The organism is Streptomyces sp. ISL-1, from assembly GCF_018614585.1.
GTDB lineage: Bacteria > Actinomycetota > Actinomycetes > Streptomycetales > Streptomycetaceae > Streptomyces > Streptomyces maoxianensis.
This window is the reverse complement of record NZ_JAGGOI010000036.1, coordinates 1-55,706: the sequence shown is the minus strand read 5'-3', so window position 1 is coordinate 55,706 and position 55,706 is coordinate 1. Positions and strand designations below refer to the sequence as shown.

Genomic DNA, 55,706 nt, shown 5'->3' with positions numbered 1-55,706 from the left:
AAGGAACGCCCGGGGAACGGCACCTGCTGCAGCGGCAGATCCCACAGGCCCTGGCGCTTGTCCGGCCACTTCTGGCGGCCGCCGGGCGAGCTCGCGTCGTAGCGCCAGCCGAGCTTCTTCGCGGTGGGCAGCAGCTTGTCCTGGCCGAGCAGGCAGGGGGTGCGGGCGCCGACGAGTTCCTTGCGGTAGTCGAAGGGCAGCGGATCGATGTCCTGCCAGCCGCTGTTCGTACGCCACTGCGTGACGAACGACACAGCCTGGTCTATCTCGCTCTGCCAGTCCGCGGGCGACCACTTGCCGACCGATCCTGAGCCGGCGCAGAAATGCCCGTTGAAGTGCGTGCCTATCTCATGGCCGTCGAGCCATGCCTGGCGTACGCACTTCAGCGTCTCCTTGATGTGACCGTCCGTGAGATAGCCGATGTCGGAGGCGCCGATGCCATTGTTCGGCGGTCGGTAGAGCGTCTTCTTGGACTCGGGGAGCAGATAGATCCCGGAGAGGAAGAAGGTCATCGCCGCGTCGTGGTTCTTGGCGAGTTCGAGGAAGCGCGGGAAGAGGCCATTGCCGACCTCGCCCGCGCCGTCCCAGGAAAAGATCACGAATTGCGGCGGCGTCTGACCCGGTTCGAGGGGCACGGGTTTGTCCGGCTGGTTGGGCTGCTTTCCGGTGTCGGACGTGGAGCCGTCACCTATGAGCCGACCGTCACTCCCGGAGGGGGAGGGACCGCCGCTGCCCTGACCGGCACCCCCGTCATGTCCGGTCTGTCCGGCTCTGTCCTGGCCGGCCAGGCCGCAGCCCGCGATTCCGATCGCGGCTGCGGCCCCAAGTCCCGCCCCGAGCAAGCCCCTTCGGCTGATGTCGCGCATATCGTCCCCATCCGCGCCCTCCTGGTCGGGAGAGCCATCCAAACCGGCACCGGCTTAGATGCCATACGGAAGACGGGGGTTCCTGGGACTCGCGCTTACTTTCGATGAGGATTCGGGAGGACTGCCCTGCCAACTACGCGCCGAATGCTTTGGCCTTGCCCTTCACGGGTTTCGCACCAGCGAGAAGATGCGCCGGAACGAGATCTCGCGCGGGCTCGGAGTAGCCGACGGAGACAATCCGGTCGCCCTGATACGTGAACGTGGTCAGCGACGCGAGCGTGCACTGCCGACGGCGCGGGTCGTGCCACAGCCTGCGCCGCTCGACGAAACTCCGCACGATCCAGATCGGCAGCTGGTGGCTGACGCAGACGGCCTCGTGCCCGCGGGCGGCGTCCCGCGCGGTGCCCAGCGCGCCCATCATCCGTACGACCTGATCGACGTACGGCTCCCCCCAGGACGGGCGGAACGGGTTGGTCAGATGCTTCCAGTTGGCCGGTTTGCGCAACGCGCCGTCGCCCACCCCGAAGGTCTTGCCCTCGAAGACGTTGCCGGCCTCGATCAGCCGCTCGTCGGTCTCGAGGGTGAGGCTGTGGCTCTTGGCGACGGGGGCCGCGGTCTCCTGGGCGCGCTCCAGCGGGGAGGCGACGACATGCGTGATGTCGCGGTCCACGAGATGCTCGGCGACCCGGTCGGCCATCCGCCGGCCCAGGTCGGAGAGGTGGTAGCCGGCCCGGCGGCCGTAGAGGACGCCATCGGGGTTCTCCACCTCGCCGTGGCGCACCAGATGGACGACGGTGATCTGGTTGTCCGGGCCGCCCTCGCCGTTGGCGCTGCCTTGGCTGTTCTGGGCGTTCTGGGCGTTCTTGCTCATGCCGACGCCTCCGTGGCCTCGGCTGCGGCCCGCGCGGCGGCCGGCAGTGCGGCGGCGATCCGCTCGATCGCCCGTTCGTCAAGGGCCGTGGAAACGAACCAGGACTCGAAGGCGGACGGCGGGAGATAGACGCCGTGGGAGAGCATCGCGTGAAAGAAGGCGGTGAAGCGGAAGGACTGCTGCCGCTTCGCGTCCTCGTAGTTCCTGACGTCGGCGCCGGTGAAGAAGACGGAGAACATATTGCTCGCCGTCTGCAACCGGTGGGCCACGCCCTCCTTGCCGAGCGCGTCCGTCACCAGAGCCTGGATCTCGGCCGAGACCGCGTTGACCTTCTCGTACGCGGCGTCGTCGAGCAGCCGCAGTTGCGCGAGTCCGGCGGCGGTGGCCACCGGGTTCCCGGAGAGGGTGCCCGCCTGGTAGACGGGCCCGACGGGTGCGAGGTGCGCCATGATGTCCGCGCGGCCGCCGAAGGCCGCTGCGGGGAAGCCGCCGCCCATCACCTTGCCGAAGGTCATCAGGTCGGGCGCCACTCCGTCGATGCCGTACCAGCCGGCCCTCGACGTACGGAAGCCGGTCATGACCTCGTCGGAGATGTACAGCGCGCCGTTCTTCCGGCAGGCCGACCTGAGCCCCTCGTTGAAACCTGGCCGCGGCGGCACGACGCCCATGTTGCCCGGCGACGCCTCCGTGATCACACAGGCGATCTCGCCCGGGTGCGCGTGGAAGGCCTCGTTCACCGCTTCCAGATCGTTGTACGGCAGGACGATCGTGTCCCCGGCCTGCGCCCCCGTGACCCCCGGGGTGTCCGGCAGCCCGAGGGTCGCCACGCCCGAGCCGGCCGCGGCGAGCAGCGCGTCGACATGACCGTGGTAGCAGCCGGCGAACTTGACGACCTTGGCCCGGCCGGTGAAGCCGCGGGCGAGCCGGATCGCGGACATCGTCGCTTCCGTACCGCTCGAAACCAGCCGTACCTGCTCGACGGGCTCGATCCGGTCCACGATTTCCTCGGCGAGTGCGACCTCGCCCTCCCCGGGCGTGCCGAAGGAGGTGCCGCGGGCGACCGCCGCGTGCACCGCCTCGATGACGGCGGGGTGGGAGTGGCCGAGGATCATCGGCCCCCACGAGCAGACGAGGTCGACATACTCGCGGCCGTCCGCGTCGGTGAGGTACGGGCCGGTACCGGACACCATGAACCTGGGCGTACCACCCACTGCTCGGAAGGCGCGGACGGGGGAGTTGACGCCGCCGGGCGTCACACGGGACGCCCGGTCGAAGAGCGTCTGCGAAACTGGGGCTTCGTATGAATACGCCACTTTGGTCCTGATCTGCGATTCGGATGTGCGGGGGGCCGGGACGGAGGATCTCGGCCACCGGTGAGCAGGGAGCGCGGTCTCCTCGTATTACGAAAGGGCGTCACCCCTCTCGCGTCTGCGAAACTGGGGCGACATAGGGAAAGCTCACGGAATCCATGGTGTCAGAGGCCCCGACGTTCTTGCGGAGGGGTGTTTCACAGCACGTTCGTGGGGGAGGTCACTGTCACGATGATCGGGTTGCGCGGCGGGGGCTGCGAGTGGTCGGGTGGAGATATGCATCGCGGTGGCGGACTGGGCGAGGGGACCGACGACCTGGGTCCTGAGCCTGCCCGGCGGGGAAAGCACCGGCGACACGGTGCGGACGGGGATGAGCCCACGGGAAGCAGGAGCGGCCGAGTGGGGGTGACCTACAAGTACTTCGGCGCACCTGACGGGGCCACTGCCGCACGTGTGCCGATCTCGATGCGCCCGGAGGAGCTGGGCGGCGACGAGCTCGGCATGGGCGGGATGTTCAGCAAGATCAAGCCGGAGACCATAGCCGCCATGGTGCTGACCGGCATCCAGGGCATGCCGCTGAACAAGGTGCCGCCGCTGGAGCTGGTGGTGCTCCACCCCGACTACGCGGTGGTCAAGCTTCCGATGACGGTGGTCGACCCACTGCGCGGCATCGGCGAGGAGTCGGTGGGCGCGGCGGCGTTCATCTGGTCGACGGTCCCGGACCGGGGCGGGCCGCGGGACGCGTTCAACGTGTACCAGCTGCTGCACGAATGGCAGGACTTCTCGGTCCGGCTGCACGAGGCGGGGCACCAGCCGTACTGCCTGGTCTGGCCCTGAGCCCTGGCGTCGGCGCGGTCGACGCCCGCTTGCCAAGGGGCGGATCGCGCTGGGTGCGAGCCGTGTCATGGCACCGCACATCTTCCCGGACATGACGATCACGGCCGTCGCGGCGGCCGTGATCGCTCTCGTCTTCGGCGGGCTCGTTACGCGGGCAGCCGCCAGTGCGGGTCCCGGCCGGTCAGGGCCAGCGCCCGGTCGAAGTCCGAGACTCCCCCCTCGTCGGGCAGCGGGAACGGCTCGCCGAACACGCCCCACTTGCGGGCCATCGGCGCCATCTCCGCCAGCGCGGGCCCGATTTCGCCGACCACGGCGGGGTCCGGCACGAACTCCTGCCCGGTTGCGCGGGCCAGGTCCCAGGCGTGCACGGTCAGATCGCCCAGCACCATATGGCCGACGGTCCTGGCCGGAAGACCCATGGTCCCCGAGGTGCCCTCCTCGGCGCCGGGGGCCGCCCAGGCCGCGACGAGCGTGGCGGTCTCGTCGGCGAACCGGGCCCGCCAGTCGCCGCCGTCGTCGGTGAAATGCGGTACGGAGGAGAAATCGGCGTTCTTCTTCGCCGCCAGCGCCTGGAAGTTGATCACCACCTGGATGAGGTGATCCGTCAGGGCGCGTACGTCGTACTCGGTACAGGGCGTGGGGTCGGCCAGCCGCTCGTCGGTGATGCCACGCACCACCGGAACGGCATGCTCCGACGCACGTTCAAGCAGGTCACTGATGGTGTTCGTCATGGCTGGACGGTAGGAGCCGCCGACCCCCTGCGTATTGAAGAAACGCGACATAGGATCCCCCGCATGGCAGGTCCGCGACGCGACACCAGGGGCATCGTCGAACCCCGCGAACTCTTCGCGCGAGTGCGTTTCCGCCGCCGCGAGCCGGCCCCTGCGCTGCGTCCGTATCTCGAGCACTACTGGCTCATCGACTGGGACCTTTCGGAGCCGTACGCCTCCCATGTGGTGCCGCATCCGTCCGTGAACGTGGTCTTCCAGCGCTACGGCGACGAGGCGCCGTGGGGTGAGGTCGCGGGCATCGGACTGGGGCTGTTCACGCAGAAGCTGGAGGGGCGGGGGCGGGTGTGCGGGGTGCAGTTCCGGCCCGGCGGCTTCCGGCCGTTCGCGCCGGAGCGGCAGGTGTCCGACTGGACGGGGAAGCGGGTGCCGGTCGCGGACGTCCTGGCGGGGGCAGATCCGGAGACTGTGCGCGGAATCCTCGGACGGGAGGGGGTGCCGGAAGGGGAGCCCCCGGAGACGGAGCGGGAGGGGGAGCGGGAGGGGGAGGGGGAGGACGCGCGGGTCGCCGCGCTGGACGCATTTCTGCTCGGGCTCGAACCGGCGGCTGATCCGCAGGCGGTACGCGCGATGGAACTGGTCGACCTGGTGCGTACGGACCGTACGATCCGGCGGGTCACCGATCTGGCGGCGGCGGGAGGGGTCTCGGCACGGTCGCTGCAACGGCTCTTCGCGGCGTATGTCGGGGTCGGCCCGAAGTGGGTCATCCTGCGCTATCGCATCCATGAGGCGCTGGAGCGGGCCGAGTCGGTCGAAGCCGCACGGGGCGTGGGCGAGGGCGCGGGGGCGGTCGCGCTGGACTGGGCGGCGCTGGCTGCCGAGCTCGGGTACAGCGATCAGGCCCATCTTGTACGGGACTTCACGGCGACGGTGGGCGTGCCGCCGACCGCATACGCCCGCCCGGCTCCCGCGTAGCTGCCGGCAGAAGCGGCCAGTAACCAATGGAGGCCATTGCTCACTGTCAGTAGGATTCGGTCACGCCGACCGCGCCCATGCCGTTGGCGGCCGCGTACCGCAGCACCCGCAGCGGTCCCTCGAGCAGCGTGCCCGCCTCGAAGCCGGGGGCGTCGCTCATGGCCGACATCCAGGCGTCGATACGGGCCAGGACCTCGGCGCGTCGGGGCCCGGCGACAGCGAGCACGGACTCGGCGTGCGGGAGGACGGCCCGTACCTCGGTGGCGGTCAGCAGGAAGTCGCCGAACCAGCCGGGGAGCCGGGCCGCGGCCTCCGCGCCGAGGCCGTAACAGAGGGCGACGGCCGGATCGCCCTTGCGCGCGGCGGCGACGAAGGCGGCCCTGCCCTCCACAGCCCCGTCCGTATCCCCTCCCGCATCCCCCTCCGCGTCGCGGAGCAGATCCATGCCCGCCTGCTTCATGGCGGCGACGGCCGGCGCGCTGGGGCCACCGCTGCGCGCGAAGGCGGCGAAACGGTGGGCAGCGGGCGTGGGTTCGGGCGTGAAGTAGGGCTCGCGGTCGCCACCGCTGAGCCACCAGGTCAGGTCCGCGGCGCAGTTCGGGGGCGTGGTCCACTCCCCCTCCAGGTGCGCGAATCGCCCGGGCAGGGCCGCGACTTCGGCGTCGGGGACGGCGCCGATCGCCCATACACCGGTGAAGCTCATCGTTCGGACCCCCGGTTGTCGGACCCTCGGCCTACAGTGCATGACATGGAGATCAAAGCACCGGCGGTACGGATCGAGCCATGGTCCGAGGACGACTTCGACCTGCTCCGCGCTGCGAACGCGCCGGAGCTGATGGATCACCTCGGAGGCCCGGAGACGGAAGAACAGCTGATCAAGCGGCACCTGCGGCATGTCGATCTCAGCACGGACCGGACGGGGAAAGGCCGGATGTACCGCATCGTCCTGTCGGCGGGCGGGGAGGCGGCGGGCACGGTCGGCTTCTGGGAGAAGACGTGGGACGGGCAGCAGGTGTACGAGACGGGCTGGGGCGTCCTGCCGGCCTTCCAGGGGCGGGGCATAGCCACGGCAGGCACGCTGGCCGTGGTCAAGGAGGCGAGGGCGCAGCACAAGCACCGTTACCTGCACGCCTTCCCGTCCGTCGCCAACGGGCCGTCGAACGCGGTGTGCAGGAAGGCGGGCTTCTCGCTGGTGGGCGAGTGCGAATTCGAGTACCCGCCGGGGAACTTGCTGCGGTCGAACGACTGGCGGCTGGACCTGGGTGAGACCCGGGACATCGGGGAGCCGACGCCATAGCCCCACCGCGGCCCCTTGACGAGTGAGCCTTTTCGAGATTTTTATCTGCGTGACACAGATTCTACGTGACGCATATCCTGCGTTACAGCAACCATAAGGCTCAGCCCGGCGTGACTCCCTGACGCCCTGACTCCTCAAGGAACCGCAGACATGACCATCCTCATCACCGGAAGCCGCGGCAAAGTCGGCTCCACCCTCCTTACGCTCCTCCTCCACGAGGCGGGAGCCACCGTCCGGGCGGCGTCCGCCCGCCCCGAGAAGCTCACCCTCCCCTCGGGCGTCGACGCCGTGAAGTGCGCGCTCGACGACCCCGCGACCTTCGCCGCCGCCCTGGACTCCGTGACCTCCGTGTTCCTGTACGCCGAGGCCTCGCAAATCGACGCGTTCCTCGACGAGGCGGGGGCGGCGGGCGTCGAACACATCGTGCTGCTCTCCTCCAGCTCCGTACGGGACCCCGACGCCGCCGGCAATGCGATCGCCAAGTCCCACCTGGCGGTCGAGCAGTCGCTTGCGGCCTCGCCCATCGAGACGACCGTGCTGCAGCCGGGCGCGTTCGCGAGCAACGCCCTCCAGTGGCCGTGGGTGCTGAACTCCACGGGCGCGATCGACCTTCCCTACCCGGACAGTTACAGCGATCCCATCCACGAACGGGACATAGCCGAGGCCGCGCTCGCCGTCCTCACCCGACCGTCGCTGCGGGGCGCGACGTACCACCTGACCGGCCCCGAAACACTCACCTTCACCCAGCAGATCGCGATCCTCGAACGCGCCGCGGGCCGGCCCATTGCCTTCAACGCCGTGACCCGTGAGTCATGGAAGGAGTCCGTGGCCGAGTACCTGCCGAGCGCCTTCGCGGACGCGCTGCTCGACTACTGGGCCTCGGCGGACGGCTCGCCCCCTCCCCTCACCCGTACCGTCGAGGAACTGACCGGCCACCCGGCCCGCACCTTCGCCGAGTGGGCGAAGGAGAACGCGGACGCCTTCCGCGCCTGAGCCCTCCCGAAACAACCTGGCTGGCATACGCCGCCCGATGACATGCTGACAGCGTGAACGGACCGGAAATCCACCTCAGCGTCTCCCCTGAGCTGCGCCTCTTCGTCCCTCAGGAGCGCCGCCAGGGGCGTACGACCCTGGTCACCGACGGATCGTCGACGCTCGGCCATGTCGTCGAGTCGCTCGGCGTCCCGCTCACCGAGGCGGGCAGGCTGCTCGTCGACGGCCGCCAGGTGGCCGTCTCGCACATCCCCCGCGCGGGCGAACACGTCGAGGTGTACGGCGTCGAGCGGCCACAGCGGGTCCCCGGCGCCCCGCTGCGGTTCCTGCTCGACGTCCACCTCGGCACGCTGGCGCGGCGGCTGCGGCTCCTCGGGGTCGATGCGGCGTACGAGAACGAGGACATCGGCGACCCGGCGCTGGCCACCCTCTCGGCGCGGGAGCGCCGGGTACTGCTGTCCCGTGACCGCGGGCTGCTGCGGCGCCGGGAGATCTGGGCGGGAGCGTATGTCTACAGCGACCGGCCCGAGGACCAACTGCGCGACGTACTGGAGCGGTTCACGCCCCGGCTCGCACCCTGGACCCGATGCACGGCCTGCAACGGCCGGCTGACTGACGCCGACAAGAACTCGGTCCAGGACCAGCTGGAGCAGGGCACGCAGCGCACATACGACGTGTTCGCGCAGTGCACGGCGTGCGAGCGCGTGTACTGGCGGGGCGCGCACCACGCGCGGCTCGAGGCGATCGTCGCGCAGGCGCTACGGGAATTCGGCGGCGCGGCGGCGTAGTTCGCCCCGGCTGCCCGGGAGGGCTGAGCAGACCCGGGAAGGCTTAGCAGACTCGGGAGGGCTGAGCAGACCCGGGCGCGCCGGCGCATACCCGGGCATGGCGGGGCGTCCCAGCGGCTACAGATCACCTTCCCGCAGGCGCTCGACCTGTGCGGCGCTGAGCTCCACGGTCCGCCGCATGTGCGACGTGAGAAGGGCGATCTCCTCATCGCTGTACGCGTCGAACATGTCGAACCAGGAGCCGTTCAGCTTCTGCCACACCGCGCCGAACTCCGCCATCCGCTCGGGCGCCAGCGTCACCAGCACCCGCCGCCGGTCCTCGGCGTCACGCTCGCGCGTGACATACCCCGCCCGCTCCAGCCGGTCGACGAGCCGCGTCGCGGACCCGGTGGTCAGCCCGGTCAGTTCGGCGACCCGCCCGGTGGTGACCGGACCGGGTTCGAGCCCGAGCAGGTTGAGGCACTGCAGATCGGTGGGGTGGAGCCGCAGATGGTCGGCGAGGGCCTGGTTGAACAGGGCGTACGAGGCCATGTAGCGGCGCGAGGCGGTGGACAGCTCGTCCATCAGCCTGCCGCGCCCGGCCGAATCCTTCTGCGTCATGCAGAGATTGTACGGAGCAGACGCACCCCGCGGCCCGGCGCGCGCCCCCACAGCGGACACCACAGCCGGCCATGACCCACCCGTCAGAACATGTAGGGGTCGCCGGTGGCCGGCACCAGCACCCGGTGCTCGTTGTTGTCCGGGTTCCGGTCGGTCGCGCCGCCGTTCCACTGCGTGCCGATCCGCACGACCACCTCCTCCGGCGTGCCTACCGTCCGCAGATCGAGCGCGACCCGGTGTCCGCTGCCGGCAGCCCGCAGCGGGCCCGTCGCACACAGCACCAGCCTTTCGTCGCCCCGCAGACAGCCGACGGGGAGCACCTGGGCATCGACCAGCGGCACCGAGAAGGACAGCCGCACGGTGACGTTCGCGAGGCTCGACGGACCATGATTCCCGGTGACCAGCGAGACCCCGAGCCGCCCGCTCGCCAACGAGACATGGCCGTGGTGCGCCACGTCAGCCTCCGGCGCGATCGCCCTGTCACCGGCGTCCGCGTTCGTACCCAGTCCAACCACCATCACCGCTGCGGCGGACACCGCCAGCAGCGCCTTGCGCCTCAGACACATGACGTGAAGATACCCATTGGATGCCATTTTTCCTGATTGTCCATCAACTCCGGCGAGTCCTCGGCTTCTTGCGTGGCACGCTGAGCCCATGCTCGTCGTCCGTTCCGCTGCTCTCTTCCTCCTCGCCGCCCTCTTCGAGATCGGCGGCGCCTGGCTCGTCTGGCAGGGACTGCGCGAGCACCGGGGCTGGATCTGGATCGGCGCGGGCGTCATCGCTCTCGGTGCGTACGGCTTTGTGGCCACGCTCCAGCCGGAGGGCGAGTTCGGCCGCATTCTCGCCGCGTACGGCGGAGTCTTCGTCGCCGGCTCCATCGCCTGGGGCATGGTCGCGGACGGCTACCGCCCGGACCGGTGGGACGTGATCGGCGCGCTGGTCTGCCTCGCGGGCATGGCGCTGATCATGTACGCCCCGCGGGGCCGCTGACGCCACGGCCGCCCCCGCCCGCCAGGTCGGCCTATCCTGGGCCGCGTATCGATCACACGCGAGGAGTAGGACATGACCGCCGCTGGGACCGCCGTCGCCGTCGTCACCGGAGCCAGCAGCGGCATCGGCGCCGCCACCGCACGCCAACTCGCCGCCGCCGGCTACCACGTCGTCCTCACCGCCCGCCGCAAGGGCCGCATCGAGGCTCTCGCGGCGGAGCTCACCCGCGCGGGCCACCGCGCCACCGCGTACGCCCTCGACGTCACCGACCGGCCGGCCGTCGACGCCTTCGCCGCCTCCCTCGACCGCTGCGACGTCCTCGTGAACAACGCGGGCGGCGCACTCGGCGCGGACCCCGTCGCCACCGGCGACCCCGCCGACTGGCGCCAGATGTTCGAGGTCAACGTCATCGGCACACTCAACACCACGCAGGCGCTGCTCCCGGCCCTCACCGCCGGCGGCGACGGCACCGTTGTGATCCTCTCCTCCACCGCGGGCCACGCCACCTACGAGGGCGGCGGAGGCTACGTCGCGGCCAAGCACGGCGCCCACGTCCTCGCCGAGACCCTCCGCCTGGAGATCGTCGGCACCCCCGTCCGCGTGATCGAGATCGCCCCCGGACTGGTCAAGACCGAGGAGTTCGCGACGACCCGCTTCCGTGGCGACGAGGAGAAGGCCGCGAAGGTCTACGAGGGCGTGGCGGAGCCCCTCACGGCCGACGATGTCGCCGACACCATCACCTGGGCGGTCACCCGCCCCTCCCACGTGAACATCGACCTGATGGTGGTCCGCCCCCGCGCCCAGGCCTCCAACTCCAAGGTCCACAGGGAGCTGTGACGCCAATCGGCGTGGACGGTGCCGGGCTCGTTCATGCCGGCGCCCGCATACGTGCTTGGGTCAGTGGAGCGTCTGCTCCGTCCAGATGGTCTTGCCTCTCTCAGTGCGTCGGGTGCCCCAGTCCTGGGTGAACTGGGCGACCAGGTACAAGCCACGGCCGCCTTCGTCGTCGTCCTCGGCGTGTCGCAGATGTGGAGAGGCGTTGCTCGAGTCCGTGACCTCACAGGTCAAAACCGCGTCGCGGATCAGGCGGAGCTCAATCGGCCCTTCGGAGTAGCGGAGGGCATTGGTCACCAGTTCGCTGGCGATGAGCCCGGTGGTGAAGTCCAGGTCTGAGAGGTCCCATTCCGCGAGCCGTCCGCTGACCAGACGGCGGGCCTGGGCGGCGCTCTCGGGGGCGTTGGCCAGCGTCCAGGAGGCCAGTTCGTCCGGGCCGAGTGCGCGGGTACGTGCGAGTAGCAGCAGGGCGTCGTCGTCGGGGGGCTCGGGGAGCAGTGCGGCAGCCAGAGCGTCGCAGGTGTCCTGCAGGGTCCCCGTGGGTCTGCCCAGGGCTTCCCGGTAGAGGGGGAGTCGGCTTTCCGTGGTGCCCTGGAGGAGCCCGGTGTTGTGGAGGGCGAGGATGCTGCCCTCGGGCACGTCCACGCGCGTGGTCGTGTACGAAGAGGCTCCTCGTCCCAGGACTGGGCCGGTCGGGCTTTCAATGATCCGCACCGTGCCGTCGGGTACTCCCAGCACGGGCGGAGGGTGGCCGGCGCGCGAGAGGACACAGCTGCCGTCGGAGGGGTCGTAGACGGTGTAGAGGCAGGTCGCCGTCAGCGCCGGCCTGTGCTCGTCCTGTGCAGGCAAGGAGTCGCGTGCGAGTTCCCCGGTCAGGCTGTGGAGGCGTTCGAGAAGCTCGTCGGGCGGCAGGTCCATGGCGGCGAAGGCCGTGACTGCCGTACGCAATCGTCCCATCGTGGTCACGGTCCCCATGCCCCGCCCGGACACATCGCCGGCCACGAGCGCGACCCGCGCGCCGGACAGCGGGATGACGTCGTACCACGCGCCGCTGGAGGCCACCGGCAGATAGGTGTACGCGGTCTCCACGGCCGTGTGCGTGGGCAGCCGGGTGGGCACCAATGATCGTTGAGTGAGTCGGGCGAGGGTGTGCTCGCGCGTATAGCGGCGGGCGTTGTCGATGCACACCGCGGCACGGGCCACCAGGTCGGCGGCGACGCTCAGGTCGGCATCCTCGAAGGGCGGTGAACCCTCCGTGCGGAAGAAGGCCGCAATCCCGAGGACCACTCCGCGTGCCGCCAGCGGCACGGCCATGAGCGAGTGCGCACCCGCGTCCCGCAGTATCTGGGCGGCAACCGGATCCCTGGTCGGCCACCTTTCGTCCGTTCCGAGTCTGCGAATGAGACGTGGCCGCAGGTCGGTCAGGGACTGGGCATAAGGGCTGCCGTACCGCATCACCCTGACACCACCGACCTCGTACGAGGTCCGGACCGCCTCCGGGGCGGCCGCCCGGAAGCCCGCCCGTCGCAGGGTGACCGGGTTGAGCAAGGGCCCCGGAGCGGGGGCTTCGCCGTGCAGCACGGTATCGAGAACGTCGACCGCCACCGCGTCGGCCAGGCCCGGCGCGGCGATATCAGCGAGCTCCTGCGCCGTACGGAACACATCCAGAGTGGTCCCGATCTGTTCACCGGCGCGGTACAGCAGTTCCAGCCGTCGCTGGGCGCGGTGCTGCTCGGTGATGTCGACCACCGTGGCGGCGACCCCCAGGATGCGGCCGTCGGCGCTCTGCAGGCGGAATGCCGAGATGGCCAGCGCCCGCACCCCATCGGGACCGCGGGGCAGACGGCCTTCGTACTGGAAGTTGCTGACCGGTTCCCCAGTGGCCAGCACGCCGCGGAGCATGCGGTCGACGTCGTCCGCGACGAACCCGAGATCCGCCAGGGTCCGGCCCACGGCCTCACTCTCACTGAAGCCCTGCGCGCCCGGCGCCGCGGTGTTGAACCGCACGATCCGTAGATCGGGGTCCAGTACGTGCAGGCCGATCGGGGGCTGGGTGAACAGCGCGTGGATCAGTGCCGCGGCGTAGTCGGGGTGCATGCCGTGCGGGCCTCCTTCACCACCGATCGTCGCTCATCCACCGCATGAGCGGCGCGGTCTCCCGCTCCCATTAGGTGAGCCGTCGGCGCTTCGCACCTCCCCTGAGTGCCGTTTGAGTGAGAGACGAAGAGGTCCCTCGGTACGGCCTCCGGCGCGAGGATCTGTGGCTGTCCCGGACACGGGACCTGGTCGACACCCCGCGCGGCAGGCAGCGCGATCAGCATCTGGAAGCCTTCGCACCGGCGGCCGGGCTGCGGGGACCGCACAGCCTCCACAACTCAACGGCTGGCCGAGCAGGCGAGCTGTGACACCAGGCTCCGTTAATCACGATCACAGCGCAAGGCCCCGGACCACGCCTGGCACCAGGTCCCGCTGCTGGTCGATGTCCTTCTCGATCGGCTTGTACGCACCCGGAATCTCATCCACGACGCCGGAGTCCGCACCGCACTCCACACCCCGCGTCTGCTCCTCCGGATCCTTCGTCGGGAACCGCCGCTTCGCAGCGCTCCGGCGCATCTTCCGACCCGCCCCGCAGACGCCGGGTTGAACGACTTCGGGTTACCCAGGGCGCGGACGATGCACGAGCCGGTGACCATCGATCCCGGGATGATGCCGAACCGCCCGCTGCCCGCCCGGATCGCGCCCTTACGGGTCACCAGCAGGTCCATGCCCTCGTACCGCTCGTCCGCCACATAGTTGTGGTGACCGTGATACGTGCCCCAAGGGGCCGGCACCATCCCGCCCCGGCCGGAACCGCTCCACCCAGGCGAGCGGCAGTGGTTCGCAGTCCGCAAGAGGCGATGAATCCCATCCCATCAGCCAGCTGGCCGTGGCCTCGGTTGAACAGCGGCGAACGCGGCTGAATGAGACGGAAATTGAGACGGTCCGCGACTGGCCGCTGGCTGCCTTGGCCTCCGGAACACGGGGTGATGGGGCGGCCGCCTGGAGACGGCTGGGTCAGGGGGCGGCGAGGCAGATGGCGGTGTAGTGCGCCGCGAAGGCGGTCACGGTGAACGCGTGGAAGACCTCGTGGTACCCGAACCAGCGGGGTGAGGGGTCTGGGCGCTGCAGGGCGTACACGACTGCGCCGGCGCTGTAGAGGAGGCCACCGGCCACGATCAGTGTCAGTACGGCTGCCCCGCCGGTGTGCAGGAAGTCGGGCAGGTAGCGCACCGGTGCCCAGCCCAGGGCGAGGTAGCAGGGCGTGTACAGCCAGCGGGGAGCCCCGACCCACAGCACGCGGAAGGCGACGCCGGCCAGCGCGCCCGTCCACACGATCCACAGCAGGACCGTCCGCTGACCCGGGGGGAGCAGGAGTACGGCCAGGGGAGTGCAGGTGCCGGCGATGATCAGGAAGATGTTGGCGTGGTCGAGGCGCCGCAGGACGGCCTCGCCGAGCGGCCCCCAGGTGCCGCGGTGGTACACCGCGCTCGTTCCGAACAGCAGCCAGGCGGTGACGGCGTAGACGGTGCAGGCAAGGACCGCCTGCGGCGTGCGGGCCAGAAGGATGAGGAAGACGCCTGCGATCAGCGAGGCGGGAACCATCCCCGCGTGGAGCCAGCCGCGCAACTTCGGTTTGAGCGGCTGCACGATGTCGGCTGCCCGCTCCACGAGAGCACCGACAGGACCGGATTCTTCTCTCCCTTGGCCACCGGTCGACCCGGCTGGGCTGGAACCGAGGACCTGGTAGCCACGTTCGAAGCGACGGAGCAGCCCGCGCTCGAGCGGGACAACTGGCTGCGGGCGGGATGGCTCATGCGACGGGACGGCAGTTGCGGCTCCGGGGCCATCGGAGCACGGTCAGTTGGCGGAGCTCCGGAAGGAGCGCAGGAAGACGCCCAGCGCGCGCCGGTTAGCGGCGTCGTTCCAGTTGTCGGCCGGGGTCGTCCAGCGCAAGGAGAAGCCACGGCCGGAGCCGATGAGGAAACCGCGGCCGAGCGTGCGCTCGCGGACACCGGTGTCCTCGGAGAACCACTCCATGTCCGCCGCGTCGAGGCCACGGTAGTCGGCGGCGCGGATGTCGCCCAGCCGCTCGTAGTCGACGGACACCCGCTTCAGGGACGGCTCCAGTGCCCGCCAGACTGCGACGGGGTCCGGCCCGAGCTGCTCGCTGTAGGTGATCGCCAGCGTGCGAGGGTCGCCCGGCGCGCCGAACGTGACGCGGTAGGACGCATCGGCTGAACCGCTGCGGTCGAGCGGCTTCCACCCGGTGGGCAGGTCGATGGAGAACCCCTCCGGAGCCTCGTAGCCGTAGAAAGAGTTAGGGTCGGCGGTTCCGCTGGGGGCCGGGCGGGACGGCGTGGGGCCCGACGCGGAGGGGCTGTCGTCCGATCCTCCGGTCAGGGCGAGGGCGGTGAGCGAGGCCCCGACCACGGCCAGCGCCAGGACCTCGAGGAGCGCGGGCCGACCGACGGTTCGCCTGCTCCACACCCGCCCGGTCCGCCGGACGGCAGCGTACGCGTCGCGCAGGCAGGGGAGCGGCGCCGCCTGCTTTGGTTCCTCGGGATCCTCGCGCAGGATGCGGGTGAACGCCGCGCGGACCACCGGCGCGGGCAGGCGCTCCTGCGGGTCCCTGCGGAGCAGCCCCTGGATGGCAGGGCCGAGCAACCCCGCGCTCCGCGGGGACCGGATGGGCCGCAGGTCAACCGCTCGCAGCGTCGCCTCGACCGGTCCACGGTCCCGGACAGGCGGACACCCCTCTACCATCATGTACAAGATTGCCCCAAGTGCCCACAGATCTGACGCGGGTTCCGTGCCCTCGCCGCGGGCTTGCTCGGGAGAGGCGTACGACGGCGCGGTAACGCGTGGGGCCGACGCGTTCCCCAGCAACCCGAAGCCGGCGACCAGCGTTCCGCCGTCCTTGCGCACAAATACTTGCCCGGGGCTGAGATCGCCGTGCGTGATGCCTTCACGATGGGCCGCCGCGAGAACGTCGAGGATCTCCAGGCCTATGCGGGCAGCGCGGACGTAGTTGACCGGGCCTCGCCACAGAAGGTCGCTGAGGGGAGCGCCCTCAATCCGATCCATGACCGTCCATACGGCGCCGTTCTCCTCCAGGACGTCGAAGACAGTGGCCGCCCGGCCGGGGCAGGTCAGCTCCATGGCTTCGGACTCTCGCAGAATCCGAGCGGCGGTGCGGCGTGCACCGGTGGCCTGACCTGGCCGCGCCTCCATCAAGGAAACCGGCCGTCCGAACCGGACGTCCTGACCGTGCCAGCCGGTGCGGCCTTCTTCACGGTGTACGACCTCCTGCGGCCAGTAGCGTCCGGCGATCAACTCCTGCGTGGTGGCTTGCCCTTCGGTCACGGTCATCCCTTGCTGCGCGCCGGTCTCTCGCCTTTCTCAGTTGTACGGCGGGACTGACCGCGGGTGTTCAACGCGTACGCGATTTGGGCGGCCGGATCTTCGTCCGCCCCAGCCCAAAGGCGAAGCTGTTGTGCCGGCACAGCCTGCCGGAGAAGTTCGACCTCGGGCACACCGAGGCGACCACCGCGGGTTCACCTGGCAGGACTACCGAGACCTTCTCGTGCGGGCCCACCTCCAGCTCGGCGGGCCCATCCTGGTGATCTGGGACAATCTGAATGTCCATCGCAGCAGCGGGCTACGCCAATACGCCGCCGAGCACGACTGGCTCACCATCGACTACCCACCTACGCCCCAGACCTCAATCCGTCGAAGGCATCTGGCGTTACTCCAGCGTGCCGCTACCGCCAACGTGGTCTTCGCCGATCGCGACCACCTCGTCCGGGCCCTCCACCAGATCCTTCTGCCGATCAGTCGTCGAACCAGACGACCAGTCGCACATGGTCGTCGCCATGCTCCGTCGCGAGGGTTTCCATCGCCGACCAGACCGGCTGCCACTCGCCGTCCTCGCGGACCGCGTCCCGCCGACGGAGCGTCTCGGACCTGTACAGCGTGTCGCCGATCTGCCATTCCGTGCCGTCGGGCCAGGTCGGCCGCGGGCAGGACAGCTGCTTTCGCAGACCGACAGCCCGCGCGAACTCCGGGGACCAGCCCGACTTGCCGACAAGTCTGAGCCCGTCGGGGGTCTGACGGTACTGGTGGATGCGGCTGTCCGGCCGTTCGGCCGGCTCGTCCCAGTCGACCGTCTTCAGCTCGGCCCAGGTGATCCAGGTGGTGCCGTACGCCTGGTCCGGCCAGGGGGCGAGTCGGTCCAGTTCGGCCCGGACCTCCTCCGACGCGTCGACAGGCCTGCCACGCTCGGCGGCCAGCGGCCTGAAGTTGGCGAAGTTGCGTACCCCGAAGAGACAGCCGAACGCGTCGTAGTTCCGGGTGTCGTTGAGGAAGGACAGGTCGACGGCGGCCCGCCAGACGACGTCTCGCTCCCCCTCATCGGCAGGCCACACCCTGTGCTCAACGAACCCGCTGATGTCAGTACCCATCCGATGACCCCCTGTCGGTGAACCGCTCCACAAGAGAGAAGCCGCGGACGACGCACGCTGTGCGCGGTCCACGGCCCCTCGATGGCGTGCGGATTCAGCCCTTGACGCAGATAACCTGCTTGATCTTCGCGACGACCTGCACCAGGTCCTTCTGCTGATCAATGACCTGACTGATCGGCTTGTAAGCGGCCGGGATCTCGTCCACGACACCGGAGTCCTTGCGGCACTCCACACCCCGCGTCTGGTCCTCCAGGTCCTTCGCCGTGAACTTCCGCTTCGCAGCATTCCGGCTCATCCTCCGGCCGGCCCCGTGCGAGGCAGAGTTGAACGACTTCGGGTTGCCCAGGCCGCGGACGATGTACGACTCCGTACCCATGGAACCAGGGATGATCCCCCACTCCCCCGAGCCCGCGCTGATGGCTCCCTTGCGGGTGACCAGCAGATCCATCCCCTCGTACCGCTCTTCGCTGACATAGTTGTGGTGGCAGCTGATCACGCCAGGGCGGTACTCGACGGTCCTCATCTGACCTTCGGCATCTTCCTGCTGGCAGGAGATGACCTGCTCGAAGGTCACCTTCGCCTTCTTGAACTCCTTGCGGACCACGTCCTGGAAGAGCCCCATCATGATCGCGCGGTTGTACTTCGCGTACTCCTGCGCCCAGAAAAGGTCGTTACGGTACGCCGCCATCTGAGGCGTGTCCGCGATGAAGACCGCCAGGTCACGGTCGATCAGACCCTGGTTGTGCGGCAGCTTCTGGGCCTCGCCGATGTGGTACTCGGCGAGTTCCTTGCCGATGTTCCGGGATCCGGAGTGCAGCATCAGCCAGACCGATCCCGACTCGTCCAGACAGAATTCAATGAAGTGATTTCCACTGCCGAGTGAACCCATCTGCTTTGTCGCGCGCTCCTGACGGAATTTGACCGCATCGGCCACCCCGTCGAACCGGTCCCAGAAGTCACCCCATCCCGCCGTCGGAAAACCGTGCAGCCGACCCGGGTCCACCGGATCGTCGTGCATCCCCCGGCCGACCGGAATCGCCTGCTCGATCTTCGACCGCAGCCGGGAAAGGTCACCCGGCAGGTCGTTCGCGGTCAGCGATGTCTTCACCGCGGACATGCCGCAGCCGATGTCGACGCCGACCGCCGCCGGGCAGACCGCCCCGTGCATCGCGATGACCGAGCCCACCGTCGCGCCCTTGCCGTAGTGGACGTCCGGCATCACGGCGAGGCCCTTGATCCACGGCAGTGTGGCGACGTTCTGCAGCTGGTGCATGGCGCCGCCCTCGACCGTCGAGGGGTCGGCCCACATCCGGATCGGCACCTTGGCACCCGGTACCTCTACGTACGACATACTTCCTCAATTCCCCCGAAAGCCCATAAAAGTCTCAAAGCGCAAAACCGGCCCGAAGGCCCGCAAAGGACTCAACGGACCGGCATCTACGGCTGCGCGTGCGATAGACATTGTGTCCATCGGCCGCTATCGGGCGGCAACCGTTTTTCTCTCGAAGGGAGCCTGGGACCGTGCAACGAAAGGCGTACGCACCCGGCCTCGCGGCGCTCCTCGCGGCGCTCGTCGCCGGCTGCACCGCCGGCACCAGCACCGAAGGCTCCGCCATGGACTCCAAGGCCGGCGGTCCCAAGTCCTCCGTCGCTCCCCCCGGGAAGTACCGCACGCTCCTCGAGCCGTGCGGCTCCGTCGAGCCCTCCGCTCTCAAGAACCTGCTGCCCGGAGCCGCCGAGCTGCCCGAGGAACAGCAGCAGAGGATCTTCCGTGGCACGGCCGTCGTCACCTACGACACCGACCGCCGCGTCGGCTGCGGCTGGAAGGCCGACTCCCCGGACGCCTCGCACGCCCTGAGCGTCGACTTCGAGCGGGTCGTCTCGTACGACGCGGCCGTGAGCGACGACGACCGGGCGCAGGAGGTCTTCGCCAAGAAGCAGGCCGCGGCCTCGCTGCCGGTCCCCGTCGACCCCCGCGACGAGAAGGACCAGAAGCCCACGCCCGGCGGCTCCCTCCAGCTCCAGTCCCCGTCGAAGTCCACAGTGCCGACACCGACGGGGGCACCGACGCCGACAGGGAGCGGAACGTCAGCGGGCACTCCCTCCGGCAGCCCCTCCGGCACTCCCGAGGGGCTCGAACCCCGCGTCCTCGACGGCCTCGGCGACGCCGCCTTCATCGACGACGTCCTCACCGGAGCGGGTGCCGGATCCACCGCACACCGCCGCACCGTGAGCGTGGTCTTCCGCACATCGAACGTGATCGTGACCATCGTCTACGGCGCGCAGCCGGCCCGTACGACAGAGGTCCCGGACAGCAAGGAACTGCAGGACAAGGCACAGAGTCTGGCCGAAAAGCTCGCGGAGGAGTTCAGCAACTGACCGGTCCGTCGGACCGGCCGGTCAGTGGCGTACGTATCCACAGACACACCCGCGGACGCACCATGTCCGCGTACCGTGGCCTCGCCGACCGTACGGACACCACCACCGATCGACTGAAGGAACCATGCAGCGTTCAACCCCGCGACTCACCCGCATACTCGCCTGCGCAGCCGTCCCGGTGATGCTCGTCCTCGCCGGCTGCTCCTCGGACTCCGGCTCCGACGCCGGCAAGGGCTCGGGCTCCTCGTCCTCCGCCTCCCAGGACCAGCAGGGCGGGCAGAAGCCCGCGACTGTCGCGCCCGCCAAGTACACAAAGCTGCCCAACCCCTGCAAGTCGGTCTCCACGAAGACGATCGAGAAGCTGGTCCCGGCGACGAAGTCCAAGGCGGGCACATCGGGCAAGTCCAGCGATATCACCAGCCGCGGCAGTTGCTCCTGGAACGGTCTGGACGACAACGGCGTCAAGGGTTCGCAGTACCGCTGGTTCGACGTCTCCTTCCTCCGGTACGACTCCGAGACCTCCCTGGGCGTCAGCGGCCAGAAGCGCGCGGAGAACAACTACGCCAAGGAGATCTCCAAGGCGCAGGCCACCGAGGGCGCGAAGAACGTCAAGACCTCGCCAGCGAAGGGCGTCGGCGAGGCGGGCACCGCCATCCGTTATGAGCTGAAGAAGACCGGCGAGGATTTCTCCTACGCCACGATCGTGACACGTACGGACAACGTCGTGATCACGCTCACCTACAACGGAACCGGCTACGCGGGCGCGAAGTCCCCGGACTCCGCCGACCTGATGGAAAGCGCTGTGGCGGCCGCCAAGGAGGCCGTGGCCTCGGTCGGCGTCGCCAACAGTTAAGTTCCGGCCACCGCCTCAAGTAAGTCCCGGCCACCGCCTGTTGACGGAGCCCGTAACCCGTTGGAAGCACGCCCGGAAGCACGGGCTCCGCAAGCGTGTGCCAGGCTGTGCCCGCTGGATTCGAAAACGGGAGGGGATCGCGGGTGGCAGCGATGCAGCTGACACGCACGCACCGAATACTTATCGGCGTCGTCGTTCTGGGCGCGGTGATCATCGCCGCGATCGGCTTCGCCGGGTCGTACGCCGCCGTACGCGAGCTCGCCGTGCAGAAGGGCTTCGGCGACTTCTCCCTCGTCTTCCCCATCGGCATCGACGCGGGCATCTGCGTCCTGCTCGCGCTGGATCTGCTGCTGACGTGGATGCGCATCCCGTTCCCGCTGCTGCGCCAGACGGCCTGGCTGCTGACGGTCGCCACGATCGCCTTCAACGGCGCCGCGTCCTGGCCCGACCCCCTCGGCGTCGGCATGCACGCGGTCATCCCGGTGCTGTTCGTCGTCTCGGTCGAGGCCGCGCGGCACGCGGTGGGCCGGATCGCGGACATCACCGCGGACAAGCACATGGAGGGCGTACGCCTCACCCGCTGGCTGCTGTCCCCCATCCCCACGTTCAGGCTGTGGCGCCGGATGAAGCTGTGGGAACTGCGCAGTTACGAGCAGGTCATCAGGCTGGAGCAGGACCGGCTGATCTATCAGGCACGCCTCCAGGCCCGGTTCGGGCGGGGCTGGAGACGCAAGGCCCCGATCGAGTCGCTGATGCCGCTGCGGCTGGCGAAGTACGGCGTACCCCTCTCGGAGACGGCCCCCGCGGGGCTGGCCGCGGCGGGCGTCGAGCCTGCGCTGATACCCCCGGCTCCCCAGCCCCAGCCCCAGGTCGAGTCGCAACCTCGCGTCCAGGGCCAGGTCCAGGGCCAGCCGCAGGTCCAGCCTGAGCTGCCGCGCGGGCAGGAGCGGCCGCAGGAGCACGACGAGTACCGGGAGCAGTTCGAGCAGCAGTACGAGCAGCAATTCGTCCCGCAGCAGGAGCAGTACGCGGCGCAGCAGCCGCAGTCCCAACCGCAGCAACCGCAGCAACCCGGTCAGGACGGCTCGGACGCCCACCCGAACCCCTGGTTCGCCGCGCCGCAGGTGCCGCAGGAGGCATACGAGAACGGCTTCAATCCGACGTACGTCGAGGGCCTGGAGCCCACCGCGGTACGCGTCCCCTCGGGCCCGGGCCGCACCCGCCCTCTCGGCGGCATGGTCCCCGGCCGGCGTACGGAGGCCCAGCAGCCGGAGCACCAGGCCTTCCCCGAGCGGGTTGACGAGACGCTGGAGGGGCCTGCCGTCCCCGGTCCGGCGGAGGACGAGGAGTTCGCCGAACTCGCGTACCCGGTCTTCCGGACGTACGTGCAGCAGCACGGAGACTTCCCCAGCGCCGAGCAACTCGACATACACCTCAACGACGGCCACGGCGTCCAGCACCCCCGCGGCTCCGCGCTGCTGCGCCGGCTGATCCCGGCGTTCAGGAACCGTTACCAGGCGGACCTGGAAGCCGAGCACATCGCCTAGCGGACGGCCCGCGGACAGCTCGCTGACAAACCTACCGAAACAGCCCGAACACCCTGAACACCCCGAAATCCCCGAATGCCCCGGTCAACGAGCGGAGGGCCCCCGCCCGGCCCGAACCGGACAGCGGCCCTCCACAACTCCGTACCTACGCGCCGAGCAGCTTCCGCACCCGGTCCGCGCCCACCGCCAGCAGCAGCGTCGGCAGCCGCGGCCCCGTGTCCTTGCCCACCAGCAGGTGGTACAGCACCGCGAAGAACGACCGCTGCGCGCCCTTCAGCTCCGGCGTCGGCTTGGCGTCCGGCTCCAGGCCCGCCAGCACCTTCGGCACTCCGTAGACCAGCGTCGTCAGACCGTTCAGCGACCAGTGCGTGTCCAGCCCCTCGAGCAGCAGCCGCAGCGACTCGCGCCCCTCCTCGTCCAGCGAGCCGAGCAGCTCCGTGTCCGGCTCCTCGCGCACCAGGGTGCGCTGGTCGGCCGGCACCTGGGTGGTGATCCAGTTCTCGGCGCGGTCCAGCCGGGGCCGGACCTCATCCAGCGAGGACAGCGGGTTCTCCGGATCCAGGTCGCTCAGGATGCGGATCGTCTGCTCGTCGTGGCCTGCCGTGATGTCGACGACCGAGGCGAGCGTGCGGTACGGCAGCGGGCGCGGCGTACGCGGCAGTTCACCCGCGGCGGTACGCGCCGCCCGCGAGTGCGAGGCCGCGTCCGCGGGCAGCGCCGTCCTGTCCGCGACCTTGGCGTCCAGCTTGTCCCACTCGTCGTAGAGCCGCTGGATCTCCTGGTCGAAGGCGATCTTGAAGGACTGGTTCGGCCGCCGCCGCGCGTACAGCCAGCGCAGCAGCTGCGGCTCCATGATCTTCAGCGCGTCGGCCGGCGTGGGAACGCCACCGCGCGAGGACGACATCTTCGCCATGCCGCTGATCCCCACGAACGCGTACATCGGGCCGATCGGCTGCACACCGTCGAAGATCTCCCGCACGATCTGCCCGCCGACGACGAACGACGACCCGGGCGACGAGTGGTCGACGCCGCTCGGCTCGAAGATCACGCCCTCGTACGCCCAGCGCATCGGCCAGTCGACCTTCCAGACCAGCTTGCCGCGGTTGAACTCGCTCAGCCGTACCGTCTCCCCGAAGCCGCACGCCGAGCAGGTGTACGTCAGCTCGGTCGTCTCGTCGTCGTACGACGTGACGGTCGTCAGGTCCGTCTCGCACTGCCCGCAGTAGGGCTTGTACGGGTAGTAGCCCCCGGCGCCCCCGCTGCCGTCGTCGTCGGCGGCCGCGCCGGAACCCTCCGCCGCCTCCAGCTCCGCCTCGTCCAACGGCTTCTGCGACTTCTTCGCCGGAGCCTTCTTGGTGCGGTACTGCTCGAGGATCGCGTCGATCTTCGAGCGGTTCCTCATCGCGTGCAGGATCTGCTCGCGGTACGCACCCGCCGTGTACTGCTCGGTCTGGCTGATGCCGTCGTACTCCACGCCCAGCTCTGCCAGGGACTCGATCATCGAGGCCTTGAAGTGCTCGGCCCAGTTCGGGTAGGCCGAACCCTTCGGTGCGGGCACCGAGGTCAGCGGCTTGCCGATGTGCTCGGCCCAGGAGTCGTCCACACCGGGCACCCCGGCCGGCACCTTGCGGTACCGGTCGTAGTCGTCCCAGGAGATCAGATGCCGGACCTCGTGACCACGCCGCCGGACCTCGTCGGCGACCAGGTGCGGGGTCATCACCTCACGCAGATTGCCCAGGTGGATCGGGCCGGAGGGCGACAGGCCGGACGCGACGACCACCGGTTTGCCAGGCGCACGTCGCTCCGACTCGGCGATGACCTCGTCCGCGAAACGGGAGACCCAGTCGGTCTCGGTGCTGCTCTGAGCCACGATCGGCACGTCCTCGTCCTTGATGCTCGGGTTACTCGGGTCGGTTCGGTTGCTTGGGATGTAAACCATTCTCCCAGACGGGAGGCACCCCTCCGGGGTTGCCCGCTCCCCCGCCATTCTCGCGGGAAATGGCTTGTGTCTCCATGGGATACTTGACAACCGTCCAGACACCCCCCGACACCTCGACAGGAACGGAAGCTCATGGCCTCGGTCCCTTCCCTCGCTTCGACCGTGCAGCAGCGCCTCGCGGACGCCCTCTCGGCAGCTCTGCGAGAGACCGGGCCCGCCGACCCTTCCCCTCGCCCTGCGGGCTGGGGAGACCCCATGCTGCGCCGAAGCGACCGGGCCGACTTCCAGGCCAACGGCATCCTGGCCCTCGCCAAGAAGCTGAAGGTCAATCCGCGCGAGCTGGCGGCCAAGGTCGTCGAGGGAATCGGCCTCAATGACGAGCTCAAGGAGATCGAGGTCTCGGGCCCCGGCTTCCTCAACATCACGCTCACCGACGAGGCGATCGTGAAGACCCTCGCCGCGCGCGCCGCCGACGACCGGCTCGGTGTTCCGTACGCCGAGAACGCGGGCACGACGGTCGTCGACTACGCCCAGCCGAACGTGGCCAAGGAGATGCACGTCGGCCACCTCCGCTCCGCTGTGATCGGCGACGCGATGGTGCAGATCCTGGAGTTCACGGGCGAGAAGGTGATCCGGCGCCACCACATCGGCGACTGGGGCACCCAGTACGGCATGCTCATCCAGTATCTGATCGAGCACCCGCACGAGCTGGACCACGAGGGCGTCGCGGAGGTCTCCGGCGAGGAGGCCATGTCCTCCCTGAACCGCATCTACAAGGCTTCGCGCGCGCTCTTCGACTCCGACGAGGCGTTCAAGGACCGCGCCCGTAACCGGGTTGTGGACCTGCAGGCCGGGGACCCCGAGACGCGTGCCCACTGGCAGCGGTTCGTCGACGAGTCGAAGATCTACTTCTACTCGGTCTTCGACAAGCTCGACATGGAGATCCACGACGCCGACATCGTCGGCGAGTCCGGCTACAACGACATGCTCGACGAGACCTGCCGCCTCCTGGAGGAGTCGGGCGTGGCGGTCCGCTCGGAGGGTGCGCTGTGCGTCTTCTTCGACGACGTGAAGGGACCGGACGGCAACCCGACCCCGCTCATCGTCAAGAAGAGCAACGGCGGCTACGGCTATGCGGCCACCGACCTCTCCGCCATCCGCGACCGGGTGCAGAACCTCAAGGCGAACACGCTCATCTACGTCGTGGACGCCCGGCAGTCCCTGCACTTCAAGATGGTCTTCGAGACCGCCCGCCGGGCCGGCTGGCTGAACGACGACGTCAAGGCCGTCCAGCTGGCGTTCGGCACGGTGCTCGGCAAGGACGGTAAGCCGTTCAAGACCCGTGAGGGCGCGACGGTGCGGCTGGTGGACCTGCTGGACGAGGCGGTGGAGCGGGCGACGGCGGTCGTGCGCGAGAAGGCCGAGAAGGTCGGCCTCACCGAGGAGGAGATCGTCGAGAACGGCCGGTACGTCGGCATCGGCGCGGTGAAGTACGCGGACCTGTCCACCTCCGCGGCCCGGGACTACAAGTTCGACCTGGACCAGATGGTGTCGCTCAACGGCGACACGTCCGTGTATCTCCAGTACGCCTACGCCCGTATCCAGTCGATCCTCCGCAAGGCGGGCGACGTCAAGCCGGCCGCCCACCCGGAGCTCGAACTGGCACCGGCGGAGCGGGCGTTGGGCCTGCATCTGGACCAGTTCGGCGAGGTGCTGTCCGAGGTTGCGTCCTCGCACGAGCCGCACAAGCTGGCCGCGTACCTCTACCAACTCGCCTCGCACCTCACGACGTTCTACGACCAGTGCCAGGTGCTCAGCGCCGACAACCCGCCGGAGCTCGTCGAGAACCGTCTGTTCCTGTGCGACCTGACCGGCCGAACGCTCCACCAGGGCATGGCGCTCCTCGGCATCCGCACCCCCGAGCGTCTCTGACCCCAGGGGCCCCTGGCACGCCCAGGGGCCCTCAGGAGCCCTCAGGAGCCGGACTGCTCGACCCACGCGCTCTTGTCCGGCCAGTACCCGTACTCGGTCCGCCCTTCGATCGCGCTCGTACGGAACGGTTTCCCGCCGTCGTCGACACGCACCGTGCCCCGCCGGTCCCCGCTGCTCCAGTCGAGCTCCAGGTACCAGCTGACGTCGTGTCCCTCGGTGTGGAGGTCGAGGTTGAGCACCTGCGGATCGTTGGACGCGACCTTGTACGGGAAGTCCTTGGCGGGCACGACGGTGTCGCCGTCCTGTCCCGCCACGGGCTTCACCAGTGGGTGCGCCGCGTCCAGGTCGATGTCGAAGGTCTGCGGAGTGATGCCGCCACCGCAGCCGTACGACATCGAGTACGCCTTCCAGTCGAGGGGTGCGCTGCGCGCAACGACCCGTACGTGCACGGCATTCAGCACCACCGAGTCCGCTGTCTTGCCCGTCGCGGTCAGCTGAAGAAATATGTGGCCGCCGTCCACCCCGCCCAGCGCGCGGGCCCAGCCCCGGTTGTCCTGCGGCGCGGGCGGCGGCGGGACGGCCTCCGGAGCCTGGTCCAGCAAGTAGTACTGCCCGCAGGGCTCTTCCCAGTTGTACGAGCTGACGCCCACGCGCAGCGGTACGCCGACCGTCGCCGGGGGCGCGGGCGCTCGGCTCCGTGACGGTGAGGCCGACGGACTCCCGCTCGGCGATGTGCTCGCGGAAGGGGTCCCGCCGACCGAGGCGCTCGGGTGCATGGAACGGGGCGCGGCGGTGACTGGCGGGGCGCTTGTACCCGAGACCGCGCCGGTCCTCTTCCCGTCCGCGTCCCCTGTGACCGCGTGGCCGGCGACGAACGCGGCGGGCACGGCGAAGGCGACAACGGCCCCCGCGGCAAAGCCGATCCGCAACCGCCTGGGGTCACGGGCGCGCGGCGCGGCGTCGGCCTCGGGAGCGGGCTCAGGCTCGGCCTCGGGAGCGGGCTCAGGCTCGGGGGCGGCCTCGGACGCGGGCTCGCGAGCGATCTCAGGGACGACCTCGGAGGCCGCCTCCGCCACCCCCTCCGGAGCCGCGCCCTCCAACCGCGCCCGCTTCCGCGCCCCGTCCGCCAGAATCCAGCGCCGGTGCAGCGCCACCAGCTCGTCCGGCGTCGCCGCGCAGAGCCGCGCGAGCCGCTCCACCGGGGCGTACTCGGTCGGAACGGCGTCGCCGTTGCAGTACCGGTGGAGCGTGGACGTACTGACGTGGAGCTTGCCCGCGAGCACGCCATAGCTGCGTCCGGAGCGGTCCTTGAGTTCTCTGAGCAGATCCGCGAACTCCTCGGCCTCTGGCGTCGCCACTGCCGTATTCCCCCTTGTGAACCCCGCCGACTGTCCCGGAACGCCGTTCCAGGGACGTGAAATCCGCCCAGGTCACAGTACGCGCAAGCGTTCCAGCATCCCCAATGGTTCAGGGCCTGTTGCGGCCGGAATCCGCCGCGGCCCAACCTGTGATCGATGCGAAGCCGTATCTGCGACAGCCTCATTGACGCCGTGGCGGTACTCGTACTGATCGCGGCGACCGCGATCGTCACGACCCTCATCCGCCACTACTGACCCACTACTTGACCCACTGGTGACCCAACTACTCACCAGAGACCGTCCACACGGGGAGAACCGAACACCATGCGCAACGCCGCCGTAGCCGCCACCGCTCTGCTGGCCGCCCTGTCACTGACCGCGTGCCAGAGCGCCGACGACAACGCCGACGACCGAAAGAAGCCCAGCGCGTCGGCCCCGTCCACCAGCGCCCCGGCGGCCGGCAGTACCGAGCCCGCGCCCGACGCCAAGTCCCCGGCAGCGGACAGGACCAAGCAGCCCACGGCGGACGCCAAGCCCACCCCCAAGGGCGACGGAAAGGCCGGCGGCGGCTCCGGCCCCGTCACCACCGCCTGCACCGACGCGAACACCAAGGTCACCGTCACCAAGGTGAGCCGCCCCATCAACCATCTGCTGCTCACCGTCACCAACACCGGCTCCAAGGCGTGCAACGCCTACCACGCCCCGCTCCTCCGCTTCGACGACGGCCAGGCCGCCACCCCGATCATGGACGAGAGCAAGCCGCAGGCGGTCGTCACGCTCGCCCCCAGGCAGTCCGGGTACGCGTCGATCCTCCTGGCCTCCGCGGACGGCAGCGGTCAGAACGGGGGTACGGCAAAGACCCTCGCCGTCATCTTCGCCCCGCGCGACGGCTCAGGCTCCATCGGCGACCCCCACGTGCTCACCCTCCCCGCGGACACGTACACCGACGACACCGCGGCGGTCAGCTACTGGCAGAGCGACATGTCCGACGCGCTCACGTACTGACGCACGCCACGCGACAGCCCCACCGGTTCCCCGGTGGGGCTGTCACCGCATTCCTGTCACATCAGCGGGCGCGATGTTCTGCCCGACGCTTCGTCGATCTCCGTGTGGGCCTTCTGCAGCAGTTGCGAGGCGATGTCCATGAGCGCCCGTGCGCCCGCGATCTCCTCGCCCACCCGCAGCTGCTCGGGGTCGGAATGGTGACGCTGAGCATTGCCGTGGCCGCGCATTTCCGTGCCGTCGCCGAGCCTCACCATGGCGGCCGCCCTCGTCCGGTCGCCTTCTTCCTGGAACTCCATCTCGATGTGCCATCCGACGAGTGTCTGCATGGCGGATCACCTCCAGCGGTACTTCTTCCAGAGTGCGCCGCCCGGCCGGAGATCACCACAGCACTTACCCGATCCGTTACTTACCGGATGGTGGGTATCCGACTTATTAGTCGGTACTTGTTCCCTTTTTACCGCCCGGCAAGGATCGGAAGTCATCCCGCATCTCGCATTCCCTTTCCGGAGGAGTTCCGCAATGCCCGCGAACAAGCCCCCCGTCTCCGTACTCGGCCTCGGAATGATGGGCTCCGCCCTCGCCGCCGCCTTCCTGAAAGCCAGGCACCCCGTCACCGTCTGGAACAGATCGGCCGCCAAGACCGGCCCGCTGGTCGCCCAGGGCGCGCTGCCGGCCGAGACCGCCGCCGAGGCGGTGACCGAGAGCCCGCTCGTCGTCCTGTGCCTGCTGACCAACGACAACGTCGAAAAGCTGTTCGCCACCCTCCCCGACGCCGTCGCCGGCAAGACCCTGGTCAACCTCACCAACGGCACCCCCGCCCAGGCCCGCGACCTGGCCGCCTGGGCCGCCAAGCACGGCGCCCGCTACATCGACGGCGGCATCATGGCCGTACCGCAGATGATCGCGGGCCCGCACGCGTACGTCCTCTACAGCGGTGACGAGCAGGCCTACGAGACCCACCGCCCCACCCTCGCCGCCCTCGGCGGCACCAAGTGGACCGGCACCGACCCGGGCCTCGCGGCCCTGCACGACCTGGCACTGCTGACCGGCATGTACGGCATGGTCCTCGGCGTCATGCAGGCCTTCGCCCTCGTACGTACGGAGAACATCCCGGCCACCGAATTCTCCGAACTCCTGATCCCCTGGATCAGCGCGATGCTCGGGGGCGCGCCCGAGTGGGCCGAGGCCATCGATTCGGGCGGGCACCTCACGGACGTGTCCAGCATCGCGGTCAACCACGCGGCGTTCCCCAATTTCCTTGCCGCCTTCCGCGACCAGGGCGTCAGAACTGATCTGTTCGAGCCGTTCCAGGCGATCCTGGACCGCGCGATGGCAGAGGGTTACGAGGCCGACGGCCTGTCCCGTATCGCCGACCTGCTCAAGGTCCGGGGCTGACAGCGAACTCGCACCACACGATCTTGCCCGGATCGCGCTCCCCGACCCCCCACTTGTCGGCGAGCGCGGCCACGAGCAACAACCCCCGCCCCGACTCCCCGTCCGGCTCCCGCACCCCGGGCTGCCCGTCGCCACTGTCGTGCACTTCGATACGGAGCAGCCCGTCCCCTGCCCCGCCGTACAGCCACAGCTTCAGCCGGTAGCCGCGCCCCGGTGGCACACCGTGCACAAGGGCGTTGGTGGCCAGCTCGCTCACGCAGAGCAGTACGTCGTCGATACGGGCCCCGAGGCCCCAGTCGGTCACTGCGGTCCGTGCGAACCTCCTGGCAGCGGGCACGGATCGCAGTTCACGGCGGTAGAACTGCTCGCGCAGACAGCGTTGTTGAATGACGTCATCCATGAGACGAGCGTCACTCCCCGTGACTACGGTGGTGCAGTACGCGAGCCCGTACAAGAAATCCGTACGGGCCCGCAGTGCGTGACGCACGGATACGGGTGGGGAGTTGGACGGGCATGCACCCCAGAAAGCGGCAGCGGAAGAACGCGTCGGCGATGAAGCTCGTGGGCGCGCTGGTGGGCCAGTTCCGGGAGACCGCCGGGCTTACGCAGCGCGAACTGGCCGACCGCGTCTGCGTGCACGAGGAGACGATCGCGTCTGTGGAGCAGGGCCGCCGCCCGCTGAAGCCGGATCTGGCGAGAGTGCTGGACCGGGTCCTGGAGACGAAGAAGGCGCTGCAGACGGCGGTGGACAACATGCCGGAGATCGACCTGATCCCGGCGTGGGCGGAGCAGTACATGGATATCGAGCGCGACGCCATCGCGATGTCCTTCTTCGCGAACCAGGTACTGCCGGGCCTGCTCCAGACGGAGAGTTACGCCGGAGCCGTCTTCCGCAACCGAGTCCCCACCTTCAGTGAGGAGGAAATCAACGCCCTCGTGGCCGCCCGATTGGAACGCCAGGAGATTCTGCACCGCAAGGTCCCCCCGACGGCCAGCTTCATCCTCTCGGAGGCGATCCTCCTGGCCCGCCTGGGCGGTGACAGGGTGTATCGGGAAACCCTCCGGCACCTCCGCGCCTGCGCCGACCTTCCTGGCTTCACCTTCCAGGTCATGCCACTCAACCGGCAGACCCACGCAGCGCTTGACGGTCCTTTCATCCTGCTCGAAACCCCTGACCATCAGCATCTCGCGTACACCGAAACGCAACGCGGCAGTCAGCTCATCTCGGACCCGGACGAGGTCAGCATCCTCGCGCAGAAATATGCGATGCTGCGGACGCAGGCCCTCAACCCTGAGGAAACGAAGGGCCTGCTGGACCGGCTGCTAGGAGAGCAATGAGCACCGCACTTGAGTGGTTCAAGTCCAGCTACAGCGGCAGCGAAGGCGGCGAGTGCTTGGAAGTCGCTTACGCCTGGCGCAAGTCCACGTACAGCAGCGAGCAGGGCGGCGCCTGCGTCGAGGTAGCCACCCACCCCGTCGCCGTCCACGTCCGGGACTCCAAGAATCCCGACGGCCCCATGCTCACCCTCACCCCCGCCACCTGGGCCGCGTTCACCGCCACCCTGCTCTGAGCCAATTGTCAGTGGCGACCCATAAGGTCGCTTGCATGGTGATCAACCCGAACGCACTCGGCCTGGACCTGCCGTCCGGTGCCATGCGCGTCCAGCCGTCCCTCTGGTACGCGAACGAGCCCGCTCAGCACGACACTTGGGCGCGCCTGCTCCCCGCCCGCGAGGCGTCTGGCTTGCACCCGGTCCTGCTCGTCAACGACGAGGACCGCTCCCTCCCCTGGGACCAGGGTCTCGATCTCGACCGTGTGTCGCATCCGGACGACCACGACGCCGAAGAGGTCCTGGCGTCCCTGTGGGACTACGACATGGCAGAGAACGAGGCCGAGGACGACGCGGACACCATCGCCCCGTTCACACCCGAGTGGCCGGGCCTCGCCCCCGCGGGCGAGCCGGTGGCCGACCCCGACGTCACGGCCGCACGCGTCGCCGCCGAGCTGCTGGACGCCGGTCGGCTGCCCGGCGCGCGGGCCGGGCTGATTCCCGTACGCCGTAGCGCGGACATTCTCAGCGCGCTGGGCTGGACCGCCGCCGGCAACCACTGGGACACCGGTCTGCTGTCCACCGTCCTGCGCTCCTGGGAGAACCGCTTCGGCCTGCGCGTCGTCGCGCTCCACTTCGACCGCCTGGACGTGTCCGTCGCGGCCCCGCCCAGCACGATGACGGATGCGCTCGCCGTCGCCGCCGAGCACCACGCGTTCTGCCCGGACAACGTCCGGCAGGGGTACGACACGATCCGCGAGTATGCGGCGGAGGGCCTGCTGGGGAAGCAGCACTGGACGTTCTGGTGGGACTGAGCACAGGAGCGGATTTCGGCTGACCCCGAATCGCATTGGTCTATACCTTGACTCGATCACGTCAAGCACGCTTGAGTGAGTTGCACAACCCCCCACCACGGCACGGCCGTTGCGTGCTAAGGAGTGATCGCGTGCTGAGACGACACCGCATCATCGCGTTGCTGATCGCCATCCTCGTAGGAAGCGGACTGGCGGCGGTCTTCATGCCCGCCGCCACCGCCGCCACCGCGGACGCCTGCACCTCCGCGCCCAACTGGTCCGCGGGCACTTGGTACGGCACTGGCAACGTTGTCAAATACACGGACGGCAAGTACTACATAGCCGAGCACGACAACCCGGGTTACGACCCCATCATCAGCACCTGGTACTGGGACCCGTACACCTGCAGCGGCGGCGGGAACCCGTCCCCGTCGGGCTTCGTGGTGAGCGAGGCGCAGTTCAACCAGATGTTCCCGAACCGGAATTCGTTCTACACGTACAGCGGGCTGAAGGCGGCTCTCGGTGCGTACCCGGGCTTCGCGAACACTGGCAGTGGCACGGTCAAGAAGCAGGAGGCCGCGGCCTTCCTCGCCAACGTCTCGCACGAGACGGGCGGTCTGGTCCACATCGTGGAGCAGAACCAGGCCAACTACCCGCACTACTGCGACTGGAGCCAACCGTACGGCTGCCCGGCCGGCCAGGCCGCGTACTACGGCCGCGGGCCGATCCAGCTCAGCTGGAACTTCAACTACAAGGCGGCGGGCGACGCGCTCGGCATCGATCTGCTGGGCAACCCCTGGCTTGTGCAGAACGACGCCGCGGTGGCCTGGAAGACGGGCCTTTGGTACTGGAACACGCAGAACGGCCCCGGCACGATGACCCCGCACAACGCGATGGTCAGCCAGGCCGGCTTCGGCCAGACCATCCGCTCCATCAACGGCTCGCTCGAATGCGACGGCAAGAACCCGGCGCAGGTGCAGAGCCGCGTGAACAACTACACGCGGTTCACGCAGATCCTGGGCGTGCCGACAGGTTCCAACCTGTACTGCTGACGCCACCCCCAAACAGACCGCGGGCCGGGGAGAACACTCCCCCGGCCCGCGGTCAGCCATGTGAGCCCCATTTCGCGCCACAGTCACGGTGGCCACTCTCTGTTCACGCGCCCCCAGGCAACCCACGCGATCTCCTCCCCGTCCTCCGGGGTCAAGAGGCACCCGGGCCCAACCGGGCGTCCCGGTCGGGGGGTTGAGGAGAGAGAGCGTTGATACGTGCCCGGAGAATATGGGCCACCGCGATAGCGGTGCTCACGGTGGCGGGGGTGTCGCCGGCAGTGGCTCACAGCCGGCCGCAGCCGCCTGATGTCACACCCGTCACGGCGGCGAACGACCAGGACGGCCTGCCGCCCGGCTGGCGGATCACGAACACCGATGGGGAGCACGCGCTGGAGTGGCGTTCCCCGCGCCCGGTGCCGGCGGGCGACGCGCGCGTGGAGTTCCACGCCGACGGCAAGCTGGTCGGCGTGCCCGAGCCGGAGAAGGACGGCCGGACCTTCCGGCTGCCACTCGACGACGCGCGCACAGCGGATCTGGCGGATCTTCAGGTGCTGGCGGCCGGCCGGCGGCTGGACCAGGAGGCCGGCGGCGCTCGTGACCGGCGCTCCCCGTCCGCCGCGAAACCGCCTGCCAAGCTTCCGGCCGGCTCCGTCGACCCGGGCAAGCCCGGCACGTACCGCACTCTCACCGGCGAGTACGCACTCGACCCGGTCCGCCTGCCCGGCTTCTCCGCGCCCGTCGAGATGCGCGGCGTCGTCGTCGCACCGAAGGACGCCAAGGGCAAGCGTCCGGTCGCGCTGTTCCTGCACGGCCGGCATGCCACCTGCTACGTCCCGGGCAGCGAGGAGGTGAACATCGACTGGCCCTGCGCCAAGGGCGCCAAGCCGATCCCGAGCCACCGGGGCTATCTGCGGGACCAGGAACTGCTGGCCTCCCAGGGCTATGTGACCGTGTCGATCTCCGCCAACGGCATCAACGGCCAGGACGGGAACGCCGAGGACGGCGGCGCGCAGGCGCGCTCCTCCCTGGTACGCAGCCACCTCGCCCGCTGGGCCGACTGGGCCGCCAAGCCGTCCACGGCACCCGCGGCCGTACGCAAGACGCCGAAGGCCGACCTGTCCCGCGTCCTGCTCGTCGGCCACTCGCGCGGCGGCGAGGGCGTCAACCGCGCCGCCATGGACAGCCTGTACCCGCCCCCGCCCGCCCAGGACGGCTACCGGGGCGCGGTGCGCTGGCACATCCGCGGAACCGTGCTCATCGGGCCGACGATCTTCGGCCAGAACCCGGTGCCGGACGTGCCGTCGCTGACGATCCTGCCGGGCTGCGACGGTGACGTCTCCGACCTCCAGGGCCAGGTGTACGCCGACGGCACCCGAGGGGTCAGCCGGGGCAAGGCCCTGCACAGCGCGGTCTACATGGTCGGAGCCAACCACAACTACTTCAACGGCGAGTGGACGCCGGGCCAGGCCCAGGCGCCCGCCGACGACGACTTCTGGCACGACCCCGAGCAGCCGGACCCGGTGTGCTCGCCGGGCACCGCGACCCGGCTGACCGCCGACCAGCAGCACCGGGCCGGCGCCACCTACATCGCCGCCGCGGCCCGGCTGTTCGTCGCCGGTGACGACCGGGTGCGCGAACTGCTCGACGGCTCGGGCCGCCGTGCCCCCTCCGTAGATCCCGCGCGGGTGCTGACCCACGCGGTCGGCGCGAACCGCGGCGCCGGGTTCCTGCCGGACGGCTCCGTGAAGGTGACCGGCGGACGGCTGTGCTCCGCGATAGATCCCGACCCGCGCACCGCCTGCCTGGACGCGGCGGCGGGGGGCTCCTCGCCGCACTTCGCGCACTGGGCGCCGGAACGCGAGACCGGCCGCCGCGCCGTGGCCCTGCGCTGGACCGCGCCCGGCTCGGCGGTGAAGGTCCGCCCCGAGAAGCCGCTCTCCGTCAAGGGGGCCAAGAGCCTCGCGCTGCGCGTCTTCGTGCCGCCGAACTCCACCGGCACACAGCTCGACGTGTCCGTCACCGACACCTCCGGCAAGCGGGCGAACCTCGGTCGCGTGCAGGTGGACGGCCTCCCGGGCAGCGACCGCACCGCCTCCTACTGGGCGCGCGAGGTGCGCGTACCGCTCACCGCGGCCACCCGCGCCGGCCTCGACCTGCGCCACATCGCCTCTCTGGAGCTGACCCCGCGCACCGGCTCCGGACAGGCGTGGCTGATGGACGCCTGGGCGTGGAGCCCCGGCACCCCCGCCGTGAGGGAATCCTCACTGGCCCGTCTCGACATCGGTCGCCTGAAGGTCAAGGAGGGCGACTCGGGCGTCCGTACGTACCAGGTGCCCGTCCGAGTGTCCGGGAAGGGCAGCGGCACGGTGCGGATGTACGTCCTCGACCCGGCCACCGGCAAGGCGAAGGACCAGCTGGTGACAGTGCGGCCCGGTGGTAGCAGCATCGATGTGAAGGTGCAGGTGAAGGGCAACAAGCGGTACGCCTGGGACGTGTCCCACGACGTGCTCGTGAAGGCGGTCCGCGGAACCGTCGTCGGCTCGCACGCCGGCGGGGTCATCGCCGAGAACGACGACCCGATGCCCGAGATCACCGTGAAGCCGGTCGCCGACAAGGTGACCGAGGGGCTGCCCCTCAAGTGGCAGATCTCCCTGTCCGCGCCCGCCGACGTGGAGTTGACGAAGACGCTGCGGATCGTCCCCGTCCCGGGCAGCCCCGAACTGTCCACCAAGGACGTCGACCGCCAGTGGCTGCTCGACATGCTCGGCGAGGTCCCGGACGGTGAAGTGCCGCTGTCCCAGCTGGAGTACGCCTACCTGTGGGCCGGGGTACCGGCCGGCAGGACGAGCGCCGAGGTGCCCGTGCCCACGGTCCGCGACCAGGTGGCCGAGCCGACGGAGTACGTGGGCCTCCGGGCCACCGACGACGAGGGCAAGCCAGAGGGCCCGGTCCTGACCGGCACGGTGCTCGACGCGCCGTAGACGCAGCCGCGTTGGTCACGCGGGCGTGAGCCGGGACCCCGGTTCACGCCCGCGTCTGCGTCCTTCGTCAGTGACTTGCGTCGCTCACATGCTCTCCCCCGGAGCGTCGGCGGGGCTGACCCATTCGACGAACTGGACGATCAGCCCGTTGGGGTCGGTGATCTGGAAGAGGCGTTCACCCCACGGCTCCTCGCGCAACGGCATGGTGATCTCAACGCCCTCGTCACGCAGCCGCTTCTCCTCCGCCTCCAGCCCGGTGAGGGTGAAGGCGAGGATCAGGCCTCCCGCGTGCCGGTCGCGCTGGTCCTCGGGCAGGACCTCGATGCCGCGCCGCAGCAGGACGATGTCCACCGCGGCGTCGGGCCGGGTGAGGGCGGCGAAGCCTTCGGCGACGGCCTGCTCCTGGTAGCCGAGGTGACCCGTGAAGAAGGCCTGGGAGGCGGCCACATCGTCGACGGTGAGCGAGACGGTGGAAGTGGTGATCTGCAAGGCAGGCTCCTTCAGGCAAAGGGGAGTTGACAGGGGCAGAAGTCTCGGCGGCGGTCAGTACGAGCGGCGACGCGGGAGGTTGCGTGCGCGGACGGTGCTGTCCCGGAAGCGGGCGGGCGGGATCTGCGCGGACTGCCGTCGCCCCGAACCCCGGCGAGCGGCGCGGTTGTCGGCGTCGGCCTGGTCGGCGAGGGCCTTGGCGATGTCGACATGCTGCATACGAGGCATCCCTTCGGGAGAGAAACTTACGATGGACGTAAACTTAGTTTGGACGCACCATAGATGTCAACATAAATTTGCTACCGATGTAAGATTCCCTCATGGGTAACGAGACGAGCACTGCGGTCGAGCCGATGACCGGGCTACGGGAGTCCAAGAAGCGCGAGACACGGCAACTGATCTCCGACCAGGCGACCAGGCTCTTCATCGCTCAGGGCTTCGAGGAGACGACCATCGCCGAGATCGCCGTCGCCGCGCGCGTGGCCAAGAAGACGGTGACCAACTACTTCCCGCGCAAGGAGGACATGGCTCTGGACCACCAGGAGGAGTTCGTCGGGAGCCTGGCGCACACGGTGGCGACCCGAGGTGCCGGAGAGTCCGCCCTCACGGCGCTGCGCCACGCGTTCGAGACCGCCGTCGCGGCGCAGAACCCGGTCGCTGGATTCGCCGGCCCGGACTTCGCCCGCATGATCGACGACAGCCCCACTCTGTCGGTGTGTCTGCGCAGCCTGCACGACCGGCGCGAGGAGGCCCTCGCCAACGCCCTGGCCCAGGCCACCGGTTCGGCCACCGCCGACATCACCCCGCGTACGGCCGCGGCCCTGCTCGGCGCGGTGCACCGGGTGCTGTTCCGGCGTATCCAGGAGCTCACCCTCGCGGACCGTACCAACGACGACATCGCCCAGGCCGTCGCGGACGAGGCTGCCCGTGCCTTCGACATGCTCGAACCGGCCCTCGGGGACTACGCCGTCGCGTGACCGGTACGGCGGACGGCCCGGTGCGCGTGCGCGCACCGGGCCGTCGGGAGTTCCTTCGTCAGCGACCTGCGCCGAGCCCCTGCGCGACCTCCGTCGCCCAGTAGGTGAGGATCATGCTCGCGCCCGCGCGCTTGATACCCAGCAGCGTCTCGGCGATCGCCTTGTCCCGGTCGATCCAGCCCTTCTCGGCGGCTGCCTCGACCATCGCGTACTCACCGCTGATCTGGTACGCGGCGACCGGCACGTCCACCGAGTCCGCGACCTTCGCCAGCACATCGAGATACGGACCGGCGGGCTTGACCATCACCATGTCCGCGCCCTCTTCCAGGTCCAGCGCCAACTCCCGCAGGGACTCACGGACGTTGGCCGAGTCCTGCTGGTAGGTCTTGCGGTCACCCCGGAGCGAGGAGCCGATGGCCTCGCGGAACGGCCCGTAGAAGGCAGAGGAGTATTTGGCCGTGTAGGCCAGGATCGACACGTCCTCCTTGCCGATGGCGTCGAGCGCATCGCGGATGACGCCGACCTGGCCGTCCATCATGCCGCTGGGCCCGACGACATGGGCGCCGGCGTCGGCCTGGACCTGCGCCATCTCGGCGTACCGCTCCAAGGTCGCGTCGTTGTCCACTCGGCCGTGCTCGTCCAGTACGCCGCAGTGCCCGTGGTCCGTGTACTCGTCGAGGCACACGTCCGACATGATCACGAGCTCGTCCCCGACCTCGGCCCGGACGTCCCGCAGGGCGACCTGCAAAATCCCGTCCGGGTCCAGACCCGCGGACCCGAGGGCGTCCTTCTTCTCATCCTCCGGCACGCCGAAGAGCATGATTCCGGCGACGCCCGCCTCAAGCGCCTCGACGGCGGCCTTACGGAGAGTGTCGCGGGTGTGCTGGACCACGCCGGGCATCGCGGAGATGGCGACGGGCTCGCTGATCCCTTCCCGTACGAACGCGGGAAGGATCAGATCGGCGGGATGCAGCCGGGTCTCGGCGACCATGCGCCGCATCGCGGGGGTCGTGCGCAGCCGCCGCGGCCGCGCGCCGGGAAAGGATCCGTACGCAGTCATAGCGGCAACGCTACGCCCGTCCGGGGGTCACACGTACCGACAGCCCGTCGGCGCGGGCGGGAGCGAGGGGTTGTTCCCCACACCCGCCCCTTCCCGAACTGGGGCAAGCCCCAGACCCCGAATGCGACCTTCGGCCGCATGCCCTCAATCGCCGGACGGGCTGAAGTTCAGCCCCGCCGGCGTTTGAGGCGCGGGGTCTGGGGCGGAGCCCCAGTCACGGGATGGGGGTACCTCCCACGCCCGCCAGGGCGTAGGGGGAGGGCGGGGTGGGGGAAACCCCCCAGCCGCCGCCCCGCGAAACCCGTACCCCAACGCTCCGCTACGTCGTCCGTCTGCGCCGTCCGCCAGGACGCCGCTCACTCGGCCGCGTCACATGCTCCCCCGCCTCCACCGCCGCTGCCCGGCGCTGCGCGCCGAACTCCGCCAGCGCCTCCGCCAGCTTGTGCACCGACGGCTCCGGCGACAGCACATCCACCCGCAGGCCGTGCTCCTCCGCGGTCTTGGCGGTCGCGGGCCCGATGCACGCGATGACGGTCACGTTGTGCGGCTTGCCGGCGATGCCGACCAGATTCCGCACCGTCGACGACGACGTGAACAGCACCGCGTCGAAGCCGCCGCCCTTGATCGCCTCACGCGTGTCCGCCGGCGGCGGCGACGCCCGCACCGTCCGGTACGCGGTGACGTCGTCGACCTCCCACCCGAGCTCGATCAGCCCGGCGACCAGCGTCTCCGTGGCGATGTCGGCGCGCGGCAGGAAGACCCGGTCGATCGGGTCGAAGACGGGGTCGTACGGCGGCCAGTCCTCAAGCAGCCCCGCAGCGGACTGCTCCCCGCTCGGCACCAGGTCCGGCTTGACGCCGAAGTCGACCAGCGCGGCGGCCGTCTGCTCACCCACCGCGGCGACCTTGATCCCCGCGAAGGCACGGGCGTCCAGCCCGTACTCCTCGAACTTCTCCCGCACCGCCTTCACCGCGTTCACGCTGGTGAAAGCGATCCACTCATAGCGACCCGTCACCAGGCCCTTGACCGCGCGCTCCATCTGCTGTGGCGTACGCGGCGGTTCGACCGCGATGGTCGGCACCTCGTGCGGCACGGCGCCGTACGAACGCAACTGGTCGGAGAGCGAAGCCGCCTGCTCCTTGGTCCGCGGTACGAGCACCTTCCAGCCGAACATCGGCTTGGACTCGAACCACGCGAGCTGGTCGCGCTGGGCGGCGGCACTGCGCTCACCGACCACGGCTATGACGGACTGGTGGCCCTCCGGGGACGGCAGCACCTTCGCCTGCTTGAGCGTCTGCGCGATGGTGCCCAGCGTCGCGGTCCACGTCCGCTGACGCGTCGTCGTACCGGCGATGGTGACGGTCAGCGGGGTGTCGGGCTTGCGGCCCGCGGCCACCATCTCGCCAGCCGCCGCGGCGACCGTCTCCAGCGTCGCGGAGACGACGACCGTGCCGTCGCTCGCGCCGACTTCGGTCCAGCACCGCTCGCTCGCGGTACGGGCGTCGACGAAGCGAACGTCCGTACCCTGCGGGTCGCGCAGCGGCACACCGGCGTACGCCGGCACGCCCACCGCGGTGGCGACACCCGGCACGACCTCGAAGGGAATCCCCTCCGCGGCGCACGCGAGCATCTCCTGACCTGCGTCGGTGTCGAGGCCCGGGTCGCCGGTGACCGCACGGACGACCCGCTTGCCGCCCCGCGCGGCCTCCATGACAAGATTGGCCGCATCCCTGAGTACGGGGATCCCGGCGGCTGTTGATGCCTCGTCAACAACCGTCAGTTCAGGCGTGCTTACGCCCGCTCGCGCATGGCTGCGTACGACGTCGAGCACATCCGGCTCGGCGATCAGCACGTCGGCGCGCGCGAGCGCCTCGACGGCGCGCAGTGTCAGCAGTCCGGGGTCGCCCGGTCCGGCGCCGAGGAAAGTGACGTGCCCGTGTGCCGAGAACGTCGAGGATGCATTGGCGGTGGGGCTCAAAGTCGCTCCCCCATAAGACCGGCCGCACCCTTGGCGAGCATCTCGGACGCGAGTTCGCGACCGAGCGCGATGGCGTCGCCGTGCGACGTGGGTACGGGACCGGTGGTGGACAGCTGCACCAGCGTCGAGCCGTCGGTCGTGCCGACGACGCCGCGCAGGCGCATTTCAGTGACAACCTGCCCGTCGGCCAGCAGGTCGGCCAACGCACCCACAGGTGCGGAGCAGCCGGCCTCCAGGGCGGCGAGCAGGGATCGCTCGGCGGTCACGGCGGCCCGGCTGCCCGGGTCGTCGAGCTCGGCGAGCATGGCGGCGAGGTCTGTACCTGTTCCGGCGTTGCCGGCGGCACATTCGATCGCCAGTGCCCCCTGGCCGGGGGCGGGCAGGATGAAGTCGACCGACAGGAACTCGGTGACCTCGTCGGTCCTGCCCAGGCGGTTGAGCCCGGCCGCGGCAAGCACCACGGCGTCCAGCTCTCCGCTGCGTACATATCCGATCCGGGTGTCTACGTTGCCGCGGATCGGCACGGTCTCTATGGCCATGCCATGGCTGCGGGCGTAGGCGTTGAGCTGCGCCATCCTGCGCGGCGAGCCGGTGCCGACGCGAGCGCCGGACGGCAGCTCGGCGAAGGTCAGGCCGTCGCGGGCCACCAGTGCGTCCCGCGGGTCCTCGCGCAGCGGCACGGCCGCGAGCGTCAGGTCGTCGGGCTGCCCGGTGGGCAGGTCCTTCAGCGAGTGAACGGCGAAGTCCACGTCACCCCGCAGCACGGCGTCCCGCAGTGCGGTGACGAAGACTCCCGTACCGCCGATCTGTGCGAGATGCTCACGGGTGGTGTCCCCGTACGTGGTGATCTCGACGAGCTCGACGGCACGTCCGGTCAACTGGCGCACCGCCTGAGCCACTTGCCCGGACTGGGCCATGGCCAGCGCGCTGCGCCTGGTCCCGAGCCTCAGTGGCCTTTCGGCCCTCTCGGTCATACTCGCCCTCGGTTCTTGACATCGGCGTCATTCATGTCGGCCCGGCTGACGGAGGCGACCGTCTCCGGGTCGAGGTCGAAGAGTGTCCGCAGCGCGTCCGCGTACCCGGCGCCACCGGGCTCGCCGGCGAGCTGCTTCACCCGCACGGTGGGCGCGTGCAGGAGCTTGTCGACGACGCGGCGCACCGTCTGGGTGATCTCGGCGCGCTCCTTGTCGTCCAGGTCGGGGAGACGGCCTTCGAGCCGGGCGACCTCACCGGCGACGACGTCGGCGGCCATGGTGCGCAGGGCAACGACGGTCGGCGTGATGTGCGCGGCACGCTGGGCGGCGCCGAAGGCGGCGACTTCGTCTGAGACTATGCCGCGCACCTGGTCCACGTCGGCGGCCATGGGGGCGTCGGCGGAGGCCTCGGCGAGCGACTCGATGTCGACGAGCCGCACCCCGGAGAGCCGGTGGACGGCGCCGTCGATGTCCCGCGGCATGGCGAGGTCGAGCAACGCGAGTCGCACGCCGGCAGCGCGGCTCAACCGGCCGGCCGCGGCGACGACGCTGCGGGCGGCCCGTTCCCCGTTGTCGACCCAGGCCCCGTGTTGCACAAGCGCATCATCGAGCCCAACGGGGCAGGCACCAAGAGGTTCGACGCCGGCATCCCCGACTGGGCCGTCGCTCGTGCCGCCCTCGGCGGTCCCGGCGAAGCCGGATGGCGTACCGGCGGCCGGAGTCCCGGCCTGGCCGGGCTGCGCGGCCGGGTCATCCGCGGCCGTGCCCCCGTGCGCACCCGCGTCCGCGCCGCCGGAGCCCGACGACGCCGAGCGGTCCGCGATACGTCCGTCCCTCGCCGCCGTCGCCGCGAGGCGGGCCACCAGGCTGCCGTCCGGGGCGCGCAGGTCATGCCCCGCCCGGGGCGCGGGCGGGACCGCGAGTGCCGCCGCGACCGCTTCCGCCGTCAGGACCAGCCCTGTCGCTCCCGTGCACGACACCGCCGCGTCGGCACGTGTCAGTTCGTCGGCAACGGCCGCCATCGACACCGCCCGCACGGTCATCCCGCCGAGCTCGTTCAGCACCGCGGCCAGCCGCTCCGCGCGCTCCAGCGTCCGGTTGGCGATGACAAGTTCACGTACACCCAGCCGCGCCAGCGTCGTCGCGGCGAGCGACGACATCGAGCCCGCGCCGATGACCAGCACCCGCTTGCCCGCGGCCCAGCCCTCGACGTCCGCGCCGTCCGCCAGCTGCTCCAGGCCGAACGTGACGAGCGACTGCCCCGCCCGGTCGATCCCGGTCTCGCTGTGCGCGCGCTTGCCGACGCGCAGCGCCTGCTGGAAGAGGTCGTTGATCAGCCGGCCCGCGGTGTGCAGCTCCTGCCCCAGCGCGAGCGCGTCCTTGATCTGCCCGAGGATCTGCCCCTCGCCGACGACCATGGAGTCGAGCCCGCAGGCCACCGAGAAGAGGTGGTGGACGGCCCGGTCCTCGTAGTGCACGTAGAGATACGGCGTGAGCTCCTCGAGCCCGACCCCGCTGTGCTGCGCCAGCAGCGTCGACAGCTCGGCGACACCCGCGTGGAACTTGTCCACGTCCGCGTACAGCTCGATGCGGTTACACGTGGCAAGAACCGCCGCCTCGGTCGCAGGCTCGGCGGCCAGCGTGTCCTGAAGCAGCTTGATCTGCGTGTCCGCGGCGAGCGAGGCCCGCTCCAGCACGCTCACCGGCGCACTGCGGTGGCTCAGTCCGACGACCAGAAGGCTCATGCCGGCATCACGGCGGGCATGTCCCCGTCCGGTCCCTTCCGGCCTGCCGCGGCCTCGGCCTCCTCGCCGGCCTTCCGCTGCTCGTGGAAGGCGAGGATCTGCAGCTCGATCGAGAGGTCGACCTTGCGCACATCCACGCCGTCGGGCACGGAGAGGACGGTGGGGGCGAAGTTGAGGATGGAGGTGACGCCGGCCGCGATCAGGCGCTCGCACACCTGCTGCGCCGCGCCGGCGGGCGTCGAGATGACGCCGATCGACACGCCGTTGTCGCTGATGATCTTCTCAAGCTGGTCGGCGTGCTGGACGGGAATCCCGGCCACCGGCTTTCCGGCCATCTCGGGGTCCGCGTCGATGAGCGCCGCGACCCGGAAGCCACGCGAGGCGAAGCCGCCGTAGTTGGCGAGCGCGGCGCCGAGGTTACCGATGCCGACGATGACGACCGGCCAGTCCTGCGTCAGCCCCAGCTCGCGGGAGATCTGGTAGACGAGGTACTCCACGTCGTAGCCGACGCCCCGCGTCCCGTAGGAACCGAGGTAGGAGAAGTCCTTGCGCAGCTTCGCGGAGTTGACCCCGGCCGCGACCGCGAGTTCCTCGGACGAGACAGTGGGTACGGACCGCTCGGACAGCGCGGTCAGGGCGCGCAGGTACAGCGGAAGCCGGGCGACGGTGGCCTCGGGGATTCCTCGGCTACGGGTCGCCGGTCGGTGATTTCGGCCAGTTGCCACGGTGCTCCTGCGGGATGAGCGAGGCTGCAGGCGGCCGTACGTGCAAAGGCCGCCCCGTCGAATGCAGGCTATGTCTTTGTGAACGCGTGCACAAAGACGGTGTCCGTTTTGTCCGTGCAAAGTGACCGGGGTCACGCGATTCGGACGCGTGATCCAGGAGCCACGAACCGCATCGGTCCATTGCGGACCCGAAGGTGGCAACGCCGAACCCACTCCTCACGAATACGCCCCCGAGACGGCCCACTGTGCCCTGCCCACATCGTGTCCCGATAGAGTCCGGACCCGTCGGAGAAATCCCGGCAAACAGTAACGATGGTGACGAAATTCCGATTACGCCCACGGTTACGCCTCCGGTTACGCCCCCAGCGCGCGGCGCAGCCGCCCGGCGTCGACACGCCAGAAGGTGTGCTGCTCCCCGTCAACCAGGACAACCGGAATCTGCTCCCAGTACGCCCGGTGCAACGCCTCGTCCTGAGTGATGTCCTTCTCCTCCCAGGACGCACCCGTCTCGGCGCACACCTCCTCGATCACCGACCGCGCGTCATCACAGAGGTGACACCCCGGCTTCCCGACCAGCGTCACCACGCGCTCACCGGCCTTCTTCTTCGTACGCCGCAACACAGGACTCATGCAGCCCATTCTCCGCCCGCGCCCGCGCGACACGGCCCTCATCCCGTACGTACGGAATCACCCGTTTAACAAACCGGTCGCGGAGAGTTCACGCCATGGCATCCCGGCGTGTCGGGAAGTGCCGAACGGACTGGCTATGCTCGCGACATGGCCGCACTGGGATGGCTCACCCCCCGTAGGCGCTCCGCGACCGCGCGGAGCGTGCTCGCAGGCGAGGCCGCAGCCGAGGCAGCGCGCAAGTCGTCACAGCAAGTCGAGGCGCTTGAGGCACTCGAGTCGCTGGGCGGCACTGCCCCGGCCGTACCGGAGTTCCCCGTCACCGGGGACGACCGGGCCGCAGCCTTCTTCGACCTCGACAACACCGTGATGCAGGGCGCCGCGATCTTCCACTTCGGCCGCGGCCTGTACAAGCGGAAGTTCTTCCAGCGCCGTGAACTGGCCCGGTTCGCCTGGCAGCAAACGTGGTTCCGGCTCGCCGGCGTCGAGGACCCGGAGCACATGCAGGACGTCCGCGAGTCCGCGCTGTCCATCGTCAAGGGCCATCGCGTCTCCGAGCTGATGAGCATCGGCGAGGAGATCTACGACGAGTACATGGCCGACCGCATCTGGCCCGGCACCCGCGCCCTCGCCCAGGCCCACCTCGACGCGGGACAGAAGGTCTGGCTGGTCACCGCGGCCCCGGTGGAGACCGCGACGATCATCGCCCGCCGTCTCGGCCTGACCGGCGCGCTGGGCACTGTCGCCGAATCGGTGGGCGGCGTGTACACCGGCAAACTCGTGGGCGAGCCGCTGCACGGCCCCGCCAAGGCCGAGGCCGTGCGCGCGCTGGCCGTCGCCGAGGGCCTGGACCTGACCCGCTGCGCGGCGTACAGCGACTCGCACAACGACATCCCGATGCTTTCGCTGGTGGGGCATCCGTACGCCATCAACCCGGACTCCAAGCTCCGCAAGCACGCACGTGCGCGCGAATGGCGGCTGCGTGACTACCGGACGGGCCGCAAGGCCGCCAAGGTCGGCATCCCGGCCGCGGCCGGCGTGGGTGCCATCGCCGGCGGCACGGCCGCCGCGGTCGCCCTGCACCGCCGCCGCCGCTGACCCGGCTGCCGACACCCGAGGCGGACGACGCGCCGAGAGCCAATCCGGGGCCCCCTACCCCGGCAGGCCCACAGCCAGTCCTGTTGTCGCCCGGCGGCCACAACTCACCACGCGATAAGACAGATCGTGTCGCCATTCGATCAACTATCGCTCACAAAGTGTTACTTGATGCGTCACGGAGTCGTAAGAGAAGCGACGGAAACGGCGATTTGGGCAACTGGGTGTAGCACTGCCTGTACGAAGCGTTATTCTCCTCAGACGCATGACGGATCCCACCAGTCATCACGACGGGTGAACGATCCAGCACTGAACGTGATGGAAGCTCTGCCTCTGGGAGTCCCGTGTACCCACACGTCGGGGTTGACGCCTCGGGCCTGGCTACGCTGCGCGCAACGGTCCTCGACCACTTGCGCGGCTTCGTCCCCACCGCGTACGCCGTCCCCGCATTCGCCACACCCCGCCTTGCCGTAAGCGGCCCTGCCGCCCCCTGCTACGCCCTGACCGACGGCATCGAGAAGGTGCCGGGGCGCAGTGCCGTCGTCGAGGGGCGGAGGTCGGGCGGCGGGCGGGACGTCGGCAGACGGGGCACCCGGGGCGGCTCCGGCGCCTCGACCACCGCCCGCCGGCCCAGCGCCGACAGTGACAGCGCCCGCATGATGGACCTGGTCGAGCGCGCCCAGGCGGGCGAGGCCGACGCTTTCGGCCGTCTCTACGACCAGTACAGCGACACCGTCTACCGCTACATCTACTACCGCGTGGGCGGCAAGGCGACGGCGGAGGACCTCACCAGCGAGACCTTCCTGCGCGCTCTGCGGCGTATCTCCACCTTCACCTGGCAGGGCCGCGACTTCGGCGCCTGGCTGGTCACGATCGCCCGCAATCTGGTGGCCGACCACTTCAAGTCCAGCCGCTTCCGGCTGGAAGTGACCACCGGCGAAATGCTCGACGCCAACGAGGTCGAGCGCAGCCCCGAGGACTCTGTCCTGGAGTCCCTCTCGAACGCCGCGCTGCTGGAAGCGGTCCGCAAGCTCAACCCTCAGCAGCAGGAGTGCGTGACCCTGCGCTTCCTGCAAGGCCTCTCGGTCGCCGAGACAGCCAGGGTGATGGGCAAGAACGAGGGCGCGATCAAGACCCTCCAGTACCGGGCCGTGCGTACCCTCGCCCGGCTCCTCCCCGACGACGCCCGCTGACCCTCAACTCACAATCGGTGACGCCTCGATGACGCACTGGTCCGATCATCTTTCGCGCGTAACCCAAGTGCCGCGACGCTCGTTGTGCGGGATGCAGGCCCCCTGTGGTCACGCCATGCCCGCAGCCACTCACTCGATCGAGTGGATGTACTCAAGGTGTGCAACCTTCCGGACCCTCAGGGGAGTCGATCGTCATGACGAGAGGAGGTGCCGCCAGTGATCGGACAAGTTTCGGCGCACCGGCGGGCGAACGCCTTCGCCCAGACCTTGGAAGACCAGGCGGCCGAGCAGCCCACGGAATCGGTCGAACCGATCGAGCACGTACGGCTGTTGGCCCTGGCGAACGGTCTCGGCGAGCTGCCGAAACCGGAGCTGGACCCCGAGGTCAAAGTGGTGCAGCGAGCACAGCTCGTGGCTGCCATGGAAGAGATGTTCGCCTCGGGAGGTGCGTCCGCGGGCTCTACGGTGCCCGGGCAGCGGACGACCGGCCGAGGCGCGCATCGGGCCTCCCGGCTGCGGAAAATGCGCCCACGCTCGCGCTGGTCGAAGGGGATCGCCGCGGGCGGTCTCACCGTCGGCGTCGCCGCGGGGGCTTTCAGCGGAGTGGCTGCTGCCAGTTCCGACGCCCTTCCCGGTGACTCGCTGTACGGGCTGAAGCGTGGCATGGAAGATTTCAAGCTCGGCATGGCGGACGACGACTCCGACCGCGGCGGGCTCTTCCTCGACCAGGCCTCCACCCGCCTCAGCGAGGCCCGCCGCCTCATGGAACGCGGCCGGGCGGGCGACATGGACCACGAGTCGCTGGGCGAGGTCCGCCGCGCGCTCAACGGCATGCGGCACGACGCCAGCGAGGGACACCGCCTGCTGAGCGCCGCGTACGAACGGGACGGCTCGCTCGGCCCGATGGCAACGCTGAATTCGTTCTCCCGGTCCCACCGCGACGCATGGAACGGGCTCCGCGACCGGCTGCCGGTCCAGCTGACCGACGTCGGCGACGAAGTGAATTCCGTCTTCGAAGCCATAGACCAGGAGGTCGGCCCGCTGGAGTCGCTGCTGCCCCGGCCCCCGGAGAAGGGCCTCAGCTCCCAGCAGCCCGGCGAGGCCACGCAGGACGTCGGCCGGACCTGGGGCCCTGGGAGTACGACACCGTCCGCACCCGGCACCGGCGACACCCGCCCCGGCGAGGGCGGTCCGCGCCCGTCCGGTTCGGGCAGCACGGCGGACGAGGGCCTGCTCGGCGGGAACACGGGCGGCCTGTTCGAGCCCCCGGCGGACGGCGCGTCACCGAACCCGTCCGGCAAGGACTCCACGCCGCCTCAGCCGGATGTCACCATCCCGCCGCTGCTGCCGGGGATCCTGCCGGGTCTTGGGTTCGACAGCGAGGACGATACATAGGTCGGTACATCGATCGGTACAGCGATCAGTACAGAGTGAGGGCGGCCGCTCCCAGCAGGAGCGGCCGCCCTCACCCATGTCTCAGAAGAACACCGACCGGCGCTGCACGAGCAGCTTGTACAGCGTGTGCTGGATCTGCTCCCGCACCTGATCCGTCAGGTTGAACATCAGCATCGGATCCTCCGCCGCCTCCGGCGGATACCCGTCCGTCGGGATCGGCTCGCCGAACTGGATAGTCCACTTCGTCGGCAGCGGCACCGCCCCCAGCGGACCGAGCCACGGGAACGTCGGCGTGATCGGGAAGTACGGGAAGCCCAGCACCCGTGCCAGCGTCTTCGCGTTGCCGATCATCGGGTAGATCTCCTCCGCTCCGACGATCGAGCACGGCACAATCGGCGCGCCCGCCCGCAGCGCCGTCGACACAAAGCCGCCGCGCCCGAACCGCTGAAGCTTGTAGCGGTCGCTGAAGGGCTTGCCGATGCCCTTGAAGCCCTCCGGCATCACCCCGACGACCTCGCCGCGCTGCAGCAGCCGCTCCGCGTCCTCCGAGCACGCCAGGGTGTGACCGGCCTTGCGGGCCAGCTCGTTGACCACCGGCAGCATGAAGACCAAGTCCGCGGCGAGCAGCCGCAGATGACGGTTGGCCGGATGATTGTCGTGGACGGCGACCTGCATCATCAGCCCGTCCAGCGGCACCGTCCCCGAGTGGTTGGCCACCACCAGCGCCCCGCCGTCGGAGGGGATGTTCTCGATGCCCTTCACCTCGACCCGGAAGTACTTCTCGTACAGCGGCCGGACCATCGACATCAGAACCTGGTCGGTGAGTTCCTTGTCGTAGCCGAACTCGTCGACCTCATAGTCACCGGTGACGCGTCGGCGCAGGAACGCAAGACCGCTCGCGATCCGCTTCTCCCAGCCGGCGCCCGCGCCCGCACGCTCCTGGCCCGCATCGGGCTCCTGGCCAATCGATTCAGCAGCCCGCACCACCCCCTGCGCAGGCACGGGGCCGGCCGGAACCTCGCGTACCGCCGCGGGCTCGGCCTTCCGGCGGCTGCCCCCCGCGGGGCGCCGCCGCGCCGATCGCTGCGCACTGCCGCGCGAACGGTCGTCGTCGAACGGAATGACCTTGGCGTCCGCCATCGTTGGCTGCGCTCCTTATTCGGCGTCGCTCTGAGTCGTCTGAGTCTTCCCGGTGGTCCGGGTACCGGCAGCCGTCGGCCCGGCTGCCGTCCCCGCACGGGCACCGCCCACGAAAGGCAACGCCGTCGCCACCTGATCCACCACCCTCGCGAGGGTCTCCGGCGGCAGCAGCCCCGGCCCCCGGCTGCGGGCGAAGTCCGCGAAGGTCTCCGCGGTCGTGTACTTCGGGTCGAAGCCCAGTGTCTCGCGCATCTGCGAGGTGCTCACCACCCGGCCGTGCGTGAGCAGCCGGATCTGCTCCGGCGAGAAGTCCGTGATGCCGACCGTACGCAGCGCGGAGCCGACCCAGGTGACGGCGGGCAGCAGTACCGGCATCGTCGGCCGCCCCAGCCGCCGTGAGCACTGCGAGAGCAGCAGCACGCCGTCGCCCGCCACATTGAACGTGCCGCTGTTGAGCGTCCCGCGCCGCGGCTCGTGCAGAGCGATCCGCAACACGTCGATCACATCGTCCTCGTGGACGAACTGCAGCCGCGGGTCGTAGCCGAAGACGGTCGGCATGACGGGCAGCGAGAAGAACTCGGCGAGCGGGGAGTCCGCGCACGGGCCGAGGATGTTGGCGAAGCGCAGCACGCACACCGCTACGTCGGGCCGCCGCCGGGCGAAGCCGCGTACGTACCCCTCGACCTCCACCGCGTCCTTCGCGAAGCCGCCGCTCGGCAGGGACTTGGGCGGGGTGGTCTCGGTGAAGACGGCGGGGTCGCGGGGCGCGGAGCCGTACACGCTCGTACTGGACTTGATCACCAGCCGCTTGACGGTCGGTGACTTCTGGCAGGCACCGAGCAGCTGCATGGTGCCGATGACGTTGGTCTCCTTGACCGTCGTACGGCTGCCGGCGCCGAGCGGCGTACCCGTGACGTCCATGTGCACCACGGTGTCGACGGCATACTCGGCCAGCACCCGCGCTATCGCCGGCTGGCGGATGTCCGCGCGGACGAAATCGGCCCCGCCCAGATGATGCTGGGGGCCCACCGCGTCGACGCCGACCACCCTGTCCACCTCGGGATCCCGCTGGATGCGCCGTACGAGACGGCCTCCGAGCTGCCGGGCCACTCCGGTGACGAGCACGACCTTCCCCAAGACCAGCGCCTTCCCATAGGTCCGCCTAGGTCCATCTTTATGCGTCACCGTAGCGGTTAGGTGTTGCGCTGTGATGACCGCGCGACGCACTTTTGCCGGCGTCGCAGCAATCGAGGCAAAAGTAGTGCCACAAACACCGCGGCCCTCCCACCGTGCTGGTGGAAGGGCCGCGGCGACACGTACAGCTTGTCGCTTACTTCTTGTTACGACGCTGAACGCGGGTGCGCTTGAGCAGCTTGCGGTGCTTCTTCTTCGCCATCCGCTTGCGCCGCTTCTTGATAACAGAGCCCACGACTACCCTCGCTCACTTCTCTTCACTCGGTGCGGGGCGTCTGGGCCCACACGACCTACGTCGGCCTAGCCTACCTGCCGCCGAGTGAGGGACGTAATCCGAGGGGAACCGACCGGCTCCCGTTACGCGGATTCCACCCCCACGAAGGATTCGCGGAGGTACTCGTGAACCGCTTGCTCCGGAACCCGGAAGGACCTGCCCACCCGGATCGCCGGCAGATGACCGCTGTGCACCAAGCGGTACACGGTCATCTTCGACACTCGCATCACCGAGGCGACTTCCGCCACGGTAAGGAACTTGACCTCGTTGAGAGGCCTCTCGCTGCCAGCAGCCATGACCCACCTGTACCTTCCGCACCCGACGCACACCGGCTTCCCCTCCGGTGACTCTTCGTCGCTGTGCGCTCACTCCCCAGACTAGGGGCGGGTGATGCGAGTGGGGAAGAGGAGCAGCCATCGGCCGCCTACTGTGACAGACACGCTCGATTGAGTACATAGCGAGTAATCGGTCGGTAGTAATCGGACCGCACTGCGTCATCAAGCGGAACGGCTACGGACACCTGCCCCTCGGCCTCGCCGACGAACAGCGCGGGATCGTCCGTATCTGCCAGGCCGATGGCCTCAATCCCCAGCTGACCTGCCCCGCAGACCCAGCCGTGGTCCCCGACGACCAGCTCGGGCAGCGGCCCGCCGCACTCCGCGAGGCTGTCCAGGACGGCCCGAACCGGGAGCGGTGAGTGGGTGTGTGCACCGGTCCCACTGCCGGGTCCCCGTGCGCCGGGTTCCCGCACCAGCGCGACTCTTCCTGCGTAATCAAGGTTGTACGTGCGTACGCCGAACCGGGTCGTTATGTCGACACATCGCCCCTGCGCGGGTGTGAGTACGAGGCACCCCGCCGCCGACAAAGCGTCTGCCAGCTCCCCGTAGAACCCCAGCAGCCGATGCGGATGTCCGGTCCCGAACAGCACGGCACCGCGCCGCGCGGCCACCTCGCCCAGCCGGTCGGCGAACGCGACGAGCCCGCTCAACGTCCGCTCCGGATCAATGACATCGGGCCCGACGGTGTGGCGGGGGTCGTCGGAAACTCCGCACTTGTCGGCCATCAGGGCGATCAAGTCCCGCTCGCTCCAGTCCCATTCGGGGTCGAGCCCGAGGGTGACGCGGGGATCCCTGGCGGCGAAGAGCCGATAGCTGCGCAGACTTTCCTCCCGCGACGTGGCCACGGGTCCGGCCAACCGAGCAGCCAGGAGATGCGCGCGTAACGCTCCGGTACTCAACACGCTGCTGATGCTCCCGCACGGCTGTGTGTGGCGGGCCAAAAGGCTGGATACGCCGCACAGTTGGCGTAACGGGACCGGTGCGGCACCGCCACCGCGCGGATGCCGGCACCCGCGGCCCGGGAAGGGGTACCGAGACCCCTACGCCAACAGTCCCCGCAACGGAAACACCGCCCGCCGCGTGGCCAGCACCGCCTGATCCACCCGATCAGCCGGGTCGTACCCCTCTTCCCACTCCCGCCACACGGGCTCCCGCCCATCCGTCATCCGCCCCGGCGCCACCCCCCGCGTCCGCGCGTACACCTCATCCCGCCACGACGACGGAATCACCGACTCCGGCTCCACCGGCGCGTGCCCCGCGATCCCCACCAAATGCGTCCACGACCGCGGCACCACATCCACGATCGCGTATCCGCCGCCCCCCAGGGCGACCCAGCGCCCCCCGTCCACGTACTCATGCGCCAACTCGTGGCAAGAGGCCTGAACCATCCGCTGGGCATCCAGCGACACCGCCAGATGCGCCAGTGGATCCTCGAAGTGCGTATCGGCCCCGTGCTGCGTCACCAGCACCTGCGGCCGGAACTCCGCCAGCAACTCCGGCACCACGGCGTGAAACGCCCGCAGCCAACCCGAATCCCCCGTCCCCGCCGGCAGCGGCAGATTCACCGCGCTGCCCTCAGCCGCCTCCGGCGACCCCGTCTCCTCCGGCCACCCCGTCCCCGGAAAGAGCGACCGCGGATGCTCGTGCAGCGACACCGTCAGAACCCGCGGGTCGTCCCAGAACGTCGCCTGCACCCCATCCCCGTGGTGCACATCGACATCCACATACGCGACCCGCTCCGCCCCCAGCTCCAGCAGCCGGGCAATGGCGAGCGACGCGTCGTTGTAGATGCAGAACCCTGACGCCGAACCCGGCATCGCATGATGCAGCCCGCCCGCGAAGTTCACCGCATGCGCCGCCTCACCGCGCCACACCGCCTCCGCCGCCCCCACCGACTGCCCCGCGATCAGCGCCGACGCCTCATGTATCCCCACGAACGCCGGGTCGTCCATCGTCCCCAGCCCGTACGCCTGGTCGGCGGCCCGCGGATCCACCGACGCCGCCCGCACCGCCGCCACGTAGTCCTCGCGATGTACGAGCCGGAGCGTCGAGTCCCCGGCCGGTTTCGCGGCCACCACATCCACCGCACGATCAAGCCCGTACGCCCGCACCAACCCCATGGTCAGCGCAAGCCGCACCGGATCCATCGGATGGCCGTCACCGAAGTCATACTTCGTTACCGCCTCGTCCCACATCAACAACCCGCGGCCGCTCATGCCCGACACCGTATCCGGCATGATCCGTCCCGAACGAACGGGCATACCGCAACGTCATCAGTACCAACACCATCGGAACGACCATCGCCCAGCGATAGCTCCAGGCATCCCCGAGCGCCCCCACCAAGGGCGAACCGACCAGAAACCCGACATAGTTGAAGACGTTCAGCCGCGCCACCGCCGCGTCACTCGCCCCGGGACCGCCGCTCTCCACAGCCTGCCGCCCCGCCGCCGCGAACGTCTGAGGCACGATCACACACAGCCCGAGCCCCAGCATCGTGAACCCGAGGATCCCTGCCCAGGCCCCCGGCGCCACGGCCACCACCCCGAACCCGGCCGCGGCGAGCACGGTCCCGCACCGCACAACCGCCACCGCCCCGAACCGCCGCACCCCAAGATCCCCGACGGTCCGCCCGATCAGCGTCGTGACCATATAGGCGTTGTACGGAAGGGTCGCGAGCTCCTCCGAGCTCCCCAGCACATCCTGCAGATACTTCGCGCTCCAATTCGAGACGGTCGAGTCCCCGATGTACGCGAAGGTCATGACCAGACACAGCGGCAGCAACAGCTTGAAGGCAACCCCCTGCCCCTCCGGGACCGCCCCACCCCCCGCTGATTCCCCACGCCGCTCGCCGTCCGCGTACCACCGGCTCCCGACCAGCGCCGCGGGCAACAGCACGCCGGCCACCGGCAGATACGACACGAGCAGCGACAGATCCCAGTGCGCCCCCACCCACGCGAGCGAGGCCCCGGCGATCCCACCCAGGCTGTACGCCGCGTGGAAGCCCAGCATGATGCTCCGCCCGTACGCCTGCTGCAGGCTCACCCCGAGCATGTTCATGGACGCGTCCAGCGCCCCCACCGCCAGCCCGAACACGCCCAGTGCGAGCGCCACCTGCCAGATTTCGCTCCCGGCCGCGACACCGAGCAGAGCCAGCACCACGAGCGGCTGGGCCCACCGCAGTACGACACTCGGGGCGACTCGCCTCACCAGTCGCTCGGTGACCACACTCGCCACCCCGGCGAGTACGGGCACGGCAGCCAGAAACGCGGGCAGCAGCCCGTCGGATATCCCGTACCGGTCCTGGATGGCGGGGATACGCGTCACGAGCAGCGCGAAGGCCACTCCCTGCGCGAAGAAGCTCAACGCCAAGGAGGCCCGACCATGCCGCAACCGCGCACCTGTCATGGCCGCACAGCGTAGGCCGCTCAAATACCCATGGGTAGATAGATCACGCAAGCAATGCGGGCAACTCCGCCATCGCCCCGAAGTGCCCCTTGGCCCCGTCCAGTTTCGCGGCCGAAGTCATGGCCGTGAACCCGTACACATCCATCCCGGCCGCCCTGGCCGCCGCCACCCCGAGGGGACTGTCCTCCACCACCACGCACCGCTCCGGTACGACCCCCATCCGCGCGGCGGCATGCAGAAACAGGTCGGGCGCCGGCTTCCCCCGCCCCACATCCTGCGCGCTGAAGACCGTCCCGTCGTCGAACCACCCCTCAAGACCGGTCTTCCGGTGCCCGACCCTGATCCGCGCATGACTCCCGGACGACGCGACGCAGTACGACGCCCCTTCCGCAACCAGCTTCTCCAGCACCTCCGTCACCCCGTCCACAGCGACCAACTCCCGCTCGAAGGCGGCAAAGACACGAGCATGCAGGGTGTCGTCGAAGTCCACGGGCAACGACTGACCGGTCCGCTCCTTCACCAGATCGTGCACCCGGTGCACGGCGGCGCCCATGTAGTCACGTATGGACTCCTCGTACGAGGTGGGGTGCCCGAGCTCGGTGAGGAAGCCGGCCAGGATGGTGTTGGAGATGGGTTCGCTGTCCACCAGCACACCATCGTTGTCGAAAATGACAAGGTCGTAGCGCATGGGTTCGACCCTAAACGCAGAAAGGCCCCGCACCA

Annotated in this window: 55 protein-coding genes and 1 pseudogene (1 of these 56 running past the window's edge); 22 read left to right on the top strand and 34 right to left on the bottom strand. The window is 69.6% G+C overall.

Features of this window, described 5'->3' with window-relative positions:
• The 3 genes from J7E87_RS25915 to hemL form a co-directional block, all read right to left on the bottom strand.
• On the bottom strand, nt 1-866 hold the 5' portion of the coding sequence (locus tag J7E87_RS25915; RefSeq protein WP_215096948.1) for a hypothetical protein. 379 nt of this gene lie to the left of the window's left edge; 866 of the gene's 1,245 nt are visible here — the first part of the coding sequence; the start codon lies at nt 864-866; its stop codon lies off the left edge, out of view.
• A gap of 133 nt (nt 867-999) precedes the next feature.
• Nucleotides 1,000-1,737 (bottom strand): histidine phosphatase family protein, encoded by a 738-nt coding sequence (locus J7E87_RS25910; protein WP_251018010.1) that lies wholly within the window; start codon nt 1,735-1,737, stop codon nt 1,000-1,002.
• A complete protein-coding gene (gene hemL / locus J7E87_RS25905; RefSeq protein WP_215096947.1) occupies nt 1,734-3,050 on the bottom strand; it encodes a glutamate-1-semialdehyde 2,1-aminomutase in 1,317 nt (438 codons plus the stop codon). Before hemL ends, J7E87_RS25910 begins: the two co-directional genes overlap by 4 nt.
• Nucleotides 3,051-3,323: 273 nt before the next feature.
• Here hemL and J7E87_RS25900 point away from each other — a divergent pair, with 273 nt between their 5' ends.
• A complete protein-coding gene (locus J7E87_RS25900) occupies nt 3,324-3,884 on the top strand; it encodes a hypothetical protein (protein ID WP_215096979.1) in 561 nt (186 codons plus the stop codon).
• A 146-nt stretch (nt 3,885-4,030) separates the two neighbouring features.
• Here the strand turns inward: J7E87_RS25900 and J7E87_RS25895 are convergent, their stop codons facing one another.
• Nucleotides 4,031-4,615, bottom strand: coding sequence for a TIGR03086 family metal-binding protein (locus J7E87_RS25895; RefSeq protein ID WP_215096946.1), 585 nt, complete (start codon nt 4,613-4,615; stop codon nt 4,031-4,033).
• 63 nt (nt 4,616-4,678) lie between these two features.
• Here J7E87_RS25895 and J7E87_RS25890 point away from each other — a divergent pair, with 63 nt between their 5' ends.
• On the top strand, nt 4,679-5,587 hold the full coding sequence (locus tag J7E87_RS25890; protein WP_215096945.1) for a helix-turn-helix transcriptional regulator: 909 nt from the start codon (nt 4,679-4,681) through the stop codon (nt 5,585-5,587).
• Between the two features lie 46 nt (nt 5,588-5,633).
• Here the strand turns inward: J7E87_RS25890 and J7E87_RS25885 are convergent, their stop codons facing one another.
• Nucleotides 5,634-6,290: a hypothetical protein gene (locus tag J7E87_RS25885; protein ID WP_215096944.1), complete on the bottom strand. Its 657-nt coding sequence runs from the start codon at nt 6,288-6,290 to the stop codon at nt 5,634-5,636.
• 45 nt (nt 6,291-6,335) lie between these two features.
• Here J7E87_RS25885 and J7E87_RS25880 point away from each other — a divergent pair, with 45 nt between their 5' ends.
• The 3 genes from J7E87_RS25880 (at nt 6,336) to J7E87_RS25870 (ending at nt 8,665) form a co-directional block, all read left to right on the top strand.
• Nucleotides 6,336-6,884 (top strand): GNAT family N-acetyltransferase, encoded by a 549-nt coding sequence (locus tag J7E87_RS25880; RefSeq protein ID WP_215096943.1) that lies wholly within the window; start codon nt 6,336-6,338, stop codon nt 6,882-6,884.
• A gap of 150 nt (nt 6,885-7,034) precedes the next feature.
• Complete coding sequence (locus J7E87_RS25875; RefSeq protein WP_215096942.1) at nt 7,035-7,877, top strand: NAD(P)H-binding protein; 843 nt, start codon at nt 7,035-7,037, stop codon at nt 7,875-7,877.
• Nucleotides 7,878-7,930: 53 nt separating this feature from the next.
• Nucleotides 7,931-8,665 carry a Mut7-C ubiquitin/RNAse domain-containing protein gene (locus J7E87_RS25870; RefSeq protein WP_215096941.1) on the top strand — a complete coding sequence of 245 codons (735 nt, stop codon included), beginning with the start codon at nt 7,931-7,933 and terminating at the stop codon, nt 8,663-8,665.
• A gap of 117 nt (nt 8,666-8,782) precedes the next feature.
• Here J7E87_RS25870 and J7E87_RS25865 read toward each other — a convergent pair whose 3' ends face one another.
• Both J7E87_RS25865 and J7E87_RS25860 read right to left on the bottom strand, forming a co-directional pair.
• Entirely contained in the window at nt 8,783-9,265 is a 483-nt protein-coding gene (locus J7E87_RS25865) for a MarR family winged helix-turn-helix transcriptional regulator (RefSeq protein WP_215096940.1), read from the bottom strand.
• Between the two features lie 83 nt (nt 9,266-9,348).
• Complete coding sequence (locus tag J7E87_RS25860; protein ID WP_215096939.1) at nt 9,349-9,831, bottom strand: hypothetical protein; 483 nt, start codon at nt 9,829-9,831, stop codon at nt 9,349-9,351.
• 88 nt (nt 9,832-9,919) lie between these two features.
• Here J7E87_RS25860 and J7E87_RS25855 point away from each other — a divergent pair, with 88 nt between their 5' ends.
• Both J7E87_RS25855 and J7E87_RS25850 read left to right on the top strand, forming a co-directional pair.
• Nucleotides 9,920-10,255 carry a YnfA family protein gene (locus J7E87_RS25855; protein WP_215096938.1) on the top strand — a complete coding sequence of 112 codons (336 nt, stop codon included), beginning with the start codon at nt 9,920-9,922 and terminating at the stop codon, nt 10,253-10,255.
• Nucleotides 10,256-10,327: 72 nt separating this feature from the next.
• Complete coding sequence (locus J7E87_RS25850) at nt 10,328-11,092, top strand: SDR family NAD(P)-dependent oxidoreductase (protein ID WP_215096937.1); 765 nt, start codon at nt 10,328-10,330, stop codon at nt 11,090-11,092.
• 60 nt (nt 11,093-11,152) lie between these two features.
• Here J7E87_RS25850 and J7E87_RS25845 read toward each other — a convergent pair whose 3' ends face one another.
• The 7 genes and pseudogenes from J7E87_RS25845 to J7E87_RS25815 all read right to left on the bottom strand — a co-directional run bounded on the left by J7E87_RS25845 (nt 11,153) and on the right by J7E87_RS25815 (nt 18,940).
• Nucleotides 11,153-13,186: a SpoIIE family protein phosphatase gene (locus J7E87_RS25845; protein WP_215096936.1), complete on the bottom strand. Its 2,034-nt coding sequence runs from the start codon at nt 13,184-13,186 to the stop codon at nt 11,153-11,155.
• A 330-nt stretch (nt 13,187-13,516) separates the two neighbouring features.
• Nucleotides 13,517-13,890 (bottom strand): annotated as a pseudogene (locus J7E87_RS25840) (RtcB family protein); the annotation flags it as partial.
• Nucleotides 13,891-14,143: 253 nt separating this feature from the next.
• Entirely contained in the window at nt 14,144-14,797 is a 654-nt protein-coding gene (locus J7E87_RS25835; protein ID WP_215096935.1) for a hemolysin III family protein, read from the bottom strand.
• Between the two features lie 189 nt (nt 14,798-14,986).
• On the bottom strand, nt 14,987-16,498 hold the full coding sequence (locus J7E87_RS25830) for a serine/threonine-protein kinase (RefSeq protein WP_215096934.1): 1,512 nt from the start codon (nt 16,496-16,498) through the stop codon (nt 14,987-14,989).
• 61 nt (nt 16,499-16,559) lie between these two features.
• The gene (locus J7E87_RS25825) at nt 16,560-16,775 is read right to left on the bottom strand and encodes a hypothetical protein (RefSeq protein WP_215096933.1); all 216 of its coding nucleotides are present in this window, start codon (nt 16,773-16,775) and stop codon (nt 16,560-16,562) included.
• Between the two features lie 184 nt (nt 16,776-16,959).
• The gene (locus J7E87_RS25820; RefSeq protein ID WP_215096932.1) at nt 16,960-17,589 is read right to left on the bottom strand and encodes a hypothetical protein; all 630 of its coding nucleotides are present in this window, start codon (nt 17,587-17,589) and stop codon (nt 16,960-16,962) included.
• 94 nt (nt 17,590-17,683) lie between these two features.
• Entirely contained in the window at nt 17,684-18,940 is a 1,257-nt protein-coding gene (locus J7E87_RS25815; RefSeq protein WP_215096931.1) for an RtcB family protein, read from the bottom strand.
• Nucleotides 18,941-19,110: 170 nt separating this feature from the next.
• Here J7E87_RS25815 and J7E87_RS25810 point away from each other — a divergent pair, with 170 nt between their 5' ends.
• The 3 genes from J7E87_RS25810 (at nt 19,111) to J7E87_RS25800 (ending at nt 22,368) form a co-directional block, all read left to right on the top strand.
• Nucleotides 19,111-19,968, top strand: a complete 858-nt coding sequence (locus J7E87_RS25810; RefSeq protein WP_215096930.1) for a DUF3558 domain-containing protein — start codon at nt 19,111-19,113, stop codon at nt 19,966-19,968.
• Nucleotides 19,969-20,092: 124 nt separating this feature from the next.
• Nucleotides 20,093-20,821, top strand: a complete 729-nt coding sequence (locus J7E87_RS25805; protein ID WP_215096929.1) for a DUF3558 domain-containing protein — start codon at nt 20,093-20,095, stop codon at nt 20,819-20,821.
• A 152-nt stretch (nt 20,822-20,973) separates the two neighbouring features.
• Complete coding sequence (locus J7E87_RS25800) at nt 20,974-22,368, top strand: DUF2637 domain-containing protein (protein WP_251018009.1); 1,395 nt, start codon at nt 20,974-20,976, stop codon at nt 22,366-22,368.
• Between the two features lie 145 nt (nt 22,369-22,513).
• On the opposite strand, the gene lysS is transcribed toward J7E87_RS25800, so the two are convergent.
• On the bottom strand, nt 22,514-24,247 hold the full coding sequence (lysS, locus tag J7E87_RS25795) for a lysine--tRNA ligase (protein ID WP_215096927.1): 1,734 nt from the start codon (nt 24,245-24,247) through the stop codon (nt 22,514-22,516).
• A 192-nt stretch (nt 24,248-24,439) separates the two neighbouring features.
• Here lysS and argS point away from each other — a divergent pair, with 192 nt between their 5' ends.
• On the top strand, nt 24,440-26,239 hold the full coding sequence (gene argS / locus J7E87_RS25790) for an arginine--tRNA ligase (RefSeq protein WP_215096926.1): 1,800 nt from the start codon (nt 24,440-24,442) through the stop codon (nt 26,237-26,239).
• 41 nt (nt 26,240-26,280) lie between these two features.
• Here argS and J7E87_RS25785 read toward each other — a convergent pair whose 3' ends face one another.
• Complete coding sequence (locus J7E87_RS25785; protein ID WP_215096925.1) at nt 26,281-27,597, bottom strand: helix-turn-helix transcriptional regulator; 1,317 nt, start codon at nt 27,595-27,597, stop codon at nt 26,281-26,283.
• Nucleotides 27,598-27,921: 324 nt separating this feature from the next.
• On the opposite strand from J7E87_RS25785, the gene J7E87_RS25780 reads away from it, so the two are divergent.
• A complete protein-coding gene (locus J7E87_RS25780; RefSeq protein ID WP_215096924.1) occupies nt 27,922-28,602 on the top strand; it encodes a DUF4232 domain-containing protein in 681 nt (226 codons plus the stop codon).
• A gap of 56 nt (nt 28,603-28,658) precedes the next feature.
• Here J7E87_RS25780 and J7E87_RS25775 read toward each other — a convergent pair whose 3' ends face one another.
• Entirely contained in the window at nt 28,659-28,928 is a 270-nt protein-coding gene (locus J7E87_RS25775) for a DUF1876 domain-containing protein (protein WP_215096923.1), read from the bottom strand.
• Nucleotides 28,929-29,121: 193 nt separating this feature from the next.
• Here J7E87_RS25775 and J7E87_RS25770 point away from each other — a divergent pair, with 193 nt between their 5' ends.
• Nucleotides 29,122-29,997, top strand: coding sequence for an NAD(P)-dependent oxidoreductase (locus J7E87_RS25770; RefSeq protein ID WP_215096922.1), 876 nt, complete (start codon nt 29,122-29,124; stop codon nt 29,995-29,997).
• Here J7E87_RS25770 and J7E87_RS25765 read toward each other — a convergent pair.
• Nucleotides 29,981-30,397, bottom strand: coding sequence for an ATP-binding protein (locus J7E87_RS25765; protein WP_215096921.1), 417 nt, complete (start codon nt 30,395-30,397; stop codon nt 29,981-29,983). The two genes, J7E87_RS25770 and J7E87_RS25765, sit on opposite strands and share 17 nt — an antisense overlap.
• Nucleotides 30,398-30,510: 113 nt before the next feature.
• Between J7E87_RS25765 and J7E87_RS25760 the strand changes: the two genes are divergently transcribed.
• The 5 genes from J7E87_RS25760 to J7E87_RS25740 all read left to right on the top strand — a co-directional run bounded on the left by J7E87_RS25760 (nt 30,511) and on the right by J7E87_RS25740 (nt 36,374).
• Nucleotides 30,511-31,335 carry a helix-turn-helix transcriptional regulator gene (locus J7E87_RS25760; protein WP_215096920.1) on the top strand — a complete coding sequence of 275 codons (825 nt, stop codon included), beginning with the start codon at nt 30,511-30,513 and terminating at the stop codon, nt 31,333-31,335.
• A complete protein-coding gene (locus J7E87_RS25755) occupies nt 31,332-31,568 on the top strand; it encodes a DUF397 domain-containing protein (protein WP_215096919.1) in 237 nt (78 codons plus the stop codon). Before J7E87_RS25760 ends, J7E87_RS25755 begins: the two co-directional genes overlap by 4 nt.
• 35 nt (nt 31,569-31,603) lie before the next feature.
• Nucleotides 31,604-32,362 (top strand): DUF4253 domain-containing protein, encoded by a 759-nt coding sequence (locus J7E87_RS25750; protein ID WP_215096918.1) that lies wholly within the window; start codon nt 31,604-31,606, stop codon nt 32,360-32,362.
• Between the two features lie 134 nt (nt 32,363-32,496).
• A complete protein-coding gene (locus J7E87_RS25745; RefSeq protein WP_215096978.1) occupies nt 32,497-33,393 on the top strand; it encodes a chitinase in 897 nt (298 codons plus the stop codon).
• 209 nt (nt 33,394-33,602) lie between these two features.
• Nucleotides 33,603-36,374, top strand: coding sequence for a S9 family peptidase (locus tag J7E87_RS25740; RefSeq protein ID WP_215096917.1), 2,772 nt, complete (start codon nt 33,603-33,605; stop codon nt 36,372-36,374).
• 84 nt (nt 36,375-36,458) lie between these two features.
• On the opposite strand, the gene J7E87_RS25735 is transcribed toward J7E87_RS25740, so the two are convergent.
• Both J7E87_RS25735 and J7E87_RS25730 read right to left on the bottom strand, forming a co-directional pair.
• Entirely contained in the window at nt 36,459-36,863 is a 405-nt protein-coding gene (locus J7E87_RS25735; protein WP_215096916.1) for a VOC family protein, read from the bottom strand.
• A gap of 54 nt (nt 36,864-36,917) precedes the next feature.
• Complete coding sequence (locus J7E87_RS25730) at nt 36,918-37,082, bottom strand: hypothetical protein (RefSeq protein ID WP_215096915.1); 165 nt, start codon at nt 37,080-37,082, stop codon at nt 36,918-36,920.
• A 101-nt stretch (nt 37,083-37,183) separates the two neighbouring features.
• Here J7E87_RS25730 and J7E87_RS25725 point away from each other — a divergent pair, with 101 nt between their 5' ends.
• Entirely contained in the window at nt 37,184-37,840 is a 657-nt protein-coding gene (locus J7E87_RS25725) for a TetR/AcrR family transcriptional regulator (protein WP_215096914.1), read from the top strand.
• A gap of 58 nt (nt 37,841-37,898) precedes the next feature.
• Here J7E87_RS25725 and hemB read toward each other — a convergent pair whose 3' ends face one another.
• From hemB to J7E87_RS25695, 6 genes are all read right to left on the bottom strand, one after another.
• Nucleotides 37,899-38,900 (bottom strand): porphobilinogen synthase, encoded by a 1,002-nt coding sequence (hemB, locus tag J7E87_RS25720; protein ID WP_215096913.1) that lies wholly within the window; start codon nt 38,898-38,900, stop codon nt 37,899-37,901.
• A gap of 319 nt (nt 38,901-39,219) precedes the next feature.
• The gene (locus J7E87_RS25715) at nt 39,220-40,878 is read right to left on the bottom strand and encodes a uroporphyrinogen-III synthase (RefSeq protein ID WP_215096912.1); all 1,659 of its coding nucleotides are present in this window, start codon (nt 40,876-40,878) and stop codon (nt 39,220-39,222) included.
• A complete protein-coding gene (gene hemC / locus J7E87_RS25710) occupies nt 40,875-41,852 on the bottom strand; it encodes a hydroxymethylbilane synthase (RefSeq protein ID WP_215096911.1) in 978 nt (325 codons plus the stop codon). Before hemC ends, J7E87_RS25715 begins: the two co-directional genes overlap by 4 nt.
• Entirely contained in the window at nt 41,849-43,597 is a 1,749-nt protein-coding gene (locus J7E87_RS25705; protein ID WP_215096910.1) for a glutamyl-tRNA reductase, read from the bottom strand. The genes hemC and J7E87_RS25705 overlap by 4 nt, the downstream gene beginning before the upstream one ends.
• Nucleotides 43,594-44,322, bottom strand: a complete 729-nt coding sequence (locus J7E87_RS25700; RefSeq protein ID WP_215096909.1) for a redox-sensing transcriptional repressor Rex — start codon at nt 44,320-44,322, stop codon at nt 43,594-43,596. The genes J7E87_RS25705 and J7E87_RS25700 overlap by 4 nt, the downstream gene beginning before the upstream one ends.
• 354 nt (nt 44,323-44,676) lie before the next feature.
• Nucleotides 44,677-44,952: a glutaredoxin family protein gene (locus tag J7E87_RS25695; RefSeq protein WP_215096908.1), complete on the bottom strand. Its 276-nt coding sequence runs from the start codon at nt 44,950-44,952 to the stop codon at nt 44,677-44,679.
• A 147-nt stretch (nt 44,953-45,099) separates the two neighbouring features.
• Between J7E87_RS25695 and J7E87_RS25690 the strand changes: the two genes are divergently transcribed.
• The 3 genes from J7E87_RS25690 (at nt 45,100) to J7E87_RS25680 (ending at nt 48,632) form a co-directional block, all read left to right on the top strand.
• Nucleotides 45,100-46,047, top strand: coding sequence for an HAD family phosphatase (locus tag J7E87_RS25690; RefSeq protein ID WP_215096907.1), 948 nt, complete (start codon nt 45,100-45,102; stop codon nt 46,045-46,047).
• A gap of 341 nt (nt 46,048-46,388) precedes the next feature.
• Nucleotides 46,389-47,237 carry an ECF subfamily RNA polymerase sigma factor, BldN family gene (locus J7E87_RS25685; RefSeq protein ID WP_215096906.1) on the top strand — a complete coding sequence of 283 codons (849 nt, stop codon included), beginning with the start codon at nt 46,389-46,391 and terminating at the stop codon, nt 47,235-47,237.
• 216 nt (nt 47,238-47,453) lie between these two features.
• Entirely contained in the window at nt 47,454-48,632 is a 1,179-nt protein-coding gene (locus J7E87_RS25680; RefSeq protein WP_215096905.1) for a DUF5667 domain-containing protein, read from the top strand.
• Between the two features lie 81 nt (nt 48,633-48,713).
• Here J7E87_RS25680 and J7E87_RS25675 read toward each other — a convergent pair whose 3' ends face one another.
• From J7E87_RS25675 to J7E87_RS25640, 8 genes are all read right to left on the bottom strand, one after another.
• Entirely contained in the window at nt 48,714-49,772 is a 1,059-nt protein-coding gene (locus J7E87_RS25675; protein WP_215096904.1) for a lysophospholipid acyltransferase family protein, read from the bottom strand.
• A gap of 15 nt (nt 49,773-49,787) precedes the next feature.
• Complete coding sequence (locus J7E87_RS25670) at nt 49,788-50,909, bottom strand: NAD-dependent epimerase/dehydratase family protein (protein ID WP_215096903.1); 1,122 nt, start codon at nt 50,907-50,909, stop codon at nt 49,788-49,790.
• Nucleotides 50,910-51,102: 193 nt separating this feature from the next.
• Nucleotides 51,103-51,201 (bottom strand): 30S ribosomal protein bS22, encoded by a 99-nt coding sequence (locus J7E87_RS25665; protein ID WP_003948845.1) that lies wholly within the window; start codon nt 51,199-51,201, stop codon nt 51,103-51,105.
• Between the two features lie 122 nt (nt 51,202-51,323).
• Nucleotides 51,324-51,536 (bottom strand): helix-turn-helix domain-containing protein, encoded by a 213-nt coding sequence (locus J7E87_RS25660; protein WP_014046653.1) that lies wholly within the window; start codon nt 51,534-51,536, stop codon nt 51,324-51,326.
• 128 nt (nt 51,537-51,664) lie between these two features.
• Nucleotides 51,665-52,480, bottom strand: coding sequence for a phosphatase (locus J7E87_RS25655; protein WP_215096902.1), 816 nt, complete (start codon nt 52,478-52,480; stop codon nt 51,665-51,667).
• Nucleotides 52,481-52,618: 138 nt separating this feature from the next.
• A complete protein-coding gene (locus J7E87_RS25650) occupies nt 52,619-53,794 on the bottom strand; it encodes an acetoin utilization protein AcuC (RefSeq protein ID WP_215096901.1) in 1,176 nt (391 codons plus the stop codon).
• Complete coding sequence (locus J7E87_RS25645; protein ID WP_215096900.1) at nt 53,745-54,983, bottom strand: MFS transporter; 1,239 nt, start codon at nt 54,981-54,983, stop codon at nt 53,745-53,747. Before J7E87_RS25645 ends, J7E87_RS25650 begins: the two co-directional genes overlap by 50 nt.
• A 43-nt stretch (nt 54,984-55,026) precedes the next feature.
• Nucleotides 55,027-55,671, bottom strand: coding sequence for an HAD family phosphatase (locus tag J7E87_RS25640; protein ID WP_215096899.1), 645 nt, complete (start codon nt 55,669-55,671; stop codon nt 55,027-55,029).
• Between the last annotated feature and the right edge of the window lie 35 nt (nt 55,672-55,706).

Excerpts from the sequence above, each read along its gene's own strand:
- J7E87_RS25900 (WP_215096979.1), top strand. The coding sequence starts at position 3,324 with ATGCATCGCGGTGGCGGACTGGGCGAGGGGACCGACGACCTGGGTCCT.
- J7E87_RS25705 (WP_215096910.1), bottom strand. The coding sequence starts at position 43,597 with ATGAGCCTTCTGGTCGTCGGACTGAGCCACCGCAGTGCGCCGGTGAGC.
- J7E87_RS25660 (WP_014046653.1), bottom strand. The coding sequence starts at position 51,536 with ATGGCTGCTGGCAGCGAGAGGCCTCTCAACGAGGTCAAGTTCCTTACC.
- J7E87_RS25770 (WP_215096922.1), top strand. The coding sequence starts at position 29,122 with ATGCCCGCGAACAAGCCCCCCGTCTCCGTACTCGGCCTCGGAATGATG.
- J7E87_RS25800 (WP_251018009.1), top strand. The coding sequence starts at position 20,974 with ATGCAGCTGACACGCACGCACCGAATACTTATCGGCGTCGTCGTTCTG.
- J7E87_RS25845 (WP_215096936.1), bottom strand. The coding sequence starts at position 13,186 with ATGCACCCCGACTACGCCGCGGCACTGATCCACGCGCTGTTCACCCAG.
- J7E87_RS25885 (WP_215096944.1), bottom strand. The coding sequence starts at position 6,290 with ATGAGCTTCACCGGTGTATGGGCGATCGGCGCCGTCCCCGACGCCGAA.
- J7E87_RS25695 (WP_215096908.1), bottom strand. The coding sequence starts at position 44,952 with ATGAGTCCTGTGTTGCGGCGTACGAAGAAGAAGGCCGGTGAGCGCGTG.
- J7E87_RS25895 (WP_215096946.1), bottom strand. The coding sequence starts at position 4,615 with ATGACGAACACCATCAGTGACCTGCTTGAACGTGCGTCGGAGCATGCC.
- J7E87_RS25830 (WP_215096934.1), bottom strand. The coding sequence starts at position 16,498 with ATGACCGTGACCGAAGGGCAAGCCACCACGCAGGAGTTGATCGCCGGA.
- J7E87_RS25645 (WP_215096900.1), bottom strand. The coding sequence starts at position 54,983 with ATGACAGGTGCGCGGTTGCGGCATGGTCGGGCCTCCTTGGCGTTGAGC.
- J7E87_RS25880 (WP_215096943.1), top strand. The coding sequence starts at position 6,336 with ATGGAGATCAAAGCACCGGCGGTACGGATCGAGCCATGGTCCGAGGAC.
- J7E87_RS25755 (WP_215096919.1), top strand. The coding sequence starts at position 31,332 with ATGAGCACCGCACTTGAGTGGTTCAAGTCCAGCTACAGCGGCAGCGAA.
- J7E87_RS25805 (WP_215096929.1), top strand. The coding sequence starts at position 20,093 with ATGCAGCGTTCAACCCCGCGACTCACCCGCATACTCGCCTGCGCAGCC.
- J7E87_RS25780 (WP_215096924.1), top strand. The coding sequence starts at position 27,922 with ATGCGCAACGCCGCCGTAGCCGCCACCGCTCTGCTGGCCGCCCTGTCA.
- J7E87_RS25760 (WP_215096920.1), top strand. The coding sequence starts at position 30,511 with ATGCACCCCAGAAAGCGGCAGCGGAAGAACGCGTCGGCGATGAAGCTC.
- hemC (WP_215096911.1), bottom strand. The coding sequence starts at position 41,852 with ATGACCGAGAGGGCCGAAAGGCCACTGAGGCTCGGGACCAGGCGCAGC.
- J7E87_RS25890 (WP_215096945.1), top strand. The coding sequence starts at position 4,679 with ATGGCAGGTCCGCGACGCGACACCAGGGGCATCGTCGAACCCCGCGAA.
- J7E87_RS25750 (WP_215096918.1), top strand. The coding sequence starts at position 31,604 with ATGGTGATCAACCCGAACGCACTCGGCCTGGACCTGCCGTCCGGTGCC.
- J7E87_RS25815 (WP_215096931.1), bottom strand. The coding sequence starts at position 18,940 with ATGTCGTACGTAGAGGTACCGGGTGCCAAGGTGCCGATCCGGATGTGG.
- J7E87_RS25690 (WP_215096907.1), top strand. The coding sequence starts at position 45,100 with ATGGCCGCACTGGGATGGCTCACCCCCCGTAGGCGCTCCGCGACCGCG.
- J7E87_RS25640 (WP_215096899.1), bottom strand. The coding sequence starts at position 55,671 with ATGCGCTACGACCTTGTCATTTTCGACAACGATGGTGTGCTGGTGGAC.
- argS (WP_215096926.1), top strand. The coding sequence starts at position 24,440 with ATGGCCTCGGTCCCTTCCCTCGCTTCGACCGTGCAGCAGCGCCTCGCG.
- J7E87_RS25775 (WP_215096923.1), bottom strand. The coding sequence starts at position 28,928 with ATGCAGACACTCGTCGGATGGCACATCGAGATGGAGTTCCAGGAAGAA.
- J7E87_RS25650 (WP_215096901.1), bottom strand. The coding sequence starts at position 53,794 with ATGAGCGGCCGCGGGTTGTTGATGTGGGACGAGGCGGTAACGAAGTAT.
- J7E87_RS25865 (WP_215096940.1), bottom strand. The coding sequence starts at position 9,265 with ATGACGCAGAAGGATTCGGCCGGGCGCGGCAGGCTGATGGACGAGCTG.
- J7E87_RS25725 (WP_215096914.1), top strand. The coding sequence starts at position 37,184 with ATGGGTAACGAGACGAGCACTGCGGTCGAGCCGATGACCGGGCTACGG.
- hemB (WP_215096913.1), bottom strand. The coding sequence starts at position 38,900 with ATGACTGCGTACGGATCCTTTCCCGGCGCGCGGCCGCGGCGGCTGCGC.
- J7E87_RS25820 (WP_215096932.1), bottom strand. The coding sequence starts at position 17,589 with ATGGGTACTGACATCAGCGGGTTCGTTGAGCACAGGGTGTGGCCTGCC.
- J7E87_RS25875 (WP_215096942.1), top strand. The coding sequence starts at position 7,035 with ATGACCATCCTCATCACCGGAAGCCGCGGCAAAGTCGGCTCCACCCTC.
- J7E87_RS25765 (WP_215096921.1), bottom strand. The coding sequence starts at position 30,397 with ATGGATGACGTCATTCAACAACGCTGTCTGCGCGAGCAGTTCTACCGC.
- J7E87_RS25675 (WP_215096904.1), bottom strand. The coding sequence starts at position 49,772 with ATGGCGGACGCCAAGGTCATTCCGTTCGACGACGACCGTTCGCGCGGC.
- J7E87_RS25825 (WP_215096933.1), bottom strand. The coding sequence starts at position 16,775 with ATGGACATTCAGATTGTCCCAGATCACCAGGATGGGCCCGCCGAGCTG.
- J7E87_RS25730 (WP_215096915.1), bottom strand. The coding sequence starts at position 37,082 with ATGCAGCATGTCGACATCGCCAAGGCCCTCGCCGACCAGGCCGACGCC.
- J7E87_RS25850 (WP_215096937.1), top strand. The coding sequence starts at position 10,328 with ATGACCGCCGCTGGGACCGCCGTCGCCGTCGTCACCGGAGCCAGCAGC.
- J7E87_RS25860 (WP_215096939.1), bottom strand. The coding sequence starts at position 9,831 with ATGTGTCTGAGGCGCAAGGCGCTGCTGGCGGTGTCCGCCGCAGCGGTG.
- J7E87_RS25910 (WP_251018010.1), bottom strand. The coding sequence starts at position 1,737 with ATGAGCAAGAACGCCCAGAACGCCCAGAACAGCCAAGGCAGCGCCAAC.
- J7E87_RS25855 (WP_215096938.1), top strand. The coding sequence starts at position 9,920 with ATGCTCGTCGTCCGTTCCGCTGCTCTCTTCCTCCTCGCCGCCCTCTTC.